At 72.5% G+C, this 57,671-nt stretch carries 48 protein-coding genes and 2 pseudogenes (1 of these 50 running past the window's edge); 26 read left to right on the top strand and 24 right to left on the bottom strand.

From position 1 onward, the window contains the following. The first annotated feature begins 99 nt into the window (after positions 1–99). From ABZ854_RS07520 to ABZ854_RS07535, 4 genes are read left to right on the top strand one after another with little or no spacing between them, the layout of a single operon-like run. On the top strand, positions 100–2,361 hold the full coding sequence (locus tag ABZ854_RS07520) for a tetratricopeptide repeat protein (protein ID WP_361205758.1): 2,262 nt from the start codon (positions 100–102) through the stop codon (positions 2,359–2,361). 60 nt (positions 2,362–2,421) lie between these two features. Further along, positions 2,422–3,951, top strand: a complete 1,530-nt coding sequence (locus tag ABZ854_RS07525) for a VWA domain-containing protein (protein ID WP_361205761.1) — start codon at positions 2,422–2,424, stop codon at positions 3,949–3,951. Continuing rightward, positions 3,948–4,952 carry a hypothetical protein gene (locus ABZ854_RS07530; protein ID WP_361205764.1) on the top strand — a complete coding sequence of 335 codons (1,005 nt, stop codon included), beginning with the start codon at positions 3,948–3,950 and terminating at the stop codon, positions 4,950–4,952. Before ABZ854_RS07525 ends, ABZ854_RS07530 begins: the two co-directional genes overlap by 4 nt. After that, positions 4,949–6,268 (top strand): ABC transporter substrate-binding protein, encoded by a 1,320-nt coding sequence (locus tag ABZ854_RS07535; RefSeq protein ID WP_361205767.1) that lies wholly within the window; start codon positions 4,949–4,951, stop codon positions 6,266–6,268. The genes ABZ854_RS07530 and ABZ854_RS07535 overlap by 4 nt, the downstream gene beginning before the upstream one ends. Positions 6,269–6,384: 116 nt before the next feature. Here ABZ854_RS07535 and ABZ854_RS07540 read toward each other — a convergent pair whose 3' ends face one another. Further along, positions 6,385–7,908, bottom strand: coding sequence for a glycosyl hydrolase family 18 protein (locus tag ABZ854_RS07540; RefSeq protein ID WP_361205770.1), 1,524 nt, complete (start codon positions 7,906–7,908; stop codon positions 6,385–6,387). A gap of 199 nt (positions 7,909–8,107) precedes the next feature. After that, complete coding sequence (locus tag ABZ854_RS07545; RefSeq protein WP_361205773.1) at positions 8,108–9,109, bottom strand: magnesium and cobalt transport protein CorA; 1,002 nt, start codon at positions 9,107–9,109, stop codon at positions 8,108–8,110. Between the two features lie 166 nt (positions 9,110–9,275). Between ABZ854_RS07545 and ABZ854_RS07550 the strand changes: the two genes are divergently transcribed. The 3 genes from ABZ854_RS07550 (at position 9,276) to dmpI (ending at position 11,609) form a co-directional block, all read left to right on the top strand. Further along, positions 9,276–10,379, top strand: coding sequence for a winged helix DNA-binding domain-containing protein (locus tag ABZ854_RS07550; RefSeq protein ID WP_361205776.1), 1,104 nt, complete (start codon positions 9,276–9,278; stop codon positions 10,377–10,379). A 77-nt stretch (positions 10,380–10,456) separates the two neighbouring features. Beyond that, a complete protein-coding gene (locus ABZ854_RS07555; RefSeq protein ID WP_361205779.1) occupies positions 10,457–11,323 on the top strand; it encodes a LysR family transcriptional regulator in 867 nt (288 codons plus the stop codon). Between the two features lie 103 nt (positions 11,324–11,426). Beyond that, complete coding sequence (dmpI, locus tag ABZ854_RS07560; RefSeq protein WP_361205782.1) at positions 11,427–11,609, top strand: 4-oxalocrotonate tautomerase DmpI; 183 nt, start codon at positions 11,427–11,429, stop codon at positions 11,607–11,609. Positions 11,610–11,753: 144 nt separating this feature from the next. On the opposite strand, the gene ABZ854_RS07565 is transcribed toward dmpI, so the two are convergent. The 3 genes from ABZ854_RS07565 to ABZ854_RS07575 all read right to left on the bottom strand — a co-directional run bounded on the left by ABZ854_RS07565 (position 11,754) and on the right by ABZ854_RS07575 (position 16,588). Then, on the bottom strand, positions 11,754–12,545 hold the full coding sequence (locus ABZ854_RS07565) for a serine protease (RefSeq protein WP_361205785.1): 792 nt from the start codon (positions 12,543–12,545) through the stop codon (positions 11,754–11,756). A 199-nt stretch (positions 12,546–12,744) separates the two neighbouring features. After that, on the bottom strand, positions 12,745–15,579 hold the full coding sequence (locus ABZ854_RS07570; protein ID WP_361205787.1) for an AAA family ATPase: 2,835 nt from the start codon (positions 15,577–15,579) through the stop codon (positions 12,745–12,747). Positions 15,580–15,733: 154 nt separating this feature from the next. Beyond that, positions 15,734–16,588, bottom strand: coding sequence for a helix-turn-helix transcriptional regulator (locus ABZ854_RS07575; RefSeq protein WP_361205790.1), 855 nt, complete (start codon positions 16,586–16,588; stop codon positions 15,734–15,736). A 185-nt stretch (positions 16,589–16,773) separates the two neighbouring features. On the opposite strand from ABZ854_RS07575, the gene ABZ854_RS07580 reads away from it, so the two are divergent. Both ABZ854_RS07580 and ABZ854_RS07585 read left to right on the top strand, forming a co-directional pair. Then, positions 16,774–18,447, top strand: coding sequence for an AMP-binding protein (locus ABZ854_RS07580; protein WP_361205793.1), 1,674 nt, complete (start codon positions 16,774–16,776; stop codon positions 18,445–18,447). Then, on the top strand, positions 18,444–20,069 hold the full coding sequence (locus ABZ854_RS07585; RefSeq protein WP_361205796.1) for an AMP-binding protein: 1,626 nt from the start codon (positions 18,444–18,446) through the stop codon (positions 20,067–20,069). The genes ABZ854_RS07580 and ABZ854_RS07585 overlap by 4 nt, the downstream gene beginning before the upstream one ends. 17 nt (positions 20,070–20,086) lie before the next feature. Here ABZ854_RS07585 and ABZ854_RS07590 read toward each other — a convergent pair whose 3' ends face one another. The 4 genes and pseudogenes from ABZ854_RS07590 to ABZ854_RS07605 all read right to left on the bottom strand — a co-directional run. Next, the gene (locus ABZ854_RS07590) at positions 20,087–21,073 is read right to left on the bottom strand and encodes a hypothetical protein (RefSeq protein ID WP_361205799.1); all 987 of its coding nucleotides are present in this window, start codon (positions 21,071–21,073) and stop codon (positions 20,087–20,089) included. Further along, positions 21,070–22,365, bottom strand: a complete 1,296-nt coding sequence (locus ABZ854_RS07595; RefSeq protein WP_361205801.1) for an MFS transporter — start codon at positions 22,363–22,365, stop codon at positions 21,070–21,072. The genes ABZ854_RS07590 and ABZ854_RS07595 overlap by 4 nt, the downstream gene beginning before the upstream one ends. A gap of 3 nt (positions 22,366–22,368) precedes the next feature. Next, positions 22,369–23,073 (bottom strand): annotated as a pseudogene (locus tag ABZ854_RS07600) (chitosanase); the annotation flags it as partial. Between the two features lie 72 nt (positions 23,074–23,145). Beyond that, positions 23,146–24,456 (bottom strand): annotated as a pseudogene (locus tag ABZ854_RS07605) (alkaline phosphatase family protein); the annotation flags it as partial. A 774-nt stretch (positions 24,457–25,230) separates the two neighbouring features. On the opposite strand from ABZ854_RS07605, the gene gcl reads away from it, so the two are divergent. After that, positions 25,231–27,018: a glyoxylate carboligase gene (gene gcl / locus ABZ854_RS07610; RefSeq protein ID WP_361205804.1), complete on the top strand. Its 1,788-nt coding sequence runs from the start codon at positions 25,231–25,233 to the stop codon at positions 27,016–27,018. 116 nt (positions 27,019–27,134) lie between these two features. Here gcl and ABZ854_RS07615 read toward each other — a convergent pair whose 3' ends face one another. The 4 genes from ABZ854_RS07615 to ABZ854_RS07630 all read right to left on the bottom strand — a co-directional run bounded on the left by ABZ854_RS07615 (position 27,135) and on the right by ABZ854_RS07630 (position 31,327). Continuing rightward, complete coding sequence (locus ABZ854_RS07615; RefSeq protein ID WP_361205806.1) at positions 27,135–27,419, bottom strand: hypothetical protein; 285 nt, start codon at positions 27,417–27,419, stop codon at positions 27,135–27,137. A 444-nt stretch (positions 27,420–27,863) separates the two neighbouring features. After that, entirely contained in the window at positions 27,864–29,327 is a 1,464-nt protein-coding gene (locus ABZ854_RS07620) for a catalase (RefSeq protein ID WP_361205809.1), read from the bottom strand. Positions 29,328–29,532: 205 nt separating this feature from the next. Then, positions 29,533–30,447 (bottom strand): 2-hydroxy-3-oxopropionate reductase, encoded by a 915-nt coding sequence (locus ABZ854_RS07625; protein WP_361205812.1) that lies wholly within the window; start codon positions 30,445–30,447, stop codon positions 29,533–29,535. Between the two features lie 40 nt (positions 30,448–30,487). Then, positions 30,488–31,327 carry a TIM barrel protein gene (locus ABZ854_RS07630; RefSeq protein ID WP_361205815.1) on the bottom strand — a complete coding sequence of 280 codons (840 nt, stop codon included), beginning with the start codon at positions 31,325–31,327 and terminating at the stop codon, positions 30,488–30,490. A 171-nt stretch (positions 31,328–31,498) separates the two neighbouring features. Here ABZ854_RS07630 and ABZ854_RS07635 point away from each other — a divergent pair, with 171 nt between their 5' ends. The 7 genes from ABZ854_RS07635 to ABZ854_RS07665 all read left to right on the top strand — a co-directional run bounded on the left by ABZ854_RS07635 (position 31,499) and on the right by ABZ854_RS07665 (position 37,714). Further along, positions 31,499–31,750, top strand: a complete 252-nt coding sequence (locus tag ABZ854_RS07635; protein WP_361205818.1) for a hypothetical protein — start codon at positions 31,499–31,501, stop codon at positions 31,748–31,750. 47 nt (positions 31,751–31,797) lie between these two features. Further along, a complete protein-coding gene (locus tag ABZ854_RS07640; protein WP_361206295.1) occupies positions 31,798–32,109 on the top strand; it encodes a helix-turn-helix domain-containing protein in 312 nt (103 codons plus the stop codon). A gap of 599 nt (positions 32,110–32,708) precedes the next feature. Then, entirely contained in the window at positions 32,709–33,221 is a 513-nt protein-coding gene (gene uraD, locus ABZ854_RS07645; RefSeq protein WP_361205821.1) for a 2-oxo-4-hydroxy-4-carboxy-5-ureidoimidazoline decarboxylase, read from the top strand. Positions 33,222–33,225: 4 nt separating this feature from the next. Then, positions 33,226–33,627 (top strand): hydroxyisourate hydrolase, encoded by a 402-nt coding sequence (uraH, locus tag ABZ854_RS07650; RefSeq protein ID WP_361205824.1) that lies wholly within the window; start codon positions 33,226–33,228, stop codon positions 33,625–33,627. Positions 33,628–33,635: 8 nt separating this feature from the next. Further along, positions 33,636–34,571, top strand: coding sequence for a factor-independent urate hydroxylase (pucL, locus tag ABZ854_RS07655; protein WP_361205827.1), 936 nt, complete (start codon positions 33,636–33,638; stop codon positions 34,569–34,571). A 117-nt stretch (positions 34,572–34,688) separates the two neighbouring features. Further along, a complete protein-coding gene (locus ABZ854_RS07660; protein WP_361205830.1) occupies positions 34,689–36,068 on the top strand; it encodes an 8-oxoguanine deaminase in 1,380 nt (459 codons plus the stop codon). A 239-nt stretch (positions 36,069–36,307) separates the two neighbouring features. Next, on the top strand, positions 36,308–37,714 hold the full coding sequence (locus tag ABZ854_RS07665) for a nucleobase:cation symporter-2 family protein (RefSeq protein ID WP_361205833.1): 1,407 nt from the start codon (positions 36,308–36,310) through the stop codon (positions 37,712–37,714). Between the two features lie 74 nt (positions 37,715–37,788). Here ABZ854_RS07665 and ABZ854_RS07670 read toward each other — a convergent pair whose 3' ends face one another. The 4 genes from ABZ854_RS07670 to ABZ854_RS07685 all read right to left on the bottom strand — a co-directional run bounded on the left by ABZ854_RS07670 (position 37,789) and on the right by ABZ854_RS07685 (position 40,980). Beyond that, positions 37,789–38,211, bottom strand: a complete 423-nt coding sequence (locus ABZ854_RS07670) for an acyl-CoA thioesterase (RefSeq protein WP_361205835.1) — start codon at positions 38,209–38,211, stop codon at positions 37,789–37,791. A 112-nt stretch (positions 38,212–38,323) separates the two neighbouring features. Continuing rightward, entirely contained in the window at positions 38,324–38,956 is a 633-nt protein-coding gene (locus tag ABZ854_RS07675; protein WP_361205838.1) for a hypothetical protein, read from the bottom strand. Between the two features lie 140 nt (positions 38,957–39,096). Further along, positions 39,097–39,696 carry a histidine phosphatase family protein gene (locus ABZ854_RS07680; RefSeq protein WP_361205840.1) on the bottom strand — a complete coding sequence of 200 codons (600 nt, stop codon included), beginning with the start codon at positions 39,694–39,696 and terminating at the stop codon, positions 39,097–39,099. Between the two features lie 75 nt (positions 39,697–39,771). Then, entirely contained in the window at positions 39,772–40,980 is a 1,209-nt protein-coding gene (locus tag ABZ854_RS07685; protein ID WP_361205843.1) for a pyridoxal phosphate-dependent aminotransferase, read from the bottom strand. Between the two features lie 81 nt (positions 40,981–41,061). On the opposite strand from ABZ854_RS07685, the gene ABZ854_RS07690 reads away from it, so the two are divergent. Then, complete coding sequence (locus ABZ854_RS07690) at positions 41,062–41,688, top strand: winged helix-turn-helix transcriptional regulator (RefSeq protein WP_361205846.1); 627 nt, start codon at positions 41,062–41,064, stop codon at positions 41,686–41,688. Between the two features lie 199 nt (positions 41,689–41,887). On the opposite strand, the gene ABZ854_RS07695 is transcribed toward ABZ854_RS07690, so the two are convergent. The 3 genes from ABZ854_RS07695 to ABZ854_RS07705 are packed head-to-tail and all read right to left on the bottom strand — an operon-like array spanning position 41,888 to position 45,462. Next, positions 41,888–42,676: a hypothetical protein gene (locus ABZ854_RS07695; RefSeq protein ID WP_361205849.1), complete on the bottom strand. Its 789-nt coding sequence runs from the start codon at positions 42,674–42,676 to the stop codon at positions 41,888–41,890. Continuing rightward, a complete protein-coding gene (locus tag ABZ854_RS07700) occupies positions 42,676–43,938 on the bottom strand; it encodes a VWA domain-containing protein (RefSeq protein WP_361205852.1) in 1,263 nt (420 codons plus the stop codon). Before ABZ854_RS07700 ends, ABZ854_RS07695 begins: the two co-directional genes overlap by 1 nt. Positions 43,939–43,947: 9 nt before the next feature. Then, complete coding sequence (locus ABZ854_RS07705) at positions 43,948–45,462, bottom strand: IucA/IucC family protein (RefSeq protein WP_361205854.1); 1,515 nt, start codon at positions 45,460–45,462, stop codon at positions 43,948–43,950. 253 nt (positions 45,463–45,715) lie between these two features. Between ABZ854_RS07705 and ABZ854_RS07710 the strand changes: the two genes are divergently transcribed. Further along, complete coding sequence (locus ABZ854_RS07710; protein WP_361205857.1) at positions 45,716–47,215, top strand: IucA/IucC family protein; 1,500 nt, start codon at positions 45,716–45,718, stop codon at positions 47,213–47,215. Between the two features lie 139 nt (positions 47,216–47,354). Further along, positions 47,355–48,269 carry a HipA family kinase gene (locus ABZ854_RS07715; protein WP_361205860.1) on the top strand — a complete coding sequence of 305 codons (915 nt, stop codon included), beginning with the start codon at positions 47,355–47,357 and terminating at the stop codon, positions 48,267–48,269. A gap of 68 nt (positions 48,270–48,337) precedes the next feature. On the opposite strand, the gene aceB is transcribed toward ABZ854_RS07715, so the two are convergent. Together aceB and ABZ854_RS07725 are read right to left on the bottom strand one after the other, a co-directional pair. Next, on the bottom strand, positions 48,338–49,963 hold the full coding sequence (gene aceB / locus ABZ854_RS07720) for a malate synthase A (protein WP_361205863.1): 1,626 nt from the start codon (positions 49,961–49,963) through the stop codon (positions 48,338–48,340). 184 nt (positions 49,964–50,147) lie between these two features. Further along, positions 50,148–50,756, bottom strand: coding sequence for a nucleotidyltransferase family protein (locus tag ABZ854_RS07725; protein WP_361205866.1), 609 nt, complete (start codon positions 50,754–50,756; stop codon positions 50,148–50,150). 130 nt (positions 50,757–50,886) lie between these two features. On the opposite strand from ABZ854_RS07725, the gene ABZ854_RS07730 reads away from it, so the two are divergent. After that, positions 50,887–51,201 (top strand): DUF5955 family protein, encoded by a 315-nt coding sequence (locus ABZ854_RS07730; protein WP_361205869.1) that lies wholly within the window; start codon positions 50,887–50,889, stop codon positions 51,199–51,201. Positions 51,202–51,340: 139 nt separating this feature from the next. Here ABZ854_RS07730 and ABZ854_RS07735 read toward each other — a convergent pair whose 3' ends face one another. Next, positions 51,341–52,135 (bottom strand): IclR family transcriptional regulator, encoded by a 795-nt coding sequence (locus ABZ854_RS07735; protein WP_361205872.1) that lies wholly within the window; start codon positions 52,133–52,135, stop codon positions 51,341–51,343. Between the two features lie 284 nt (positions 52,136–52,419). On the opposite strand from ABZ854_RS07735, the gene allB reads away from it, so the two are divergent. Beyond that, positions 52,420–53,760: an allantoinase AllB gene (allB, locus tag ABZ854_RS07740; RefSeq protein ID WP_361205875.1), complete on the top strand. Its 1,341-nt coding sequence runs from the start codon at positions 52,420–52,422 to the stop codon at positions 53,758–53,760. A 52-nt stretch (positions 53,761–53,812) separates the two neighbouring features. Beyond that, complete coding sequence (alc, locus tag ABZ854_RS07745; protein WP_361205878.1) at positions 53,813–54,928, top strand: allantoicase; 1,116 nt, start codon at positions 53,813–53,815, stop codon at positions 54,926–54,928. Positions 54,929–55,061: 133 nt separating this feature from the next. On the opposite strand, the gene ABZ854_RS07750 is transcribed toward alc, so the two are convergent. After that, positions 55,062–55,814 carry an SDR family oxidoreductase gene (locus tag ABZ854_RS07750; RefSeq protein ID WP_361205881.1) on the bottom strand — a complete coding sequence of 251 codons (753 nt, stop codon included), beginning with the start codon at positions 55,812–55,814 and terminating at the stop codon, positions 55,062–55,064. A gap of 102 nt (positions 55,815–55,916) precedes the next feature. Here ABZ854_RS07750 and ABZ854_RS07755 point away from each other — a divergent pair, with 102 nt between their 5' ends. The 3 genes from ABZ854_RS07755 to ABZ854_RS07765 form a co-directional block, all read left to right on the top strand. Beyond that, on the top strand, positions 55,917–56,735 hold the full coding sequence (locus tag ABZ854_RS07755) for an AIM24 family protein (protein ID WP_361205884.1): 819 nt from the start codon (positions 55,917–55,919) through the stop codon (positions 56,733–56,735). Positions 56,736–56,809: 74 nt separating this feature from the next. Continuing rightward, positions 56,810–57,436 (top strand): dihydrofolate reductase family protein, encoded by a 627-nt coding sequence (locus tag ABZ854_RS07760; protein ID WP_361205887.1) that lies wholly within the window; start codon positions 56,810–56,812, stop codon positions 57,434–57,436. A gap of 90 nt (positions 57,437–57,526) precedes the next feature. Next, on the top strand, positions 57,527–57,671 hold the 5' portion of the coding sequence (locus tag ABZ854_RS07765; protein WP_361205890.1) for a DMT family transporter. 761 nt of this gene lie beyond the right edge of the window; only the first 145 of its 906 coding nucleotides appear in the window; the start codon lies at positions 57,527–57,529; its stop codon lies beyond the right edge, outside the window.

The raw sequence follows: 57,671 nt of genomic DNA on the forward strand, positions 1-57,671 counted from the left end.
TGCGCGACAAGCCACCGACCACCCGCACCCGGCACACGCACCCGCGCCACCCCCCCCACCCACCCCCCCACCCACCCCCCCGCGAAAGGCGCACCCCGGATGACCACATGTCACCGCCCCGGCTGCGCCGGTCACATCATGGCCACCGGCTACTGCGACACCTGCGGCCACGCCCACTCGGACGAGCGGACCGAACCGCAGGGCTCCGGTGCCCAGAGCCACCCCCTCCGGGAGGAGAACACCCCCGGACCGCCGCCCACCCACGCCGTGGCCGGCACCGGCGAGCTCGACCAGCACGGCCTGGTAGACCTGCCCGACGTCCCCGACACCGGCTTCGGCGCCCTGGTCGAAGACCCCCGCCCACCCGCCGGAGGCGCCCGCTGCGGAGCGGCCGGCTGCACCATGACCATCGGCGTCGGCTACGGCGGCCGCCCCGCCCCCGCCACCGGCCACTGCCCTCGCTGCGGCACCCCTTTCTCCTTCCTGCCCCAGCTCCACAAGGGCGACCTCGTCGCCGGCCACTACAAGATCCTCGGCTGCCTCGCCCGCGGCGGCCTCGGCTGGATCCACCTCGCCGAGGACACCCGCGCCGACGGCTACCGCGTCGTCCTCAAGGGCCTGATCAACGTCCACGACACGCTGGCCCGCCGCAACGCCGTCGAGGAACGCCGCTCGCTGACCGACCTGCACCACCCCGACATCGTCCGCATCATCACCTACGCCGAACACCGGCTCCCCGGCCAGCCGCCCACCGGCTACCTGGTGATGGACCACATCGGCGGCCGCTCCCTGCAGCAGCTCGTCGACGCCGACGACACCGACCGCGGCTTCGCGGGCCGCCTGCGCCACGACCACATCCTCACCTACGGCTGCAAGATCCTCGGCGCCCTCCAGTACATGCACGAACGCGGGCTGCTCTACTGCGACATGAAACCCGCCAACGTCATCCACTTCGGCCGGGCCGTCAAGATCATCGACCTCGGCGCGGTCCGCGCCATCGGCGACCGCACCTCCGCCTACGTGTACACCGCCGGGTTCGCCCCGCCCAAGGAGGAGATCGACCGCCGCGGCTGGCACGTCGACAGCGACCTGTACACCGTCGGCATGACCCTCGCCGCCCTGGCCCGGCGCGCGGAACCGGCCCGCGGCCTCGCCACCGAGTCCTTCCGCCGGCTCGTCGACCGCGCCACCCATGCCACCCCCGCCGCCCGGTTCCGCTCGGCCGCCGAGATGTCCCGCCAACTCTGGGAGGTGCTCCGCGAGTTCCGCTCCCTTCAGTTCGGCGAGCAGCTACCCGAGAGCTCGACCCGGTTCCGTGCCACCGACGCCGGCCTCGACGCGGGGCTCGGCGCCATCCCCGCCCTCGGCCACTGGACCGACCGCCACGGCACCGGTCCCGCCGGGCTGGGCATCTCCCCGCCCCGGCCCGCCGAGGTCGCCGCCGTCCTCCCGCAGCCGGTCCCCGACCCCGACGACGGCGCCGCCCTGCTGCTCGACACCTTCACACCCGACGCGCCCGACCGGATCGCCGAACGGTGGCCCCGAGAATCCCGGCTCGGTACACCCGAGACCGCGCTCTGGCTGTGCCGCGCCTATCTGCGCAAGGGCGAGCGGGCCGCGGCCGAGAGCTGGCTCACCGAGGCCGGGACCCAGCTCGGCGAGGAGGCCGCCGCCCACGACTGGCGCATCGCCTGGCACCGCGCCGTACTCCACCTCGCCAAGGGGGAGGTGGCGCTCGCGGGCGGCGGCTTCGAGGCCGTGTACCGGGCGCTGCCCGGCGAGTACGTGCCCAAGCTCGCCCTCGGCCACTGCGCCGAACACGGCTTCGGCGGCCGCCCGGCCGACGCGATGACGTACTACGAGGCCGTCTGGAAACGGGACTTCGCACACACCGCAGCCGCCTTCGGCCTGGTCCGCGGCCACCTGGCCCGGGGCGACCGGGACGCGGCCGTACGCGTCCTGGACGACGTCCCGTCCACCTCCCGGCACTACGACGCCGCGCGCGTCGCCGCCGTCCGGGTGCGCGCCGGCATCCTCGACGGCGTCCCGCCCACCGCGGCCGGCCTGCGGGACGCGGCCCGGCGGCTGCCCGCACTGCGCCTGGACGGCGGCGCGGCCGACGGGGAGTCACGGGCCCGGCTCGTCGCCGAGGTCCGGGAGAACGCCCTGCACAGCCTGCCGGACCAGGAGGGGGAGCACGGCTTCCCGGCCGGCGACCTGCTCGGCGACGGCCGCACGGACACCCTGCGCACGCTGGTGGAGCAGTCCTTCCGGCAACTCGCCGCGCAGGCCCGCACCGCCGACGAGCACGGCCGGCTGCTCGACCTCGCCCACGCCGTCCGCCCGATGACCACCTTCTGACCACCCACCGACGACCGACACCACCAGGACAGCCACGCCATACCGTGGGAAGGGGACGCCATGACGAGCGGCAGCGCCGGGGACGTGGCCGTGACGCTCGCGGTCGGCCAGAACGAGAAGCTGCCCGCCGCGCCGGCCGGGGGAGGGCACGGGCACCCGGGCGACCGGGAGATGCACGCCATCCTGGAGATCGGCGTCACGAGCGGGAGTGTTGAGGCCGATCCCGCGGACCCCGCCCCGCGGCCGGCCCCGGGCCCCGCCCTCGCCGAGGTGCTGATCGTCGACACCTCCCGCTCCATGCTGCACCCGGCCGCCAAACTGCACGCCGCCAAGGACGCCACCGTCGCCGCGCTCCGGCTGCTGCCCGAGGGAACCGCCTTCGCCGTCCTCTCCGGCCGGTTCGACGCCACCGTGGTCCACCCCGGCTCCGCCCCCGAGCCGATGGCCGTCGCCGGTCCGGCGGAGCGCGACGCCGCCGAGTACGCCGTACGCATCCTGGACGCGGACGGCGGCACCGCGATGGGCACCTGGCTCGACCAGGCCCGGCGGCTGCTGAAGGACCAGCCCGCCCCCGTCAAACACGTCCTGCTGCTCACCGACGGCCGCAACGAGCACGACCACCGGGCCGCCGTCCGGCTCGACACCGCCCTCGACGCCTGCGAGGGCCGGTTCGTCTGCGACGCCTGGGGCATCGGCGACGACTGGGACGCCGACCTGCTGCTGCGTATCACCCGGCGGCTGCACGGCCACGCCGGAGCCGTCCGTGACGAGTCGGAACTCACCGCCGCCTATGAGGAACTGGTCACCGGGCTGATCGGTACAGCCGTACCCGAGCTGCGCATCCGGCTCACCCCGATGCCCGGCACGGTGATCCGCCAGGTCAAGCAGGTGGTGCCCGGCGAGCAGGAACTCCTGCCCACCGCGGACGAGTCCGCCGGCCCCGGCGTCGAGTACGTCACCCGCGCCTGGAGCGAGGAGGTCCGGCACTTCCAGGTCGTGCTGTCCGCCGACCCGGCCGGCCGCGACATCGGCACCGACCTGCAACTGGCCGCCGTGGACGTGACCGTACCCGACTTCGGGCGCCCGGTACGGCTCCCCGCGCCGCGGCCCATCCTGGTCCACTGGACCGACGACCCGCGCGACGCCTCCCGCCGGCACCCCGGGGTCCACCGCCACGAGCTGTACCAGCGGTCCAGCGCGGCCGTCGCCCAGGCATACCGGGCGTGGCTGCGCGGCACCGACGGCCGGGCCGAGGCGGACCGCGCGCTGACCCGGGCCCTGACGCTCGCCACCGACCTCCGCGACGCCCAGCTCCTCGACGCCCTCCGGCGTATCGAGGCCGCACCGGGCACCGGCCGGATCCGGGACGGCCTCAAGGACGTCGACTGGCAGCACCTGATCCTCTCCAGCGCCCTGACCACCCCACCGCGGCCACCCGCCGAGGGCCCGCCCGACCCCCCCGACGCCGACGACCTGGTGCCCGCCGACCCCGACGAGCTGATCGAGTGCCCGCACTGCCACTGGCTCGGCCCGGCGGACTCCGTGTACTGCGGCGGCGACTGCGGCCTGCGGCTGAAGGAGAGCGCATGAGCACCGCGGGTACGGCCAAGGACGCCGGCCCGGCCGGCCTGCCCCGGCTGCTGGGCCGGATCCTCGGCGCCGGACCGCGCCCCGCCGACGGCGCCAGCACGACCGCCCACGACCTCGCCGTCCGCCACCGCCTGCTGCTCGCCCTGTCGGCCCTGCTCACCCTCTCCCTCTTCGCCTCCTACGAGGGCGTCCACGGCGACGCCGCGCCGCTGCGCGGCTCCAGCGCGCCGGCCGTGTTCTCCATCGACACCGCCCTCTTCGCACTCGGCGAGGCACGCCAGGCCGCCACCGCGGAGACATCGTCCACCAGCGAGTTCCAGCGGCAGATAGCCGTCGCGGCGCAGAGCCTGGCCGCCGCGGCGGCGGACGACGTCGGCGACGCGGCGGGCCGGCAGGCGGTATGGACGGTGACCGGACTGATCACCGTGTACACCGGCTACGTCCTCAAGGCCCAGCAGGAGCCGAGCGGCAGCGTGCTGCGCGCGGCCTACCTGAGCTACGCCAACAGCGTCCTGCGGGCCGACGGAACCGGCATAGTGGCCCGCCTCGACGCGCTGCGCGCGGACCAGCGGGCCGTGGTGCACCGCCAGACCTCGTTCGGCTGGGCGTTGTGGCTCGGCTGGAGCGTGACCGCGCTGCTCGTCCTCGCCCTCGGCGCGGCCCTGCTGGAGACCCAGCTCTTCCTGCGCCACCGCTTCCGGCGCCGCTACAACCGCCAACTGATGGCCGCCGGGACCCTGTTGGCGGGCGGGTCCGTCACCCTGGTGCTGTTCACCGTGCGGACCCACCAGGGCATGGCGGACACCCGCGCCCTGCTCGACCGGTCGCCGGCCGGCCCGGCCATCACCGACGCGGCCCGCAGCACCGCCGCGTACCTGTCCGGCACCGGCTTCCGCGCCGCGGCCGCCGTATGGATCGTGATAGGAGGTGCCCTGCTCATGGCGCTCGCCGAGACGGGACTGCGCCGGCACATCGACGACTACCGGTTCAGGTCCCGGTGAGCGCCCCGGACAGCGGCCCCGGCACGGCCGCCGCCCCCGGTGCCCGCCGCCGCCCGCCGCGCCGGCTCACCCGCACCGCCGTCGTGCTGGCGAGCTGCCTGGCCGTGCTGGTCGCGGCCGTCGTCGTCGCCGTACGGGCCCTCCGTCAGGAACCGACCGTCACCCTGCTGGCCAACTGGACCGGCGGCGACGAACAGATCTTCCGGCGGACGGTGATCGACCCCTTCGAGCGGAAGTACCACATCCACGTCGACTACCAGGGCAGCTCCGCCGAGAGCCAGGTGCTCAGCGCCGACGTGGAGTCGGGCACGCCGCCCGACGTGGCCGTGCTCACCGGACCCGGCGAACTCGCCGCCTACGCGGGGCAGAAGCAGCTGCAGCCCGTCGAGGACCTGATCTCCGAGGACGCGTTCAGCGCGTCCTGGGCCACGCCGCTGAACGGGCACGTGTACTGGTTCCCGCTCAAGGCCGACCTCAAGAGCATCGTCTGGTACCCCGCGGGCACCAGTGGGCAGCGGCTCAAGCAGGCAGCGGGCCGGCCGGACCAGTGGTGCCTCGGCATGGGATCCGGCGCCACCAGCGGCTGGCCCGGCACCGACTGGATCGAGGACATCCTGCTCCAGCAGTCCGGCCCGCGGACGTACGAGCGGTGGGCGCGGGGAAAGCTGTCCTGGCGGGACGCGCGGGTCGAGCGGGCGTGGACCACGTGGGGGCACATGGTGGGCGCGGGCGGCCCACGCGCCCTGGTGCTGCGGGCGCTGCGCACCGAGTACCAGAACGCGTCCGGGCTCCTCACCCGCAAGCAGTGCACGCTGGAACACCAGGCCTCGTTCATCCGCAACCGGACGGCGTGGCAGGACGCCGACGGCCGGTACGTGCCCTCGGGCCGGCTGATCCCCGGTGCCACCGCCCACGACACCTGGGAGGTGTCCGGCGACCTGGCCGCGCTGCTGCACAGCACGCCCGCGGCGCGGAAGCTGATCCGCTACCTCGCTTCCGCCGAGGCCCAGCGGAACTGGAGCGCCGGGGAATCCGGGTTCTCGGTCGACAGCCGGGCCCGGACCACCGCCGGTGGCGCCAGTGCCTCCGCCGCCGCCTGGTACCGCTCGCTCGCGGCCACCCTCCTCGACGACCGCGCCGTGCACTGCTTCGACGCCTCCGACGCCATGCCGCCCTCGGTCCGCGACGCCTTCGCCGAGGCCGCCATCGAGTTCCTCGCCCACCCCGGCCGGCTGGACGACCTGCTGGCCGGCCTGGACACCCTGCGCGGCGCCCACGGCCTCACCTGGGTCCCGTCGGTCTGCGACCGGTCCTGAACCGGGGCCGGCGCCTGCGGCACGGCGGACACGACAGCCCGAGGGCCCGGACGCCATGGTCAGGTGGCGGCGTCCGGGCCCTCGGCCCTCTGTGGAGTTGCCGGTGGGCGGCGGGTCTAGCAGGGGCCGAGGTCCTGCCAGACACCCCACTCACCGGTGGTGCCGGGCTCCTCGCCCGTCGTCCACCACTTGGCCTTCCAGGTGTGGCCGTTGTGCGAGACCTGCTGGCCACCGGTATAGATCTTGCTCTTGTCCCACGGGGCGGCCGTGCACTGGTTGCCGGTGCCGCCGGTGACGGTCAGCGAGTAGGTCGCGGAGTGGCTGCCGGAGTCGCCCGCGCCGGTGACGGTCACCGTGTAGGTGCCCGAGGGCGTCGCCGAGGTGGTGCCGAGGGTGAGCGTGGACGAGCCGCCCGCCGTCACCGAGCTGGGGCTGAGGGAGGCGGTGACACCCTGCGGGGCCCCGCTGGCGCCGAGCTTCACGGTCTGGGCCTTGCCCGACGTGACGGCCGTCTTCACCGTGGCGGTGGCGGACTTCCCGGCGGTCACCGTGCCCGACGACGGGCTGAGCGCCACGGAGAAGTCGTTGGCGGGAGTGGTGGTGCCCCCGGTGAACGGCTCGAAGGTGTGGCTGAAGTCCCAGGTGTTCTGCTCGATGCCGGAGCAGTTGTCGGCGGCGGCACCGCCCGCGCACCCGCCGTTGTCCCGCTGCAGGGCCCAGAACGACAGGGTGTTGATGCCCTTGGCGACGGCCCAGTCGTAGACCGTCCTGGCGTTGGCCAGGCTGAAGGTCTCGGCCTTGCCGAAGTCGTCGACGCCGGGCATCTCGGTGACACCGACCATGCCCCACAGCTGTGCGGTGCTCTTGTTCGGGTACAGGCCGGCGAGGGTGTCGACCAGGCCCTGGGCGGCGGTCTCGGTGTCCTGCGCCATGTCGTGCGGCTGGTTGTCGTAGTAGTCGAACGTCATGAGGTTCACGACGTCGACCCGGGTGCCGTTGCTGACCGCGTTGCGCAGAAGCGCCTCGCCGGTGTCGCCGAGGCCGTGGGTGGTGGTCGGCAGGGTGTACGAGAACTGCACCGTGCGCCCGTTGGCGGCCGCCCAGTCCTCGACCATCTTGATGGCCTTGTTGCGGCGGTCGATGCCGGCGGTGTTGTTCAGCGCGTCGACCTCGACGTCCATGTCGAGCCGCGAGATGTCGTAGGTCGTGATGACCTTCTCGTAGGCGGCGGCGATCTGCGAGACGTCGGTGCAGCTGTCGGCCAGTTCGGTGCCGGTGGTGTCGGCCGTGTAACCGCCGAACGAGGGGATGACGTCGCCGCCGTTGCCCTGGATGGTCCTGATGTCGGAGCCGAACGTCGAGGAGGCGACCGGCATGCCGGTGTCGCCGTTCCAGTACGGCGTGCAGGAGCCCTTGGACGCGGTCTGCAGGAACGCCATCGTCAGGTGCTTGGCGCCGGACTGCGCGGCCAGGGCGGCGGGGCTCTCGCCCGTCCAGGCCTCGAAGTAGGGGGCGAAGACGTGGTTCGGCAGCGGTGTCGCCGCCTGCGCGGTGCCGGTTCCCGTGACGGCGAGGCCCACCGCGGCCGCCGCGGTGGCGGCTGCGGTGAGGGTCGCACGGAAGGAACGCATGAGTCTCATGTCAGTCCAGGTGTGAGGTGGGGGTGGCCAAGTGCCGGGCGTCGGAGGGACGTTGATGCTTCTGGAATAGCGGGCATCCATGAGCCGGGTCAATGGTCTGGACCAAGATGGGACTAGACCAGTTCCGGAACCGGTCGGGCTCTGTGCCTGGACAGGGCTGTTGCGAGTGGACTAGACCACTCGGAGGGCAGGTGGGCGGTCAGAGCCAGTCCCGCCGCTTGAAGATCAGGTACAGCGTCCCGCACACGACGCCCATCAGCCCGATCGCGAAGGGGTATCCGAAACTCCAGCTCAACTCCGGCATGTCCCGGAAGTTCATGCCGTAGATCGTGCCGACGAGCGTGGGCGCGAAGAGGATCGCCGCCCAGCTGGAGATCTTCTTGACCTCCTCGTTCTGCTCGAACCCGGCCTCCGCGAGCGCCCGCATCTCCGCGTTCTGCTGCTGGGTGACCAGGGTCGCGTTGACGGTGAGGATCTCGGTGAGGGCCTGCCGGAAGCCGTCGACGCGCTCGCTGATGTGCGTGACGTGGTCGGCGACGTCCCGCAGGTAGCGCTGGAGTTCCTCGTGGGTCTCGTACTTGGCGAAGCCGGCCATCAGGGCGTGCAGCATGCCGACCAGCGGGCGGGTGGCCCGCTGGAACTCGACCGTCTCCCGCGACAGTTCGTAGATCCGTCGGGAGACCTCGGGGTCGCCGCGGAAGACCTCCGTCTCGATCTCGTCGATGTCGTTCTGCACGCCCGCGACGACCGGCGCGTACCCGTCGACGACCGCGTCGAGGATCGCGTACAGGACCGCCTCCGGGCCGAGCGCCAGCAGTTCGGGCGAGTCCTCCATGCGGCGGCGGACCGCGGACAGGTCAGGGGCGGAGCCGTGCCGGACCGTGATCAGGAAGTCGGGGCCGACGAAGACGTGCAGCTCGGCGAAGGCGACCTCCTCGGGGGCGTCGAGATAGCGGGCGGCGCGCAGCACGACGAAGAGGGTGTCGCCGTAGCGCTCCAGCTTGGGGCGCTGGTGTGCCTCCATGGCGTCCTCGACGGCGAGGGGATGCAGGCCGAACTCCTCGGCGAGAGTGTGTAGTTCGGAGGCCGTTGGGCGGCTGAGTTCGATCCACTCGGTGGGGTGCCTTGGGCGGGGGAGGGTGGGGTCGGCGCCGTTGGTTCTGGCGTTGCCCGGGGCGTTTTCCGATGGACGCTCGGGCATCGGGGGCCTCTCGATTGAGCCTTCGACCAGGGGGCCGGGATCAGCATGATAGCGCCGCCGGTTCGTCTTCTGGCCGCGGGCCGGTAGGGGTTCGTCGCGCAGTTCCCCGCGCCTTTCAGGGGCGCTGTTGTGCCCCTGCGTTGACAAGAGCGCCTAGTTTGCGGGTATGGACAAGAGCAGCGGAGCGGTGATTCTGGGAGGCCGGGCACTGAACCGGGCCACCCTTGAGCGGCAACTTCTTCTGCGGCCTTCCCGGTTGGGCGTTCTGGAGGCCGTTCGGCATCTGGTGGGGCTTCAGGCGCAGAACGTCAAGCCGCCGTACTACGCCCTGGCCGCCCGGCTCGACGGGTTCGTGCCGGAGGGGCTGTCGGCGCTCATGGCGGAGCGTGAGGTCGCCCGGATCGTGACCCTGCGGTCCACGCTCCACACCCACACCGCCGAGGACTGCCTGGGTCTGCGTCCCCTCGTGCAGGCGGCCCGGGAGCGGGAACTGGCGGCCTTCCGGAAAGGGCTCACCGGCGTCGACCTCGGCCGGCTGGCCGCGCTCGCCCGTGAGCTGGTCGAGGAGGAACCGCGCACCATGGCCCAGTTGCGCACCGCCCTCGGGGCCGCGTGGCCGGACGCCGAGCCGCGGGCCCTCGCCGTCGCCGCGCGATGCACTCTTCCGCTCGTCCAGGTCACCCCGCGCGGACTGTGGGACCGGGGCGGACAGGTCGCCCTGACCACCGTCGAGCACTGGCTGGGCCGCCCGGCCGGGCCGGTTCCGGCGGTGGACGACGTGGTGCCGCGCTATCTCGCCGCGTTCGGGCCGGCCTCGGTGAAGGACATGCAGACGTGGGCCGGACTCACCCGGCTGCGGGAGGTCTTCGAGCGGCTGCGGCCCGGGCTGCAGACGTTCCGGGACGAGAACGGGGTCGAACTCTTCGACCTGCCCGAAGCGCCGCGCCCCGACCCGGACACCCCGGCCCCGCCCCGCTTCCTGCCCGAGTTCGACAACCTGCTGCTCGCCCACGCCGACCGCACCCGCGTCGTACCGCCCCCGCTGCGGGGCCGCAGCTGGCAGGGCAACCAGGCCTTCCGCACGCTCCTGGTCGACGGCTTCCTGGCCGGGCTGTGGACGCTGGACGCCGACGCCCTCGTCATCGAACCTCTCACCCCGCTGACCCCGGTCCAGCGGCGGGACGTGACCGAGGAGGGGGAGCGGATGCTGCGGGTGATGCACCCCGGGACGCCGTACGACATCCGGTTCGGGACCGTCGTACGGCCCTGATACCCGGTGCCCGCCGAACCGTGCCGCCGGCCCCGTCTCCAGTCACCCCACTACGGTCGCCCCGTTACAGTCACCCCATGGAACTGCGGCAGCTCAGCTACTTCGTCGCCGTCGCCGAGGAGTTGCACTTCGGGCGGGCGGCCGAGCGGCTGCACATCGTGCAGTCGGCGGTCAGTCAGCAGATACAGCGACTGGAGCGGGAGCTGGGCGCCGAGCTGTTCGACCGTTCGCCGCGCCGGGTGCGGCTCACCGGGGCGGGGGAGCGGCTGCTGCCCGAGGCGCGGGCGGTGCTGGCGGCGGCCGACCGGGCCAGGGCGGCCGTGGCGGCGCCGGCCGGACTGCGCCTCGGCACCTGCACCGGACTCGGCGCCCACCTGGACCGGGTGCTCGCCGCCCTCGCCGAACGGGCGCCGGACGTCTCCGTCGACCTGGTCTCCCTGCCGGTGTCCGAGCGGCTGGCCCGGGTCGCCGTCGGCGGACTGGACGCCGCGTTCGTACGGGCGGCCGAGCCGCCGCCCGGGGTCCGGGTGCTGCCGCTGTGGCCCGATACGCTGGTCGCCGCCGTCCCGGCCACGCACCCGCTCGCCACACGGCCCGAGATCGACCTGGCGGACCTGGCCGGGCTGCCCCTCGCCCTGACCGCCCGTCGCGACAACCCCGCCCTGGTCGACCTGGTCGTCGGCGCCTGTCACGACGCCGGGTTCGAACCGGTGCCCGCGGCGGTCAACGGGTCCCTGCAGAACACCCTGGCCACCATCGGCGCCCGCCCCCTGTGGACGGTCGTCTACGCCTCCCACGCGCGCGTACTGCACACCCCGCGCGTCGCCTACGTCCCCTTCCGCGCGCCCGGCCTGGCCCTCGCCACCGGCCTCGCCGTGTCCGCCGCCGGCCCCACCCCCCATCTGGAGGAACTGCTGACGGCCTGCGGCGATCACGAAAGCTGATCGCTGCGGTCGCCGACTGGCCCTTGGTCGGGGACGCGTCCCGCGATGGACTGGACCCACCGAGAAGACGTGCCGGTCAACGGCCGATCAAGGGAGTGCAGTCATGCCGATCGTCACCATCCAGCAGGGCCCCCGCGACACCGAGCTGAAGCGGGACCTGGTCAAGCGGGTCACCGACGCGTTCGTCGACGCGCTCGCGGTCCCCGCGGAGTCCGTGCAGGTGTGGATCCACGAGGTCCCCGCGGACAGCTGGGGCGTGGCCGGAAAGCTCACCGCCGACCGGTAGACACACGGGTGCGGGCCCCGGACGGGGGACGGGGCCCGGACAGCGGCCTGGACATGGATAGGGAGGCGTTGCGGGCCGCTCGTGGTGGCTCGCAACGCCCCCCTGGCTGCTACCTGAGGGGTGCTCAGGTGTCCTTCTTCCGGGTTACGAGCCGACCTGCTCGGTCACCAGGTCCGAGAAGGTGGCCAGCCGGGTGTACACACCCGGGTAGCCCGCCTCCGCGCACCCCTCGCCCCAGGAAGTGATCCCTGCCAGGACGCCCCCGACAAGCAGGGGACCGCCGCTGTCGCCCTGGCAGGTGTCTACGCCGCCGGACGTGTATCCGGCGCAAACCATGTCGGACTGGACGAAGTCCGAACCGTAGGCGCTCCCGCAGCTGGAGTCGGCCACGACCGGGACGGTCGCGGTCCGCAGCTGGTTGGAGGAGCTGCCGTTCTCCGAGGTGGTGCCCCACCCGAGGATCCGGGCAGTGGTGCCGGCCGCGTACACCCCGGTGTCCGAGGAGGACACGTACTTCGCGGCGGTGTACGGCATCGACGACGCCAGCGTGATGACGGCCACGTCGTCGCCGTTGGTGGCGTCCGTGTAGTCCGGGTTCACCCAGATCCTGCTCACCTTGGCGACGGTGCCGTCGGTGCCGTTGAGGTAGGTGCGGCCGCCGACCACGCGGACCCCGTTCGGGCTCTCGCCGACCATGCAGTGCGCGGCCGTGACGACCTTCGTGGGGGCGACCAGGGTGCCGCCGCAGAACTGGTTACCGGCGGCGTCGGTGATCTGCATCATGAACGGGTACGCGGCGGTCGTGGTGGTCGTACCGCCCACGATGGGCTGGGGTGCGGCGGTCGCCGTGGGGGAGGCGATCAGCGCGGTGGCCGCGGCGGCGGCCGTCGCCACCAGTGTCGCGGCGAGTGGTCTGGCACGTCTGGTCCCGAACATGCGTCTCCTCGTGGGGGTTGCCGGTGGGGGTCTCGACGGGGGTGAGCACGGGGGTCGCGGGACCGACCCCCGTGTGCCCGGGCGAGCGGCACGCTCATTAAGCTAGGACCCGAACTCCCGCCTCCCAATGAGGGAACCCCCTAGGGGGGCCGGGGGAGGGAAAACCCTCGGTCTGCGGCCCAGTCAACAAGGACCGGCCTCAGTCCGCGCGGCGACCTGCCGCCAATCGGACGATGTCGACCCGCGACCGGATCCCCAGCTTGCGGTAGACGCGGGTCAGCGTGGCCTCCACCGTCTTCACGCTGACGAACAGCCGCGCCGCGATCTCCCGGTTGGTGGCGCCCTCCATGACCAGCGAGGCGACCTGACGCTCCATCGACGCCAGGCCCTCCAGGGCGTCCGGGGCCTCGCGCGCCGGCAGCGCCGGATCCGGCTCCCGGGGGGTGAGGGCCTCGTCCACCTGGCGCAACCACGGCAGCGCCCGGCAGCGGCGGAACAGCCGGGTCGCCTCGTCGTACGCCGCCGCGCGCCGCGCGTTCGGCTCGGCGGGGCCGGTGCGCAGCCGGGCCAGCACGAACGCGGCCCGCGCCTCCTCCAGGCCGTAGCCGAGCTTGCCGAGCCGGTCCTGAGCGGAGGTCAGCCGCTCCACGGCGGCCTCCTTCTCGTCCCGGGCGGCCAGCACCAGGCCCTCGGCCCGGTCCAGGACGCCGAGGACGCTGTCCCGGCCCAGCCGCAGCGCGTGCTCGCGGCTCGTGTCGATGACGTCCTGCGCCTCGTCGGGTTCACCCACCCGGACCAGTGCCTCGGCCAGGTCGGCGTGCCAGCGGCCGCGTGCCGGGTCGGTGATGCCGAGGTCCAGCTCCAGCCGGCGCACCCGGCGCAGCGAGCGGACGGTGCCCGCCGGGTCGCCGGCCACCAACTGCGCGTGGCCGAGGGCGGCCAGGGCCCGGGAGAGGTACATCTGGTCACCGTCCTGCCCGGCGTGCTCGACGGCCTCCCGGGCGAGGGCGAGGGCCCGGTCCACGTCCCCGCCGGCGGCCTCGGCCAGCGAGGTGAGCATCGCGGAGGCGGTCTCGCCGATCCCGGAGTCCCGGGCCAGGCGCAGGCCCTCGTGGGCGAGTTCCAGGGCGCGGCCGCAGTGCCCGGCGTGCAGTTCGGTCTCCGCGAGGCAGCGAACGAAGTGCACCTCGCTCTCCACCGAGCCGCGCCGGCGCACCTCGCGCAGCAGCCCGGTGACCGTCGCCCGGGCCTCGGACAGCTGGTCGCCCATGATCTGCCACCGGAACCGGGCGCTGACCGCGCCGTTGTGGTGGCAGGCCACCCCCGGGTCCTGGGGCTCCTTCAGGGCGCGCTGGATCGTCTGCGGGGCCTCCGGGTGACCCATCAGGGTCTCGGTCTGGGCCTGGAAGGCGAGCGCGAGGAGTTCGGTGCGCCGGTCGGCGCCGCGCGCGGCCAGTTCGGCGGCGTGCGCGGCGGCCTCGCGGGCCTCGGTGAAGTCGCCCTGCACGATCAGGGCCCGCCAGGCCAGCTGGTAGTGGACCAGGGCGAGCAGCCGCGGGTCGTCGCCGGCGTCGGCGAGGGCCTGCGGGAAGGCGGCGTCGACCTCGGCCATGGTGTGCCCGGCGGTGTCGATGACGATGATCCAGGCCCGTACCCGTTCGGCGGGCACGGTCGTCCGGGTCAGCACCTCGCGGGCGATGTCCCGGGCCAGGTCGACTTCGCCGGCGGTGATCGCGTCCTCGGCGGCCTGCAGCCGCCGCTCCTCCGGACCGGGCGCGGTGCCGGCCGGGCTGTGCCGGGCGGCGAGCAGCCCCAGCTGGGCGGCGACCGAGGGTGCGCCCCGGTCCCGGGCGAGGGCGGCGGCCTCGGCGAGCCGGGCGGCCACCTCGGGGTCGGTGCCGGTGGTGGCGAGGGCCAGGTGCCGGGCGCGTTCGATGGGGTCGGAGGCCGCCGTGGACAGGGCGGCGTGCGCGGCCCGGCGTTCCTGGGCGGGCGTCTCGGCGTAGAGCGCGGCGGAGATCAGCGGGTGCGCGAACCGGACGGCCTGGCCCTCCGCCTCGGGAGTCAGCAGCCCGAGTTCGGCGGCCTGGGCGCACTCGGCCTCGGCGTTGCCCCGGCCGGCCGCGTGCAGCAGGGCGGCGGTGGGGCGGGCGCCGGCGCTGGCCACCAGCAGGGTGCGGCGGGCCTCCACCGACAGCATGTCCAGCCGGCTGAGCACCAGGGCGCGCAGCGAGGTCGGCACCGGCAGCGGCTCGCCCGGCCGGGGCGGGGTGGGGCTGTCGGCGAGGGCGCGGCCCAGCTCCAGGGCGAACAGCGGGTTGCCGCCGCTGGTGCGGTGGATGTCGCGGACCGTGGAGCGGGGCAGTCCGCCGTGGCCGCGGTGGTCGAGGAGCTGGGCGACCTGGGCGCGGGAGAGCGGGCCGAGGCGGACGGAGAGGGTGTCCGGCGGGCAGGCGCGCAGATGGCGGTCGTACTCCTGGCTCTCCTTGCTGACCGTCCGGGTCGCGCACAGCAGCTGCACCGGGGTGCCGCCGAGCCGGCGGGCGGCGAAGCCGAGCAGTTCGGCGCTGGCCGGATCCAGCCACTGCAGATCGTCGGCGACGACCAGGACGGGGCCCTCGGCGGCGAGTGCGCGGAGCGCGGAGAGCACGGCGAGGCGCAGGGCGAGGCCGTCGCGCTGGAGGCTGGACTCGCCGCGGCCGGTGAGCGCCGACTCCAGGGCGGTGCGCTGGGCGGCGGGCAGCCCGGGGCTCACCTCGTCGAGGACCAGGCCGAGGAGGTCGGCGAGGGCGAGGAAGGGGAGGTGCGATTCGGACTCGGTGGCCGAGCAGCGCAACACCGTCCGGGCGGTGGCGCCGTATTCCTCGGCCAATGCCCGCAGGACCGTCGATTTCCCAATTCCGGCGGGGCCGTGGAGCAGCACGCTGCCGCCGGCGGCGAGCTGGTCACGGGCGCCGGTGAACAGTTCGTCGCGGCCGATGAGCAGGTCGGGGCGGCATCGGGCAGGCTCCTGGAAGTCCCGTCGCACGGTCACCGCTCCCCTCGTGTCGTGTCCGGGCCAAATTCTAGGCAACGATCCTGGAAATTCGGACGGAAGCCGTGGTGAGGGAAATAACAAACGGTCAAAGAAAGTCGAATTCAGCGCGCTACCCGCATCAACCGGAAGGGTTCCTTACCGCCGCGGGGCACTACGGCAGCAGCCCCGCCCGGCGGGCCGCCGTCACCGCCTCCCCTCGCGTGTGGGCGCCCAGCTTCCGCATCGCCGAGCGCAGATAGCCCTTCACCGTCTCCGGGCGCAGTCCCAGCCGTTCGGCCACCCCCGCGTTGGTGGCGCCCGCCGCCACCCAGGAGAGCACGTCCAGCTCGCGCGGCGCCAGACTCGCGCCGCCGGACGGGCGCTCCTCGGCCAGCAGCCCGCACGCGGCGAGGAGTTCGGCCCGCACCTCGGGATCGGCGATCCGCGGGGCCAGGGCGCGCAGCGCCGCATGGGCCTCCCGCACCTGCTCCCGGGCCGCCCCCGCCCCCGGCTCCGGCCCTGCCGGCGCCACCGCCCCGGCGGCCCCGGCACCCGCCGCCGACACCAGCGCCCGCGCCTCGTCCCGCACCACCAGCGCCTGCTCCACGTCCCGCGCCGCCGCCACCGCCGCGCCCAGCGTGCGGTCGCCCAGCGGCTGCGCCGCACGCAGCGCGCCGTACAGCACCCCGCGCACCCGGCGCCGCACCACCACCGGCACCGCGAGCACCGAGCGGATGCCCTCCGCGGCCACCGGCGCGTCGTACTCGTGGCTGATCTGGCGGGAACCGGCGTAGTCCGTGACCGCGCACGGCCGGGCCAGCGCCACGGCCCGGCCGCCCAGCCCGTTGCCGGAGGTCACCGCGAGCGCGCTGAGCGAGGCGGTGTGCGTGCCGCTCAGCTCGCTGATGCGGATCTGCGGCCTGCCCGCCTCGACCAGCCCGCCGAAGGCGACCGGGAGACCCGTCCCGCGCCGCAGCCGGGCCAGCGCGCTCCGTATCTCCACCGCCGCCACGCCGTCTGCTGTCACCTGTTCACCCCTTCGACGCGGCCCGTGCGCGGTCCACACCCCCGTTCGGGGGTAGTGAGACATGCATCACGGATTAGACGATGCCAGAGAGCGGCCCGGCAATGGTCCGGAACAGGGGAGCCGGCCGAGGTGTGCGACGGGCGGAGCGTGCGCGCAGGCGCACGGCCCAGGAACGAGGAGGACGGATGACGACGGCGACCGAGCAGTTCCGCACGGCGCGGGACTTCCTGCTGGAGCACCGCGAGGACTACGCCACCGCCCGCGCGGGCTTCAGCTGGCCCCGGCCCGAACACTTCAACTGGGCGCTGGACTGGTTCGACGCGATCGCCGACGGCAACGACCGGACCGCCCTGCACATCGTCGAGGAGGACGGCACCGAGGTCCGGCTGTCCTTCGCCGAGATGGCCGAGCGCTCCGACCGGGTCGCGAACTGGCTGCGCGCCCGGGGCGTCGGCGCCGAGGACCGCGTCCTCGTCATGCTCGGCAACCAGGCCGAGCTGTGGGAGACCGCGCTGGCCGCGATGAAGCTGCGCGCCGTCGTCATCCCGGCGACCCCCCTGCTGGGCCCGGCCGACCTGCGCGACCGGGTGGACCGCGGCCGGGTCAGGCACGTGATCGTCCGCGCGGAGGACACCGCCAAGTTCGACGACGTCCCCGGCGCCTACACGCGGATCAGCGTCGGCGGACTGCCGACGGAGGGCTGGGAGCCGTACGAGGACGCGTACACGGCCCCCGCCGAGTTCGTGCCCGATGGGCCGACCCTCGCCGACGACCCGCTGATGCTGTACTTCACCTCCGGCACCACCGCCCGCCCCAAGCTGGTCGAGCACACCCACAGCTCCTACCCCATCGGCCACCTGGCCACCATGTACTGGATCGGCCTCAAGCCCGGCGACGTCCACCTGAACATCTCCTCGCCCGGCTGGGCCAAGCACGCCTGGTCCAACCTGTTCGCCCCGTGGAACGCGGAGGCGACCGTCTTCATCCACAACTACACGCGCTTCGACGCGGCCCGCCTGATGGCCGAGATGGACCGCTGCGGCGTCACCACCTTCTGTGCCCCGCCCACCGTGTGGCGGATGCTCATCCAGGCCGACCTGACCCAGCTCGCCACCCCGCCCCGCGAGGTCGTCGCCGCCGGCGAACCCCTCAACCCCGAGGTCATCGAGCGGGTCCGGCGCAGCTGGGGCATCACGATCCGGGACGGCTTCGGACAGACCGAGACCGCCGTGCAGGTCGCCAACAGCCCCGGCCAGCCGCTGAAGACGGGCTCCATGGGCCGCCCCAGCCCCGGCTACACCGTGGAACTCCTCGACCCGGTCTCCGGCGCGCCCGGCGCCACCGAGGGCGAGATCGCCCTGGACCTCTCCGACCGGCCCGTGGGCCTCATGACCGGCTACCACGGCGACCCGGACCGCACCGCCGAGGCCATGGCGGGCGGCTACTACCGCACCGGCGACGTCGCCTCCCGCGACGACGAGGGGTACCTCACCTACATCGGGCGCAGCGACGACGTCTTCAAGGCCTCCGACTACAAGATCAGCCCGTTCGAGCTGGAGAGCGCCCTGCTGGAGCACGAGGCGGTCGCCGAGGCCGCCGTCGTCCCGGCCCCGGACGAGTTGCGGCTCGCCGTGCCGAAGGCGTACGTCGTCCTCGCCGAGGGCTGGGAGCCCGGCCCCGGCACCGCCAAGGCGATCTTCGAGCACTCCCGTGAGGTGCTCGCCCCCTACAAGCGCGTCCGTCGGCTGGAGTTCGGCGCGCTGCCCAAGACCGTCTCCGGCAAGATCCGCCGGATCGAGTTGCGCGAGGCCACGGCCGCCGGCTCGGACGACGAATACCGCGAGGAGGACTTCCGGTGACCTCGAAGCCGACGACCGCACCGCTGTCGTACACGCACGGAACGGGCAGCACCGCACTGCTCGGCGACACCATCGGCGCCAACCTCGACCGGGCCGTCGCCGCCTGGCCCGGCCGCGAGGCCCTGGTCGACGTGCCCACCGGACGGCGCTGGACCTACACCGCCTTCTCCGCCGAGGTCGACCGGCTCGCCTGCGCGCTGCTGGCGAGCGGCGTCGCCAAGGGCGACCGGGTCGGCATCTGGGCGGTCAACTGCGCCGAGTGGGTGCTCGTCCAGTACGCCACCGCCCGCATCGGCGCCGTCATGGTCAACATCAACCCGGCCTACCGCACCCACGAGGTCGAGTACGTCCTCAACCAGGCGGGGATCTCCCTGCTGTTCGCCTCCCTCAGCCACAAGAGCAGCGACTACCGCGCCATGGTGGAGGAAGTGCGCGGCCGGTGCCCCGGGTTGCGGGAGAGCGTCTACATCGGCGACCCGTCGTGGGACGAGTTCACCGCGCGCGGCACGGACGACCGGCGCGAGGAACTGCGGTCGCGCGAGGCCGAGTTGTCCTGCGACGACCCGATCAACATCCAGTACACCTCGGGCACCACCGGCTTCCCCAAGGGCGCCACGCTCTCCCACCACAACATCCTCAACAACGGCTTCTTCGTAGGTGAGTTGGTCGCCTACAGCGAGCAGGACCGGATCTGCATCCCGGTGCCCTTCTACCACTGCTTCGGCATGGTGATGGGCAACCTCGCGGCCACCTCGCACGGCGCCTGCATGGTGATCCCCGCCCCGTCCTTCGAACCGAAGGCCACCCTTGACGCCGTCCAGCAGGAGCGCTGCACCTCCCTGTACGGCGTGCCGACCATGTTCATCGCCGAGCTGAACCTCCCCGACTTCGCCTCCTACGACCTCACCTCGCTGCGCACCGGCATCATGGCGGGCTCCCCCTGCCCGGTGGAGGTGATGAAGCGGGTGGTCGCCGAGATGCACATGGAGGAGGTCTCCATCTGCTACGGCATGACCGAGACCTCACCCGTCTCCCTCCAGACCCGCATCGAGGACGACCTGGAGCACCGCACCGGCACCGTAGGCCGCGTCCTGCCCCACCTGGAGGTCAAGGTCGTCGACCCGGCCACCGGCGTCACGCAGCCGCGCGGCACGGCCGGGGAGTTGTGCACCCGCGGCTCCAGCGTGATGCTCGGCTACTGGAACGAGCCCGACAAGACCGCCGAGGCCATCGACCCGGGCCGCTGGATGCACACCGGCGACCTCGCGGTGATGCGGGACGACGGCTACGTCGAGATCGTCGGCCGCATCAAGGACATGATCATCCGTGGCGGCGAGAACATCTACCCGCGCGAGATCGAGGAGTTCCTCTACGGCCACCCCAAGATCCGCGACGTCCAGGTGGTCGGCGTGCCGCACGAGACGTACGGCGAGGAGGTCCTCGCCTGCGTCATCCCGCTCGACCCCGCCGACCCGCTCACCCTGGAGGAGCTGCGCGCCTACTGCGCGGGCAGACTCGCCCACTACAAGGTGCCGAGCCGGCTCCAGGTCCTCGACTCCTTCCCGATGACGGTGTCCGGGAAGGTCCGCAAGGTCGAACTGCGCCAGACCTACGGCGGCTGACGGGGCGCCGGCGCCGGTCAGCGGGTGAGCAGCGCGGGGGAACTCGCGTCGTGGACGAGCAGGCGCGGCTTCCCGGAGCCGTCGGCGGGGACGGACCACACGTCCCAGCCGCCGCCGTGCCGGGGCAGGCCGTACATCACCGTACGGCCGTCCAGCCAGGCCGCCTGGTCGTCCACGCCGCGCGGCTCCGCCAGCGGTGTCTCCCGCATCGTGGCCAGGTCCAGCGCGTACAGCCGCCACGGACGCCGCGCGCCGGCGCTCACCCGCTTCTTGAACACCAGCCGCCTGCCGTCCGGCGACAGCGACGGGCACTCCACGTTCCGCCGCAGGGTGCGCGCGGTCCACTGCTTGTAATCGCCCTTGACCAGGTACGTACGGCCCCCGGTGCGGACGGTGGCGTAGAAGGTGCTGTCGTCGGCGGCGAAGGTGACGCCCCAGTAGTTGACGTCGGCCGCTCGGTAGGGCCGGCCCTCCAGGGTCAGCGGGATGCCCTCGATGTTCGGCACCGTCCGGCCCGTGCGGGTGTCCAGGACGCCGGTGCGGGTGGAGAAGTCGTCGCGGAGGTAGGAGTCGCCGCGCACGAACATCGTCCAGGAGAGCATCCTCCCGTCGGCGGAGACCCGGGCCCGGTTGGGGAAGCCCTCGGTGCGCAGCCGGCGCAGCGTGCGCAGGTCCGGGTCGAGCGCGGTGACCTCGGTGCCGGGGACCGGCCCGGTGCGCTGCAGGCAGACACCGGTGCCGTGGGCGGCGTACACCCGGTCGCAGCGCAGCCGGCCCAGGGTGCGGGCGGCGCCGGGGTGGGCGGCCGGCACGGTGGCGATCCGGCCGAACCCGGCGCCGGGCGCGGTGTTGCGGAACAGCAGTCGGCCGGCCGTGTCGAGCCGGATCCGGCCGCCGGGCGCCGCGTCGTCGCTCTCGCGGGCGTGCCACACGTACCCGGTGGCGAGGGTGGCCGCCACCAGGACGGCGGCCAGCAGGGACACCAGGCGGGTCCGGGAGGTCATACGGCGTGCTCCTCGTCGCTGCGGTGGGGGACAGGGGTGGGCGGGCCCGGCGCGAGCTCCTGCTTCCACGGCAGGATCCACACCGCCAGGGCCAGGGCTGCGGCCAGTGCCGTCACGGCCAGTGCCAGCGCGGTGGTCAGGCCCCACAGGGTCCAGCAGGCGCCGAACAGCACCGAGGACGCCAGCGCCGACGCCGACTGCGCGGTCTGGATCAGGGACAGCCCGCCGGCCCGCAGCCGGGGCGGCACGAGCGGACCCACGGCCGCCATCAGCACCCCGTCCGTCGCCGCGTAGAACACCCCGTGCAGGGCTAGGACGACGGCCACGAGCGGCAGCCGGGCCGCCGGCGCGAGCAGCAGCAGACAGGCTGCGAGCAGGGCCAGGTGCCCGGCGGCGTAGACCCGCAACCGCCCGAACCGGTCGGCGATCCGGCCGAGCGGCACCGCGAGCAGCAGATAGGCGCCGGCCGTGCCGAGCGGCAGCAGCGGGAACAACTCCTCGGGTACGCCGAGCCGTTGCTGGAGCAGCAGATAGACGAACGAGTCGCCGAGCACCACCGCGCCGAGTACGACCGCCGCGAGCCCCACCCGCAGATAGGCGGGCCGGCGCAGCAGCCCGAGCACGTCCCGCAGACCCGCCGATCCCGGATCGCGCCGTTCCTCCTCCGCCGGCCGCTCCCGCACCAGCAGGCCGAGCATCACGACGCCGACGGCGGCGACGAGGAAACTCGTCACGAACACCGCGTCGTACCGGCCGGGGGTGAGCAGCAGCAGGCCGAACGCCACCAGCGGGCCGAGGAACGCGCCCGTGGTGTCCATCGCCCGGTGCACCCCGAAGGAGCGGCCCAGCGTGGCGGGCGTGCTGCTCAGCGAGATCAGTGCGTCCCGGGGCCCGGTGCGCAGCCCCTTGCCGGTACGGTCGGCGGCGATCACCGCGCCGAGCACCGGCACGGACGAACCGGCCGCGAGCAGGCCCAGTTTGCACACCGCGGACAGGGCGTAGCCGCCGCCCGCGACCAGTTTGCGGCGCCGGGTGCGGTCGGCCAACTGGCCCCCGGCCACCCGGACCAGGGCGGTCACACCGACGTACATGCCGTTCAGCGCGCCGAACTGCAGCGGGCTCAGGCCGAGCGTGAACATCACGTACATCGGCAGCACCGCGGTCACCATCTCCGAGGAGATGTCGGTGACCAGGCTGACCGAGCCGAGCGCGAGCACGGTGGGGGCGACGCCCCTCTTCCCGGCGCCGGGCGGCGACACGGGGGTCGCCGCCCGGCTGGACGATATGTACATCCGTCAGCCGTCGATCTCGTACGGGTCGCCGTAGACCTTCCAGCGCAGCGGCGGGTTCAGCTGGAGGTTTCCGTCGTCCAGGAACACGCGCTGCTCGGTGTCGACCCTGCTGGTGTCGCTGTGCGCCTCCTCCTGCTCCATGGCCCACTTGCGGGCGTCCAGGAAGGCGTTGAGGTACGTCACCTCGTCGCCGCCCTGGGCGGGGGTCTTCGCGTTCTTCATGGCCCGCGCGCGGATCCCGCCGAAGCTGGTGGAGTCGTCGCCGGGGCCGTGCATCACGATCGCGTCGTAGTAGATGAACTGCCCCAGTGTCCGCACCCCGTCGGCCTTGGCCTGCTTGACCGCCGGGTCGAAGTACACCCGGTCGCGCTCGTCGTCCTGGGCCTTGCGGAAGACGCTGTCGCCGGCGGCCTTGTGCCAGTCGCTGACGAAGGCAGAGCCGAGCCCCGCGTGGGAGTCGCTGCCGTTGACGTCCCTGAGCGCGGGCAGGTACTTGGCCAGGACGTTGCCGGGCTCCAGGTCGGTGTAGTGCTCGACGAGGTCGAGCATGTCACCGGTGCCGGAGCAGAACCCGATGATGCCCGCCGTGTAGCCGCGGCCGTCGCCGATGTCCTCGATGTAGGTGTACTGCGCCTTCCAGTCCAGCGAGGAGTTCTCCGCGCTGGAGACCAGCTCCATCGCGATCTCCTTCTCGGCGGGGTCGTTCAGGTCACCACTTGAGGTGGGCGGCGGTGGTGTGGTGGTGCCGCCGGTGCCGTACACCTGGAACTCGTAGAGCGAGTAGCCGTACGACGTGCCGCGCTGTGTGCCGTACATGCGCACGTAGCGGCCGTGCCCGTTCACCGTCAGGTCGTCGGTGCCGCCGTTGCCACCGGTCGTGGAGTACACGGTCGACCAGGTGGAGCCGTCCTGCGAGGTCTGGATCTTGTAGGCCTTGCCGTAGGCGGCCTCCCAGCTGAGTTTGACCCGGCTGATGTCGGTGTCGGCGCCCAGGTCGACCGAGATCCACTCCGGGTCGGAGCCCTCCTTGCTGGCCCAGCGGGTGCCGGAATCGCCGTCGACCGCCTTGGCGCCGGTGAGGCTGCTGCTCTCGGTGGAGGAGGTCTTCGTCGGCCGGTTCGCCGCCAGGTCGGTGCCGTCCGTGGGCGGAGTGGTGCCGCCGGTGTCCCAGATGTCGGTGAGCGGGTCGCGTTCGGCCGCCGAGCCCAGCGCCGGCAGCCCGTGCATGTCCTCCAGCGTCCGCAGCAGCGAGTACAGGTCGCCGCGCCTGGTCGAGGTGTAGCCCTGCTTGACGTGGGCGCCGACGATCACCGTGGGGATGTGGTTGACGTCGTCGTCGCTGTCGTCCTCGTCCCAGGTGACGACGAGCGCGCTGTTGTGCGTCTTCGCCCACTGGACGTAGCCGTCGAGGTTGTCGCGCAGCCAGTTGTCGCCCTCGCGCACGGTGCCGTCGTGCATGTCGTTGTCGAGGTTCGGGGTCACGAACGCGACGTCGGGCAGCTTGGCGTAGTCCGACGGGAAGCGGTCCATGCGCAGGTTGGAGGAGGCCGGGACGTTCTTGAAGTCCACCCAGCCGTTGTGCTTGCGCGCGTAGCCGCTGTCGCCGTCGTCGCCGCAGTCCTTCGAGCCGTCGGCCGGCAGGTCCTCCGAGTAGCCGGTGAACGAACCGCCGTGGGTGAGGAGCTGGTTGCCGAGGTTGTCGGAGGAGAAGTCGTGCGGGCAGTCGTCGTCGGCGACGCCGTGGGTGGAACCCGAGAACAGCGCCACGTAGTTGCCCTGGCTCGGGTGGGTGACGCCGTGGAAGTCCTTGAACGAAGCCCCCTGCTTTGCAAGGGAGTTGATGTAGGGAGCGGACGAGGAGTCCATGACGTCCTCGTAGTACTTGTTCTCCTCCATCACGACCACCACGTGGTCGAGGCGGGGGATGCCGCCGGCCGTCACGGAGGCGGCGCCGGGCGCCGGGTCGGCGGCGGCCGGGGACACGCCGGCCGCCGCGGTCAGGCCGAGCACGGTCAGCGCCATGCTGGTGCCGGCCGCCAGGGCGGCACGCCGCCCTGGCCGGGAGCGGAGCCGGGAACGGGAAGGCGTCATGCTGATCTCCTTGGAGAGGGGCGTGGAAAGGCCCTCGGGCAACAGAGGTGAGCAACGCCTGGGCGACTTGCGGCACGCAGTGGTCAGGTGCGCGCAACAGGCTGGAGGTGCGGCGCGTACGGCTGCACGGTGGACCGTGATCGGCGCCGTGCGGCGGCACGTGCTCGGTGACGCGGCATACGACCGCACGCGGCCGGGGCACCGGGCATCCGTGGAGCCGTGGATGCGGTGAGCGCGTCGGGTTCGGAACGTCCGCGCCAGGCCGCCGCTGGCATTGGTACGCCCCGGCGCGAGGCTCTGTCAACGGTGTGGACGGATCCCGTCCGCGGCCTTGACGGCCCGCCGTGACCTCCTTACTTTGCTCTGTTAGGAAAGTTTCCTAATCGCAGTTCACATCGCAGTCCCTGCCATGACGGAGTGGCGCGGGGGAGGGTGGGCCGGGCCGCGTGGCGACCGCGGCACGGCCCCCTCGTCCACCGCGCGGCTCCGTCGACTCCCCTGTGCGCCCCGCGCCGGGCTCTCCGCGGCTGCGGCCGGCCCCGGCTGTCCCCGGCCGCCTCCGGCTGTCCCCTGCCTCCCCTTCTTCCGCGCGCGCCCGCGCGTCCCGGTTTCGGCCGCTCTTGACGACTCTTCTCCTGCCCGAATACATTGCTTCCAGATAGCAGAAGTTAAATTCCGTATCGCGGAATTTAGAATCATCCGCAGCAACGGAGACTGTGCTCACCGCGGGGCGCGACGGGAGTACGCATCCGACAGCCGAAGCAGGAGTACTCGATGGCCCGTATGACCGCTGCCCGCGCGGCAGTTGAGATCCTCAAGCGCGAGGGCGTCACCGACGCCTTCGGTGTGCCCGGCGCGGCGATCAACCCGTTCTACAAGGCGCTGAAAGAGGGCGGCGGCATCAGCCACACCCTCGCCCGCCACGTCGAGGGCGCCTCCCACATGGCCGAGGGCTACACCCGCACCCGGCCGGGCAACATCGGCCTGTGCATCGGCACCTCGGGCCCCGCCGGCACCGACATGATCACCGGCCTGTACTCGGCCATCGGCGACTCCATCCCGATCCTGTGCATCACCGGCCAGGCGCCGACCTCCGTGATCCACAAGGAGGACTTCCAGGCCGTCGACATCGCCTCCATCGCCGCGCCGGTGACCAAGATGGCCGTCACCGTCCTGGAGGCCGCGCAGGTCCCCGGCGTTTTCCAGCAGGCCTTCCACCTGATGCGGTCCGGCCGCCCCGGCCCGGTCCTCATCGACCTGCCGATCGACGTCCAGACCACGGAGATCGAGTTCGACCCCGAGACGTACGCGCCGCTCCCGGTCTACAAGCCGGCCGCGACCCGCGCCCAGATCGAGAAGGCCATCTCCTTCCTGCTCGCCTCCGAGCGCCCGGTCCTCGTCGCCGGCGGCGGTGTCTTCAGCGCCGACGCCGCCGACCTGCTGGTCGAGTTCGCCGAGCTGACGCAGACCCCCGTCATCCCGACCCTGATGGGCTGGGGCGTGCTGCCCGACGACCACGAGCTGAACGCCGGCATGGTCGGCGTGCAGACCTCGCACCGCTACGGCAACGCCACCTTCCTGGAGTCGGACTTCGTCCTCGGCATCGGCAACCGCTGGGCCAACCGCCACACCGGCTACAAGCTCGACGTCTACCGCGGCGACCGCAAGTTCGTCCACGTCGACATCGAGCCCACCCAGATCGGCAAGATCTTCCCGCCGGACTACGGCGTCGTCTCCGACGCGAAGGCCGCGCTGGAGCTGTTCGTCGAGGTCGCCAAGGAGCTGAAGGCGGCCGGCAAGCTGCCCGACCGCGGCGCGTGGGTCGCCTCCACCCAGGAGCGCAAGGCCACGCTGCAGCGCCGTACGCATTTCGACAACGTGCCGATGAAGCCGCAGCGCGTGTACGAGGAGATGAACCGGGCCTTCGGTCCCGACACCCGGTACGTCACCACCATCGGCCTCTCCCAGATCGCCGGCGCGCAGATGCTGCACGTCTACAAGCCGCGTCACTGGATCAACTGCGGCCAGGCCGGCCCGCTCGGCTGGACGATCCCGGCCGCGATCGGCGTCGCCAAGGCCGACCCCGAGGCCCCGGTCGTCGCGCTCTCCGGCGACTACGACTTCCAGTTCATGATCGAGGAGCTGGCGGTCGCCGCGCACCACCGGATCCCTTACGTCCACGTCCTGGTGAACAACTCCTACCTGGGCCTGATCCGTCAGGCGCAGGCCGGCATGGGCATCAACTTCGAGGTCAACCTGGAGTTCGAGAACATCAACTCGCCGGAGATCGGCGTCTACGGTGTGGACCACGTCAAGGTCGCCGAGGGACTGGGCTGCAAGGCCATCCGGGTCACCGAGCCGGACCAGCTGGGTGCGGCCTTCGAGGAGGCCAAGAAGCTGGCCGAGGAGTACCGGGTGCCGGTCGTCGTCGAGGCGATCCTGGAGCGGATCACCAACATCGCGATGAGCAAGACGATGGACATCAGCGACATCTCCGAGTTCGAGGAGCTGGCCACCGAGCCCGGCCACGCGCCGACGGCCATCAAGCCGCTGAGGGTCTGACGAAGGTCTCACCGGCCTGACGCCGGCACGCCTGAGGGGCGGCCCGTCCACACGGACGGGCCGCCCCCGTTCGTGCTGTCCGCCTGTTCGCCCGTCCGCCTGTTCGCGGCGACCGCTCAGGGCCCCTGCGGCCGGTGGTCCGGCGGGTCTCTCGGTTCTGTCAGGTCCGGCCAGTCGTCCGCGCCGCCGCCCCGCCAGTCGATGAGGTCGCTCTCCTCGACCTCCACGCGGTCCAGGCCGGCCGCGCGGAGGAGGTCCACGACGTCGTCCAGGTGCCAGGTGAGCCCCAGGGTCACCCCGCCCTCGGTGACCCGGCGCGAGCCGTCCCGGGCCGGCGGGTGGACCACGATGTGCGGGTACGGCGTCAGGTGGGGGTGCGGGTGCGGGGTCGTGTCGCCCATGCCCCCAGCGTCCTGCGGAAGCGGCGGACGCGCACGCCGGGCCGGACCGCACCTCTGGAACCTTCCCGGGCCTTCCGGGGGCGGACACGACGAAGCGCCCCCTGGGCGGGGGCGCTTCGGTGTGAGGGCGGGGGAGGGAGGATGGTGGCCGTCCGACGGCGCGAGGCTGGGCGCGACAGGTCGTTCGCGCCGCCGGACGGCGTTCTCGGGGCCTCTCAGGAGGCAGGGGCTGGGACCGCGGTGGTCCGCGACGGAGCCGGGGGTCCTTCCCTCACGTCGGGAAGGGGCCCCGGTCCTTGACCACCGCACTGGCTCGCGGGCCGCCGCGGTCCTCGCCCTGCCCGCCGTACCGCCGATCACCCCTCATCCGGATCGGTCGGCGGCGGGTCGTACGCGTCCGGTCCCCGGCCTCCCCGCCGGGTCCCGGACGCAGCCCGGGGGTGCTCAGTCCTCGCGCAGCGCGCGGACCGCTTCCTCCACGCGCTTGCCGTACTCGGGGTCGGCGGCGTGGAAGTGGGCCAGGTTCTTCTCGACGACGTCGTTGCGGGAGACCTGCGAGAGGCCGCCGGCGATGGTCGCGACCAGACGCGACCGCTCCTCCGCGGACATCACCCGGTACAGCTCACCGGCCTGGAAGAAGTGGTCGTCCTTGGTGTGCAGCGGGGCCTCGTGGGTGCCGGAGTGACCGTGCACCGCGATCGGCGCCGACAGCGGGCGGCCGGTCTCGACGGGGCCGTCGTAGGAGTTCGGCTCGTAGTTCTTGGCGTGCCGGCCCTGGGAGTTGGACGCCAGGTAGCCGTCACGGCCGTAGTTGCTGGCGCCTCCCGGAACGGCCTTCGGGGCGTTCACCGCGAGCTGGGTGTGGTTGACGCCCAGGCGGTAGCGGTGGGCGTCGGCGTAGGCGAACATGCGGCCCTGGAGCATCTTGTCCGGCGACGGGCCGATGCCCGGCACGAAGTTGTTCGGGGAGAACGCGGCCTGCTCGACCTCGGCGAACACGTTGTCCGGGTTGCGGTCCAGCACCAGGCGACCCACCCGCTGGAGCGGGTAGTCCTTGTGCGGCCACACCTTCGTCACGTCGAACGGGTTGAAGCGGTAGTCCGCCGCCTGCTCCGCCGGCATCAGCTGGACGTACAGCGTCCACGACGGGAACACACCGCGCTCGATGGCCTGGAGCAGGTCCGTCTGGTGCGAGTTGGGGTCCTTGCCGGCCAGCTCGGCGGCCTCGTCACCGTTCAGGCAGCGGATGCCCTGGTTCGTCTTGAAGTGGTACTTGACGAAGAAGGCCTCGCCCTTGGCGTTCGTCCACTGGTAGGTGTGGGAGCCGAAACCGTCCATGTGGCGGTACGACGCCGGGATGCCGCGGTCACCCATCACCCAGGTCACCTGGTGCGTGGCCTCGGGGGAGTGGGCCCAGAAGTCCCAGACGTTGTCCTGCTCGGTCTTGCCGGTGAACGGGTCGCGCTTCTGCGAGTGGATGAAGTCGGGGAACTTCAGCGGGTCCTTGATGAAGAAGACCGGCGTGTTGTTGCCGACGAGGTCGTAGTTGCCCTCCTCGGTGTAGAACTTCACCGCGAAGCCGCGCGGGTCGCGGACCGCGTCCGCGCCGCCGAGGTTGTCCGCGACGGTGGAGAAGCGCGCGAACACCTCGGTGCGCTTGCCCACGGTGCTCAGGAAGTCGGCGTGCGTGAAGCCGCTGACGTCGTCCGTCACCTCGAAGTGGCCGTACGCGCCGGAGCCACGGGCGTGCACCACGCGCTCCGGGATGCGCTCGCGGTTGAAGCGCGCCAGCTTCTCCAGGAGGTGCTGGTCCTGGAGGAGGAGCGGACCGCCGGCGCCGGCGGAGGCGGAGTTCTGGTTGTCGGCGACCGGGGCGCCGGACTCTGTCGTGAGCACGCGCTTCGACATCGTGGACCTTCCGTGCGGGGGCACTTGCGTGCGAGATTCAGCGGAAAACTGTTTCCGCTTGGTGGAGCTCAGAAGTGGAGCCTAGAAGTGGGGCGATCGAGACGTCAACAATTTGTTGAAGTTGATTCCGGGCGGCGCCGGCGCCTGGGCGCGACAGGACAGGTGTCAGCGCCGGCACCGCCCGGAAGTTCAGGAGGCCGGTGCCTCAGAGCTGGGCGCCGGAGAGGCGCTCCACGGCACGAAGCAGCGCCGAGTGGTCCAGGCCGCCGTCACCTTGCGCGCGCAGCGAGGCGACCAGCTGGGCGACCACGGCGCCGACCGGCAGGGCGGCGCCCACGTTGCGGGCGGCGTCGGTCACGATGCCCATGTCCTTGTGGTGCAGGTCGATGCGGAAGCCCGGCTTGAAGTCGCGGTTGAGGAAGTTGTCCTTCTTGCGCGTCAGCACGGTCGAGCCCGCGAGGCCGCCGTTGAGGACGTCCAGCGCGGCCTGCAGGTCCACGCCCGACTTCTCCAGGAAGACCACGGCCTCGGCGCACGCCTGGATGTTCACGGCGACGATCAGCTGGTTGGCGGCCTTCACGGTCTGGCCGGAGCCGTGCGGGCCGCACAGCACGATGGTCTTGCCCAGCGCGTCGAAGATCGGCTTGGCCAGGTCGAAGTCGGCCCGGTCGCCACCGACCATGATCGACAGTACGGCCTCGATCGCGCCGGCCTCGCCGCCGGACACCGGGGCGTCCAGCACGCGGATGCCCTTGTCCTTCGCGGCCTTCGCGAGGTCGATGGAGGTCTGCGGGGTGATCGAGGACATGTCGATCAGCAGCGCGCCACGCTTGGCGTTCTCCAGGATGCCCTCGGGGCCGTAGGAGATGGCCTCGACGTGCGGGGAGGCGGGCACCATGGTGACGACCACGTCGGCGTCGCGCACGGCCTCGGCGATGGAGGCGGCGGCCGTACCGCCGGCGGCGGCCAGGCGGTCCAGCTTGTCCTGCTCCAGGGTGAAGCCGGTGACCTGGTAGCCGGCCTTGATCAGGTTCTCGGACATGGGGGAGCCCATGATGCCGAGGCCGATCCATGCAATCGCCGGGCGGGTCGGGTGGGAGGAATTCGTAAGGTTGCTCATGATGGGGGTACCTCTCTACTGCCTTGCAAAGTCAGGGTGTTCAGCGCGCGGCGCGGGCCTCGCGCGGGAGCCAGCCGAAGGCCTCGGCGCTCGGGCGGTCGCCGGCCTTGTACTCCAGGCCGACCCAGCCGTCGTATCCGGCCTTCTTCAGCTGGTCGAGCAGCTCCTCCAGCGGGAGCGAGCCCGTGCCGGGGGCGCCGCGGCCCGGGTTGTCGGCGATCTGTACGTGCCCGGTCTTCGCCGCGTACTGTTCGATGACCGACGCGACGTCCTCGCCGTTCATCGACAGGTGGTACAGGTCCATCAGGAACTTCGCGTTCCCGAGGCCCGTCGCCGCGTTGACCTTGTCCACGATCTCGACGGCCTTGGGCGCGCTCACGATCGGGCACTTGGGCGACTCGGGCTGGTTCAGCGCCTCGATCAGCAGGATCGCGCCGATCCGGTCGGCGGCCCGGGCCGCGAGAGCCATGTTCTCCAGGGCGAGCGCGTCCTGCTCGGCCGGGTCCACGCCGTCGACGCGGTTGCCGTAGAGCGCGTTGAGCGCCGTGCAGCCGAGGGACTGCGCGAAGTCCGCGGCCACGTCGATGTTGGCGCGGAACCTCTCCGACTCCTCACCGGGGATCGACAGGGCACCGCGGTCGGGGCCCGGCAGCTGCCCGGCGTAGAAGTTCAGCCCGGTGAGCTGGACGCCCGCGTCCTCGATCGCCTTCTTCAGGGCGTCGAGCTCGGACTGCTCGGGGGTGGGGGAGTCGACCCAGGGCCACCACAGCTCGACCGCCGTGAAGCCCGCCGCGGCGGCGGCCGCGGGGCGCTCCAGGAGCGGGAGTTCCGTGAAGAGGATCGACAGGTTGACGTTGAAGCGCTGGTCTGCAAATCCCATTCGGGTCGCGCTCCCTTCCGTAGGTTCGTTTTCCGTAATCCGGAAGTTCGTTTCTGCGTAATGGAAGATTGCCGTCGGGTGCCGCCGCTTGTCAAGAGGGGTCCGTCCCGGGCCGGGGGGTGTGCCCCGGGGGGCTGCCCGAAAATCGGTGCCGCGCGTTAGGTTGTGCGCGTGCGATTGAGAGTGGAGTTCACGACCGAACCCTTCGACCTGGACGAGGCGCCGGCCCATGCCCTGGCGGCCCGCCGGGTGATCGAGGCGGCCGAGCTTGACGCGGTGGACGTCGGCCCGTTCGGGAACACGGCCGAGGGCGGCGCGGACCGCGTGCTCGCCGCCGTGGACGCGCTGCTGCGCGAGTCCCTGGAGGCCGGCGCCACCCGGATCTCGCTCCAGGTCAACGTGCTCGGGGAGGGTGACCGGTGAACGGGGAGGAGCCGTTCATCACGGCCGTGAAGCCGCTGGTCGACGCCATGGGCGGGGAGTTCCTGCCGCCCGACGAGGCCGGTCCCGAGGACGTCGTCCTCGCCTGGGCGGGCAGCGACGTGGTCGCCGTGCGCCTGCCCCAGCTCGCGGACTCCCTCGACCACATCCTGGCCGCCATGGAGCGCCGCCAGGGCCGGCCGCTGGCCGACCTGGACCGCAAGGCCAAGCAGGAGGTCGTACGGATACTGGAGGCGCGCGGCGCCTTCTCCGTACGGCACGGCGTCGAAACCGTAGCCGGCGCCCTGGGCGTCAGCCGCTTCACGGTCTACAACTACTTGAACCGAGACAAAGAGTCCTGAGGCGCCTGCGTCTGCCGCCCCGGCCGGGGCCCCGTAGACCGCACGCCGAGCGGGCGCCTGATCCGCTCCGGGTCGCGAGAGTGCCCGGCGTGCGGGCGGCTCGTGAGGGGTCCGCCGCGTGCGGGCGGCTCGTGGGTGGTCCGCGCCGCCGGTGTGGCGTCCCGCGGTGTCGCCCGGCCGAGGGTTCCCCGGGTGGCGGTCGCGTCCGGGTGGTGGGGTCGGCGTCGCGGGTGCGTCCCCGGGGTCCGGTGCGCCGCGGCCCGCCCGCGCCGACGGGTGTGCGGGCGTTGCCGGTCCCCGCCCAGGCCCTCGGTGCGGACGACGGCGAGGTCCCGCGCCGCCGGCGTGCCGGAGGGGCGGCTCTCGGTGCCGGAGGCCGTTCGCTGTGGGCCGGGGTCCGGTGAGGCCGGTGGCCTGTCGCGGTGGGCCGAGGGTCCGGGCCGCGGAGGTTCCTCGGCCGGGCGGCGGTTGTCCGGCTGCTGAGACCGGGCGACGGCAGCGCGGGAATTTTCAACAAAGTGTTGACGTGGTGTTTCCGAGGGCGTTAGCTATCCGCAGCCCGTTCAGCACGAAGGCCCATCGCGGCCACGGAGGCTCCCGTGACGTCGATTTCCACGCCCCCGGGCCTGGCCCGGTTCAACACCCTGGAGGACCACGCGGCACGCGCCGCCCTCCACGAGGCGTGCGCCTCCACCGAGTGGGCCCGGCGGCTGCTCGCCGAGCGGCCGTACGCCACCGCCGAGGACCTGTACGCCGCGAGCGACGCCGCCATGGCCGAGCTGACCACCGCGGACCTCGAGGAAGCGATGGCCGGCCACCCGCCGATCGGCCGCCCCAAGCCCGGCGACCCGACCTCCTCCCGCGAGCAGGCGGGGATGGCCGGCGCCTCCGCGGACCTCAAGGCGGAGATGCTCGAACTCAACCTGGCCTACCAGGAGAAGTTCGGCCATGTCTTCCTCATCTGCGCCACCGGCCGGACCGGCGAGCAGATGCGCGACGCGGTGAAGGAGCGGATCGGCAACTCGCCCGAGCAGGAGCGGGAGACGGTCCGCACCGAGCTGGGCAGGATCAACCGTATCCGCCTGGCCCGACTCGTCGAAGAGGACGCCTGACACCATGAGCACCAGCACCACCGCCTCCGTGTCCACCCACATCCTGGACACCTCCGTCGGCCGCCCCGCCGAGGGCGTCGCCATCCAGCTCTTCGCCCGCAGTGGGCAGAGCGCCGGCTGGCAGGCGCTCGGCGGCTCCGCGACCGACGCCGACGGCCGGTGCAAGGACCTGCCGGCACTGCCGGAGGGCACCACACACGTACGGCTCGAGTTCGACACCGAGACGTACTTCGCAAAGAAGCAAGCCGCGGCCCAGCAGGACGCCCCCGCGCTCCGGGACAGCGAGAACGGCCGGCCGGTGTTCTTCCCCGAGGTGACCATCGCCTTCGCGGTGGTACCCGGCGAGCACTACCACGTTCCGCTGCTGCTCAACCCGTTCGGCTACTCCGTTTACCGAGGGAGCTGACCGACACCATGACCCGTTTCGTCCTGGGACAGAACCAGTACGGCAAGGCCGAGAACCGCGTCGTCAAGATCGTGCGTGACGGCGACACGCACCACATCAAGGACCTGAACGTCTCCGTCGCGCTGTCCGGCGACATGGAGGAGGTCCACCGCAGCGGTTCCAACGCCAACGTCCTGCCGACCGACACCACGAAGAACACCGTGTTCGCCTTCGCCAAGGAGCACGGCATCGAGAGCTCCGAGGCCTTCGGCGTCGCGCTCGCCCGCCACTTCGTGGACGACACCGAGCCCATCCAGCGGGCCCGCATCCGCGTCGAGGAGTACACCTGGGAGCGGATCGAGACCTCCCAGTCCGGCGCCCGCTTCGTCGGCTCCGACGAGATCGCCCACTCCTTCGTCCGCAAGGGCCAGGAGACCCGCGTCGCCCAGGTCACCTACGACGGCCACGGCATCCAGGTCCTCTCCGGCTTCAAGGACCTGACCGTCCTGAACTCGACCAACTCCGAGTTCTTCGGCTTCCTGAAGGACAAGTACACCACCCTGAAGGAGGACTACGACCGTATCCTCGCCACCACCGTCTCCACCTGGTGGCGGCACAACTGGGACGGCGTCGACTCCCACGCCCCGGACTGGGACCGCTCCTACAACGGTGTGCGCAAGCACGCGCTGCAGGCGTTCGCCGAGACCTACTCGTACTCCCTCCAGCAGACCCTCTTCGAGATGGGTGTGCGGGTGCTGAACTCCCGTGACGAGGTCGACGAGATCCGCTTCTCGATGCCCAACAAGCACCACTTCCGCTCGGACCTGTCGCCCTTCGGGATCGACAACGAGGCCAAGGACGGCGCCGTGTACTACGCCGCCGACCGCCCCTACGGCCTGATCGAGGCCACCATCCTGCGGGACGGCGCCGAGCAGCTCATCCCGGTCGACATGACCAACCTCTGAGTCTCACCGCTCTCGGCACCCGCGGCCGGTGAGCCCCGCTCCCCGGCCGCGGTACTCAAGACTCGTGAGGTCCTGTGTGCCCTCCCCCTTGAGTCCACCGAGCGAAAAGGACGAACCATGGCAGCAGCCCAGCGCATCGTCATCGAGAACTGCTCGATCGCGACGGTCGACGCCGACGACACCGGACACGCCTCCGGTCACGTCGTCATCGCCGGCAACCGCATCGAGGCGGTCGGCGCGGGCAGGGCCCCCGAGGGCCTGGCCGACGTCGTACGCCGCATCGACGCCACCGGTCACCTCGTGACCCCCGGCCTGGTCAACACCCACCACCACTTCTCCCAGTGGATCACCCGGGGGCTGGCCACCGACCACAACCTCTTCGACTGGCTCGTCGCGCTCTACCCGACCTGGGCCCGCATCGACGAGCAGATGGTGTACGCGGCGGCCCAGGGCTCGCTCGCCATGATGGCCCGCGGCGGTGTCACCACCGCCATGGACCACCACTACGTCTTCCCCCGGGGCTGCGGAGACCTCTCCGGCGCGATCATCCGCGCCGCCAGTGAGATGGGCGTCCGCTTCACCCTCGCCCGCGGCTCCATGGACCGCGGTGCGTCGGACGGCGGACTCCCCCCGGACTTCGCCGTGGAGAGCCTCGACGACGCCCTGGCCGCCACAGAGGCCACCGTGAAGCGGCACCACGACGCCTCGGCCGACGCGATGACCCAGGTCGCCGTCGCACCCTGCTCCCCGTTCTCGGTCAGCACCGAACTACTCCGGCAGGGCGCCGAACTCGCCCGCCGCCTGGGCGTACGGCTGCACACCCACGGTTCGGAGACGGTGGAGGAGGAGAAGTTCTGCCACGAGCAGTTCGGCATGGGCCCGACCGACTACTTCGAGTCCACCGGCTGGCTCGGCGAGGACGTGTGGATGGCGCACTGCGTCCACATGAACGACTCCGACATCGCGGCCTTCGCCCGCACCGGCACCGGCGTCGCGCACTGCCCCTCGTCCAACGCCCGCCTCGCCGCCGGCATCGCCCGCGTCCCCGACCTGCTGAAGGCCGGCGTACCGGTCGGCCTCGGCGTCGACGGCACCGCCTCCAACGAGTCCGGTGAACTCCACACCGAACTGCGCAACGCCCTGCTGATCAACCGCCTCGGCGCCCACCGCGAGGCCGCGCTGAACGCCCGGCAGGCACTGCGGCTCGGCACCTACGGCGGCGCCCGGGTGCTCGGCCGGGCGGCCGACACGGGCTCGCTGGAGCCGGGCAAGCTCGCCGACCTGGTGCTGTGGAAGCTGGACACGCTCGCCCACGCGTCCATCGCCGACCCGGTGACCGCGCTGGTGTTCGGCGCGGCCGCCCCCGTCACCGCCTCCTTCGTGGGCGGCCGGCAGATCGTCGAGAACGGACGACTGCTGACCGTCGACGAGGATGCCGTCGCCCGCTCCACGCGGGCCGAGGCCCAGCGCCTGGCGCACATCGCGCACCAGGCCTGAGCCACCGCTGACTCCGGCCGGGAGGGACGGCTCCCGGTCGGCAGCCGTGGACCCGAGCGGGGTCCACGGCGGCCGTCTCCGGGACGCGCGTGCGAGCGCGCGTCCCGGAACGGTCTCCGTTCCCCGGCCCGCCGGCTTCCCCGAGCCGCCGCGTGCCACCCGGTCCCGCACGACCGCACGCACCACCTCCAAGAAACCCGCGTCAGAGCCGACGTGTTTAACCGACCGGAGGAACCGCCGTGTCCGCCAGCCCCGTCGACGAGACACCCGTCCACCCCCAAGGGATCCATCCCGTGGACGAGAAACTCCCCGCCCTGAAGATGGCGACCAGCGGCCTGCAGCACGTGGCCGCCATGTACGCGGGAGTCGTCGCCCCACCCCTGATCGTCGGCGCGGCCGTGGGCCTGTCCGCCACCGACCTCACCTTCCTCACCGGCGCCTGCCTGTTCACCGCCGGCCTCGCCACCTTCCTGCAGACCCTCGGCATCTGGAAGATCGGCGCCCGCCTGCCCTTCGTCAACGGCGTCACCTTCGCCGGCGTCGCCCCCATGACGGCCATCGTCGCCTCCGCCAAGGACAAGTCCGACGCCCTGCCGATGATCTTCGGCGCGGTCATCGTGGCCGGTCTCCTCGGCTTCCTCGCCGCCCCCGTGTTCTGCAAGGCGATCCGCTTCTTCCCGCCTGTCGTCACCGGTACGGTCATCACCCTGATCGGCGTCTCCCTCCTCCCGGTCGCCTTCGCCTGGGCCCAGGGACCCGACCCCGCGGCCCACGACTACGGCTCCGGGACCTACCTCGGCCTCGCCGCCGCCACCCTGGTGATCGTGCTGCTGCTGCGCCGTTTCACCCGGGGCTTCGTCAAGCAGATCGCCGTCCTGCTCGGCATGATCGCCGGCACGGTGCTCGCGATACCGTTCGGCGCCGTCGACTTCGACGCCGTCACCCACGCCGACGTGGTCGGCTTCCCCACCCCGTTCCACTTCGGCGCCCCGCAGTTCCACATCGCCGCGATCCTGTCGATGTGCGTGGTGATGGTCGTCTCGATGACCGAGTCCACCGCCGACATGCTGGCCCTCGGCGAGGTCGTCGAACGCCCCTCGGACGAGCGGACCATCGCGGCCGGCCTGCGCGCCGACACCCTTGGCTCCGCCCTCAGCCCGCTGTTCAACGGGTTCATGTGCAGCGCCTTCGCGCAGAACATCGGCCTGGTCGCCATGACCCGGATCCGCAGCCGCTTCGTCGTCGCCTTCGGCGGCGGCTTCCTGGTCCTCATGGGCCTGTGCCCGATGGCCGCGTCACTGATCGCCGTCGTGCCCCGGCCGGTTCTCGGCGGCGCCGGCGTCGTCCTGTTCGGCTCGGTCGCCGCGAGCGGCATCCAGACCCTGGTCCGGGCCGGTCTGCACAAGGACGACAACATCATGATCGTCGCCGTCTCCCTCGCCGTGGGCATCATCCCCATCACGGCCCCGGAGTTCTACCAGGCCTTCCCCGACACCGCGAAGATCGTCCTCGACTCCGGGATCTCCACCGGCTGCGTCACCGCGGTCGTGCTGAACGTGCTCTTCAACCACCTGGGGCGCGGCAGGCAGACCGAGGAGGTCGCCCACCCGATGGAGTCGGGTGAGGAACTGGCTCCCGCGCACTGACCCCTCCGCCCTCGTGGGGCGGCCGGCGGCCCGGGGGTACGGCGCGTACGCCGCCGTACCCCCGGGCCCTGTCGTCACAGGCCGAACAGGGCCGGATCGGTGGCCAGTTCCTTGAACACGGCCGATGGATCGTCGACCAGTTTGCGGGCCGTGAGGTCCAGGATCCCGCCCACCGCGGTGATCTCCGCCGCGACCGTCCCGTCGGCCTTGCGGACGCTCTGCACCATGCGGAACGTCTTGCCGCCGCCCCACTCGAACGCGCAGGTCACGTCGACCTCGTCGCCCGCGAGCAGTTCACGCCGGTAGCGGATCGTCGTCTCCAGCGCCACCGGGCCCACGCCCTGCCCGATCAGCCGCGCCTGGCTCACCCCGGCAGCATGCAGCAGCGACCAGCGGGCGTGCTCCGCGTAGTTCAGGTACACCGCCTGGTTGAGGTGGCCCTGCACATCGGTCTCGTACCCGCGGACGGTCACGCGGACGGAAAACGGCTCGCTCACGACTTCCCCTTCGGTTCGTGGACGCACTGGTCACGATGTTCTGATCATGAAGTTCTGATCAACCGATCCTGACACGCCGGCCGCACCCGCCGTACTTCGCAGCCGGCGCGCCTCACACCCGGCGCGGTGAGGCCAGCAGGTAGCGGACCGCCGTGCGCGGTTCCGTGCAGACGCCGGCCTGCCAGCCGGCCCCCTCCAGCGTGGCCGCGCACGCCCGCAGCGTCTCCTCGTCCGGCCCGTACACGGCGACCGCCTCCGGCTGCGGGGTCGCCCGCACCCGGTAGCCGTCGGAGCCGCCGGCACCCGCCGGCCGGTGCCCGGCCGCCTCCAGGGCGAGCGCGGCCGACCGCACCAGGTGCGCCCGCTCCCAGCCGCACGGCCGGTCCACGGAGCCGTCGGGGTTCGTCATCCGGCGCATCTCCAGCAGCCCCTGCCAGGCGCTGTGCACCTCGCGCTGCCGGGCCGGCCCCGGCTCCGGGGCGTCCTCCTCGCCGCCGGCCCGGGCCGTGAAGACCCCGGCGTCCGGTGCGGCGGCCTCCTGTGGAGCGTCCGACTCCGGCTCCGCCGCCCGTATGCGATGACCCGCCGGGGTGAGGAAGTGGTCGTGCGGCGGTCTCGGATGCCGGAAGGCGAGGCCCCGCTTCACCAGTGCCGCCAGCTGGGCCGGAGTGGCCCGCAGCCGGCCGGTCACCGGATCCGCGGCGTCGATCACCCGCCGCTGCACGGCACTCGCGGGTCGGCTCATGGCGTGCCCCCTCCGGCACCTCGACATCCCGGCCGCCCGGAGAGCGGCCCACCCGAAGACTACGACCGGGCTCTGACAGCGGCGTCCGCCGACGGCGTCCACCGTCCCGTGGGGTCAGCGTTCACCCGCGGGGCCGGCGCTCAGTCGTTCGGGCGGATGTTCCAGCCCGCCACCACCGGGCGTCCGTGTTCCGTGCCGAGCCGGCAGAGGGTGCCCGTCTCCAGCTGGAAGAGGGCGCCGTCGTGTGCGGGCAGGCCGAGGCGGCGGGCGGTGAGCACGCGGAGGAAGTGCCCGTGGGCGACGAGCAGGACGCCCTTCTCGGCGCCCGCCAGGGCCGTCTCGACCCCGGCCAGGACCCGGTCGGCGCGCTCCCCGACCTGCTCGGGCGTCTCCCCGGGGTGGTCCGGCGGGCCCGGCGCGACCCCGTCCGTGAACAGGAACCAGGCGGGCCGCTCCCGCTGGATCTCGACGGTGGTGACGCCCTCGTAGCCGCCGTAGTCCCATTCGCGCAGGTCGGCGTCGACCTTCGCGTCCGGGACGCCGATCAGTTCCGCGGTCTCCCGCGCGCGCCGCAGCGGGCTGACGTACGCGGCGCCGAGCGGGAGGGACCGGATCAGCGGCGCCAGGCCCCGGGCCTGCTCCCGCCCGTGGTCGGTGAGGGGCACGTCGGTGCTCCCGGTGTGCCGTCCGGAGCGGGACCACTCGGTCTCGCCGTGCCGGACGAGAAACAGGTCACCCACGTCAGCGCCCTTCCCGCTCGCTTGTCAGCACCAGCGATCTTCGCACAGGGCGGCCGGTCGCGCGCTCGGCGGCTCTCACTGCCGGTACCCGCCGAGGAACCGGCCGATGCGGCCGATCGCCGCCTCCAGGTCGTCGGCGTGGGGCAGGGTGAGGACGCGGAAGTGGTCGGGGGAGGGCCAGTTGAAGCCGGTTCCCTGCACCACCTGGATCTTCTCGCGGAGCAGGAGGTCCAGGACGAACTTCTCGTCGTCGTGGATCGGGTGCACCTTCGGGTCGATGCGCGGGAAGGCGTACAGCGCGCCCTTCGGCTTCACGCAGGACACGCCCGGGATCTCGTTCAGCTTCTCCCAGGCCACGTTCCGCTGCTCGTACAGCCTGCCGCCCGGCGCGGTCAGTTCGCGCACGGACTGGCGGCCGCCGAGCGCGGCCTGGATGGCGTACTGCGCGGGCGCGTTGGCGCACAGCCGCATGGAGGCCAGCATGGTGAGGCCCTCCAGGTAGTCCCGGGCGTGCTGCTTCGGGCCGGTCACCACCAGCCAGCCGGACCGGAAGCCGGCCACCCGGTAGGTCTTGGAGAGGCCGCAGAAGGTGAGGACCACCAGGTCGGGGGCGAGCGCGGCCGTCGAATGGTGCACGGCGTCGTCGTAGAGGATCTGGTCGTAGATCTCGTCGGCGAAGACCATGAGGCCGTGGCGCCGGGCGAGGTCGAGGATGCCCTCCAGGACCTCCTTGGGGTAGACGGCACCGGTCGGGTTGTTCGGGTTGATGATCACGACGGCCTTCGTGCGGTCCGTGATCTTCGCGGCCATGTCGTCCAGGTCCGGGTACCACTCGGCCTGTTCGTCGCAGAGGTAGTGCACGGCCTTGCCGCCGGCGAGGGTCGTCACGGCCGTCCACAGGGGGAAGTCCGGGGCGGGGACGAGGATTTCGTCTCCGTCCTCGACCAGCGCCTGTACGGCCATGGAGACCAGCTCGGAGACGCCGTTGCCGAGGAAGACGTCGTCGACGTCGACCTCCAGGCCGAGCGTCTGGTAGCGCTGGGCGACGGCGCGGCGGGCGGAGAGGACGCCGCGCGAGTCCGTGTAGCCGTGCGCCTGCGGGAGCATCCGGATCATGTCCTGGAGGATCTCCTCCGGCGCCTCGAAGCCGAAGGCCGCGGGGTTGCCGGTGTTCAGGCGCAGCACGCTGTGCCCGGCCTCCTCCAGCGCGTTGGCGTGCTCGATCACCGGGCCGCGGATCTCGTAACAGACCTCGCTGAGCTTGTTCGACTGCCGGAACTCCATGCGCCCCTCCGGAAACTCGTGTTGCTTGGTTTTACCAAGTTGGAGCTTGGAAAGTCCAACAACTTGTCTAGACTGCGTCGCATGTCACCACGTCGCAGCTACGACCAGTACTGTTCCGCCGCCCGCGCGCTCGACCTCGTCGGCGACCGCTGGACGCTGCTGATCGTCCGTGAACTGCTGGCCGGGCCGCGCCGGTACACGGACCTGCACGCGGACCTCCCGGGTGTCAGCACCGACGTGCTCGCCTCGCGGCTGAAGGACATGGAACGGGACGGTCTGGCCACCCGCCGCCGGCTATCGCCGCCCGGCGCGGCCTACGTCTACGAACTCACCGATCTTGGGCGCGAGTTGCTGCCTGTGCTGCAGACGCTGGGAAAGTGGGGCGAGGCCGAACTGGGCGCCCGGCGCCCCACCGACGCGGTCCGCGCCCACTGGTTCGCGCTGCCGCTGCTGCGGGCCCTGGAGGGGGAGGGGGTGGTCGAAGTCGAGCTGGAGGAGGGGGTGTTCCACGTGCGCGCCGGCGCGGACACCGGGCCGGTCTACGGCGAGGGCCCGGCTCCCGCCGAGCCGGACGCGCGTCTCCGCCTGGACGCGCCCACCTGCGAGGCCCTCGCCCAGGGTCGGTTGTCCCTGCGGGCCGCGGTGCACGCCGGGCGGGCGACCGTGACCGGAGACAGCCCCCTCGCGAAGTCCCTGCGCCAGGACTGAAGCGCCGCCGCCCGGTGCGCACTCCGACTGCGGGCCGTACCTGGCTGGTCGCGCAGTTCCCCGCGTCCCTTCGGGGCGCTTCCAGCCGGCCGAGCCCGTCCCCCGCCCGGGTCTGTTTCCTCGGCCGGCTTTCCAGTTCGCCGAGTCGGGTGGGTGGGTGGGAGACGCAGGAAGGCCCGCCGGGCGACGGGCCTTCGCGCTACGAGGACGCCGGCCGCCGCCCCGTCCCACGGGTCAGTGCATACCCGCCGACTCCGGCGAGAGCCGCCAGCGCCCCGCCGACGGCGGTCCACACCCACCGGTCGGACCACCACCCCGAGGTCCACCCGTCCTTCGGCTCCGTACTCGACAGCACCGCGGACCCGGAGTCGTCCGACGCCACCGCGATCCCCGGCACCAGCGGCTTCGCCAGCGAGCCGTCGACCGCCGCCGCCCCGCCGATGTCCTTGGAGTCGACCCGGACCTGCGCGCTGACCGGCTTGCCGAGGTCCGCCGAACCCAGCTCGACCGAGGTCAGCCGGATGTAGTACGTACCCGGCAACGGATCGTCGGCCCACGGCTCCGACCACGCCCGAACCGTCCGCAGCACACACGCCAACTCGACGCCGACCGTGCCCTGTTCCGCGGTCCGTGTGGCCGACCCGTACTGACAGGACTGCCGGCGCCGCAGACCGTCGTACACGTCGATCTGCCAGCTCTGCGCGCCGTGCGTGTCCGGCAGCTTGACCGTTGCCCTGACGGTGGGCCGCTGTCCCGCGTCCGCCGGGAACGCCCAGTACAGGTAGTCACCCGTCGACCCGGAGGCCGTCGCGTCCTGCCCCTGCTCGATCTCCGTCGCCGTACGGAAGGACGTGCCCGCCTGGGTGGGAGCCTTGCCGTCGTCCGACGCGCTCGGGGAGGGCGAGGGGCCGGCGGCGGCCGGTCCGGCCGCGAGCCCGAGCGCCAGCAGCACACCGGCCACGGCGCCCAGCTTACGTGTCGTTCGCATCAGTTGGTCCTCCAGACCGCGACCCGCCAGCGTGACAGCCAGCCCCACAGCAGACCGGCGACGAAGCCCGTGAGCACCAGCGCCCCCAGCAGCCACCAGCCCCGCCCGAGCCCGAACGCGGCCACGTCGCTCGCCCGGTGCGGCCCGCCGACGACGTCGACGGTCAGCTCCAGCGGCATCCCGGGCGTGGTCTTCACGCCCGGCGCGGCCGAGAAGGACTGGGTGATCTGGAGGCACACGGTCTCCGCGGGGGCGTTGTCGTCGTCGCTCGCCGGCCTCGGGTAGCGAAGACCCGTGGAGATCATGTCCGTACGGCCGTTGCCGGCGGCCTCACCGCGCACGATCTCCCGGCCTTGCACGGTCACCGCCCGCAGCAGCAGCCCGTAGTCGGGGTTCACGGCCCGGTCGGCCGCCACGCTGACCCCGGCGCGCAGCTCCTGGCCGGCGTCGACGTCCACCTTGTACCAACGCTGCTGCCCGAACCCCACGTGGTCCGTGTAGAGCCCGGACTTCAGGGCCGGCGCCTTCGCGCACTGCGCCGCGCCCTCGGTGGCCACCGGCGTCACGACGGGATCGGCCGCCCGGTCCACCAACTGGCCGACACGGTCGCTGAGTTCTTCCTTGTGCCGTACGTCCGTGTACGTGCCGCCGGTCGCGTCCGCGATGCAGCTCAGCTGGTCGCGGGTCTTCGCGTCCGGCACCAGGCCGAGGGTGTCGATGGTCAGCCCGATGCCCTTGGCGGCTATCTCGCGGGCCACCTCACAGGGGTCCAGCGGCTGACAGGTGTCCTCGCCGTCGCTGATCAGGACGATCCGGCGGGTGCCGTCGCCACCGTTCAGGTCGTCCGCGGCCTTCAGCAGTGCCGGACCGATCGGCGTCCAGCCGGTCGGGGTCAGCGTGGCCACGGCCGTCTTCGCCTCGGTCCGGTCCAGCGGGCCGACCGGGTACAGCCGCGCGGTGTCCTTGCAGCCCTCCTTGCGGTCGTTGCCCCGGTAGTCGGCGCCGAGCGTGCGGATGCCGAGCTGGACCTCCTCGGGCGTCGCGTCGAGCACCTCGTCGAACGCCTGCTTGGCCGCCGCCATCCGGCTCTCGCCGTCGATGTCCCGGGCGCGCATCGAACCGCTGACGTCCAGCACGAGTTCGACCTTGGGCGCGGGTTCGTCCGTCTCGTCGGCGACCGCCTGGCCGGGGAAGGAGATCCCGGCCGCCAGGGCGGCGAGCAGGGCACAGACGCCCGCCGCCAGCCGTTGTCTTCTGATCATCGGCGGATCCTATTGATCCAGGGCGCCGGGCTCCAAAACGAGCGGGTTCGGCAGCGCCGCCCACTGGTCCCCGGGAGTCTCCGGGGAGAGGCGCATCAGCGTCAACGCCTTGGCCGGGATGGGGGATCGGCGCAGCTCGCTCAGGTCCGGAGTGCACGGAACGTCCGGTACGGCGGCCGCCAGCGCGGCCCCCAGCGCCGGGCCCGAACCTGCCGTCGCCGCGAGCGATCCCGCCACCAGTGAGCCGAACAGCTTGCGGCGCAGGGCCTGTTCGTCGTCCGTGACCAGCCGGCCGGTCAGCGCGGGCGGGGTGATGCCGTGCCGGACCAGCCGGGCCGGGCTGATCCGGATGTCGGCGAGGTCCCGGTACACCAGCCGCAGCGGAGTGCCGTCCGCCGCCAGGACCACCAGCAGGTTCTGGCCGTGCGCCTCCAGGGCCACCCCGAGGTCCAGCAGCCGCAGGCCCACCGTGAGCGCCAGCCGGGTGAACGCGGCCGGCCAGCCGGGGGAGCCGGGCAGACCGGTGCCGGGAAGCGCGGCCACCGGCACCACCCGCTCCCCCGAGCCCGCGTAGACCTCAGGTGACTCCCGCAGCAGCGCCGCGAGGTCGGGGGAGCCGTCGGTGACGGCGCCGAGCGTCCGCGTCACGTGCAGCAGCCCGTCCGTGCGCGCCGCCAGTTCCGTCGCGAACGACGACAGGACCGCCGCCGCCTCGATCGAGTACGCGGAGATGTCCCGCACCGAGGAGGTCAGCCGGGCACTCAGCGCCGTCTTCACGTGCGGACCGCCGGGCAGGGCGAGCGTGCGCAGCGACATCAGCGGGTGCGCGGCGCGCCACGGGTCGTACGACCGCTTGAGCACGTGCGCCGCCTGCCACGGATGCACCGGGATCAACAGCCGCTCCCCGTCCCGGAGTTCCTCCGGCCACGTCCCCGACACCAGACACCGTGCGGCCGGCACCGCGACCGTGCCCAGCTCCACCAGCGGGCCGTGCTCCGGGCCGTACGCCAGCTGCTCGGCCACCGAGAAGCCGGGCCGGGAACGGCAGTTGGGGTGGAACGGGTGGCCGTCGGTCACCCGCTGCTCCCACTCCCAGTCCCGCGCGGGCCACTCCTTCGAGTGATCCGCCCCGGCCCGCGAGAGCGCCAGCGAGGCGACACTGTGGGCGAGTTCGGCCGCGAAACCCGTCGCGTGCGGCACGCCGAGGTCCGTCATGAGGTGCACCGGATCGTCGTAGCGCTCCCGGCCGAGCCGGACGGCGGGGGTGTACGCCGTGGTCGCGTACGGGTCCGCCGGCGGCCCGTGCAGCACCCGGCCGTCGGCGAGCCGCAGGGCGAGGCTGTGCGCGCCCCGCGTCCTGCGGTCGATCCAGGGCAGCGGCTCATGCGCGAGCGCCCGCCACAGCCGGCTCAGCACGGCCGCGCGGGCACCGGGCAGCACCTGGCGGTACCGGGGCAGCAGGGCGGGCCGGACGGCGGCCAGCTCCTCGGCGAGGGACGCCTCGGCGGTGGCGGAACGGGACACGGTCGGCTCCTCGGGGACGGGCGGCTCGGGGCACCATGGCGGCGACGACCGCCATACTGATCGTGACCGGAGACGACCCGCGTACGAAAGGATCCTCGTACGAACGGCTCGCCGCGATGGGGCCCGGTAGGACGACTGGCCGAGAGTGGCCGTGCCGGAACGACCGGGCCGGAACGACCGGGCCGGAACGATCGGACGAGAGCGGCCGGACGAGGACCCGACATCGGACGAGAACCCGACCGGACGAGAACGAATGGATCGCGTGGACCTGACACCCCCCACCGACGCCGTCGGCCGGCGTGCCGACGCGTACGCGACCGCGCCGCTGCTCAACTGCCTCCTGCGGGAAGTGGCAGAGCCCCTCCCGGGCACCGGGACCCGGCGTGTCCACCGGCTGCCCACCGGCCGCCTGCTTCGGCTGCGCGACGGCCGGCGACCCGCCGGACCCGAGCTGTACACGTCCGGAACCTGGCACCGGATCGGCCACACCGAACTGGTCAAACTCGTCGCCGAGGAACTGCGCCGGCACACCGGCCTGGCCGGAGGCGACCTGCCCGCCGAGATGATCGACAGCCGGGACGCCGTCGCCGCCCTGCTCACCGCGCGCGACCGGGCGACGCCACCCACGGACCCGTACCTGCTCTCCGAGCAGGCCCTGATCACCGGGCACCCCTGCCATCCGGCCCCCAAGGCGCGCGGCGGCGGTCCGGCGGCGGCCTGGCTGCCGTACGCGCCCGAGGCGCACGCCCGCTTCCCGCTGGTGCTGCTCGGCGTGCGCGAGGACCAGGTCGCCGAGGACGGCGACACCGCTGCCCTGGACGCCCTCGGCGCCGCCCCGCCCGGCTACCGGCTGCTCCCGGCCCATCCCTGGCAGCTCGACCTTGTCGCCCGCGACCTCGCCCCCGCCTTCGCCGACGGACGCCTGCTCCGCCTCGGCCGGACCCCGGACGACTTCTGGCCCACGGCGGCGGTCCGGACCCTGTACGAGCCCGCACGGGACCTGTTCCTCAAGTTCAGCCTCGACGTGCGGATCACCAACGACATCCGCCGGCTGTGGCGGCACGACCTGCTCCGGCTGCGCCGTACCGACGGGGCGGTGACCGGGGCCTTCAGGGCGCTCCCCGGCCCGGCGGCCTGGCTGAGCGACTGCGGCTACCGCACCGCCGCCTTCGCCTTCGAGGAACTCGCCGTCCTGGTCCGCGACGGCCTGCGCGGCCACCTCCTGCCCAGCGCCACCCCGCTGCTCGCGGCGGGCCTCGCCGAGGGTTTCGACGGCAGCCCCCTCGCCACCGCGGCCGACCCGGCGGCCTGGTGGCGCGCCTACCTGAGCCAGGTCGTCCCACCGGCGCTGACGGCCTTCGCCGAGTACGGGGTCGTCCTCGAGGCGCACCTGCAGAACACGCTCGTCGCCGTCGACGCGAGCGGCACCCCGGTCCAGGCCCTCTTCCGGGACGCCGAAGGCGCCAAGCTCCTCTCCGACGTCTCCCGCGAGGCGGGCTGGGAGCGGCTGGTGTACTGCCTGGTCGTCAACCATGTCTGCGAGATCGCCGCCGCCCTCTCCGAACACCACCCCGGGTTCGACCCCTGGCCCGCCGCCCGCGCGGAACTCTCCCGCCACCCCCTCCCCGAGATCCCCGCCCTCCTCACCACCCCCACCCTCCCCACCAAGACCAACCTCCTCCTCCGCTGGACCGGCGCCGACGGCGCGGCCGCGCAGTACCGGCCCCTGCCCAGCCCCTTGCGCGCGGTCTGACAAACCCGGGCCCACCGAAGCGCCCGAAGGGGCGGGGGCTGTTTCGATATGCGGCTCCGCCGCGCGGGCGCGACAAGCCACAACGCACCCGCGCTCTCTAGGCGGCCGCCACATTCCCTGCACCGCATACCCTGAACCCGTGCTACGCGACGTAACTGCTGTCCGATACGTAACCCCGCTGCGATCCGGCGGCTCCGTCCCCGCTGTCGTCGAGGCCGACGATCTCGGCACCTACGTCGTCAAGTTCACCGGCTCGGCGCAGGGCCACAAGGCGCTGGTCGCCGAGATCATCGTCGGCGAGCTGGCCCGCGCCCTCGGCCTCCGCTTCCCCGAACTGGTGCTCGTGCACTTCGACCCGGCCATCGCCGCCGGGGAGCCGCACCAGGAGGTGCGCGACCTGCACGGCGCCAGTGCGGGCCTCAACCTCGGCATGGACTTCCTGCCGGGCGCCCGCGACTTCACCCCCGAGGTCGCCCGGCACGTCACCGTCGACCCGCTGGAGGCCGGCCGGATCGTCTGGCTGGACGCGCTGACCGTCAACGTGGACCGTACGGTCCACAGCTCCAACCTCATGGTCTGGCCGACGTCCGGCATCGCGCGGCCCCGTCTGTGGCTCATCGACCACGGCGCCGCCCTGGTCTTCCACCACCGCTGGGACACCACCGCCCCGGGCCGCCGCTACGACTTCCGGCACCACGCGCTCGGCCCCTGCGGCCCCGACGTCCGGGCCGCCGACGCCGAACTCGCGCCCCGTGTCACCGAGGAGCTGCTGCGCGGGATCCTCGCCGAGGTGCCCGACGCCTGGCTGGCCGAGGACGCGGGCTTCGCCACGCCCGACGACGTACGGGACGCCTACGTCACCCATCTCCTCGCCCGCCTGGAGCGCTCACCTGAGTGGCTGCCCACCGATTTCCCCGGGCGGGACGCACTCGCCGCCGAGGACGCCGAACGCACCGCCAGGACCCGGCAGGGCCGTCCGGACTGGCTCAGACACGTCCCCGACCTGCACGGCAGGCCGGCCGCCGAGCGGGACTGGTCGACCCACCTGGGCTGAGGGCGGGGACGGCCGAGCGGCCCCGGGGACACGTCCCCGGGGCCGCTCGCCGTACTCCTCGCCGGGCGTCAGCCAGTGAGCTGCTCGTACGCCGGCAGGGTGAGGAAGTCGGCGTAGTCCTCGTCCAGGGACACCGTCAGCAGCAGGTCGTGCGCCTCCTGCCAGTGCCCGGCCGCGAAGGCCTGCTCGCCGATCTCCTCGCGGATGTTGGACAGTTCCTCGGCGGCGACCTTGCGGGCCAGCTCCGGCGTGGCCTCCTCGCCGTTCTCGAACTCCACGCCCGCGTTGATCCACTGCCAGATCTGGGAGCGGGAGATCTCCGCGGTGGCCGCGTCCTCCATCAGGTTGAAGATGGCGACCGCGCCGAGCCCCCGCAGCCACGCCTCGATGTACCGGATGCCGACCTGCACGGCGTTGACCAGGCCCGCGTACGTCGGCTTCGCCTCCAGCGAGTCGATCGCGATCAGGTCACCGGCCTCGACGTGCACGTCCTCGCGCAGCCGGTCCTTCTGGTTCGGCCTGTCGCCGAGGACCTTGTCGAAGGACTCCATGGCGATCGGGACCAGGTCCGGGTGGGCGACCCAGGAGCCGTCGAAGCCGTCACCGGCCTCGCGGTCCTTGTCGGCGCGGACCTTCTCGAAGGCCACCTTGTTGACCTCCGCGTCCCGGCGCGACGGGATGAACGCCGCCATACCGCCGATCGCGTGCGCACCGCGCTTGTGGCAGGTGCGGACGAGGAGTTCGGTGTACGCGCGCATGAACGGGGCCGTCATGGTGACCGCGTTGCGGTCCGGGAGGACGAACTTCGGGCCGCCGTCGCGGAAGTTCTTCACGATGGAGAACAGGTAGTCCCAGCGGCCTGCGTTCAACCCGGAGGCATGGTCGCGGAGTTCGTAGAGGATCTCCTCCATCTCGTACGCCGCGGTGATCGTCTCGATGAGGACGGTGGCCCGGACGGTGCCCTGCGGGATGCCGACGTAGTCCTGCGCGAAGACGAACACCTCGTTCCACAGGCGCGCTTCGAGGTGCGATTCGGTCTTCGGCAAGTAGAAGTACGGTCCCTTGCCGAGGTCCAGCAGGCGCTGGGCGTTGTGGAAGAAGTACAGGCCGAAGTCGACGAGGGCGCCGGGGACCGGCGTGCCGTCGGCGTCGACGAGGTGGCGCTCGGTGAGGTGCCAGCCGCGCGGGCGCATGACGACCGTCGCCAGCTCCTCGGCCGGCCGCAGGGCGTACGACTTGCCAGTGCGCTCGTCGGTGAAGTCGAGGGTGCGGGTGTAGGCGCCGATCAGGTTGAGCTGGCCGAGGACGACGTTCTCCCAGGTGGGCGCGGAGGCGTCCTCGAAGTCGGCGAGCCAGACCTTCGCCCCGGAGTTCAGGGCGTTGATGGTCATCTTGCGGTCGGTGGGGCCGGTGATCTCGACGCGCCGGTCGTTCAGCGCGGCCGGGGCCGGGGCGACCCGCCAGGAGTCGTCCGCGCGCACGGCGGCCGTCTCGGGCAGGAAGTCGAGCGTGGAGGTGCGGGCGATCTCGGCGCGTCGCTCGGCCCGGCGGGCGAGGAGTTCGTCACGGCGCGGGGTGAACCGCTGGTGCAGCTCCGCCACGAAGGCGAGCGCCGCGTCGGTGAGGACCTCGTCCTGGCGGGGCAGGGGCTCGGCGTCGACGATGGCCAGCGGGGACGGCGCTGGTGCGGACATGAGCTGTCACTTCCTTCAGCGGTGGCACCGGGTGCCAGGTGGCACGAATAGGGCGAACAGCGCCGGCTGTGCGGGCGGGCGCTTCTGAACAGTGGATAGTAGTTTCCTCATCGTGGAACTTCAATGGTTTGTTGATATCGAGATTCTCTGAGTCGAGGAAAGGTGGCGCTGGGTGCCACCCCGTTCACTCAAGGTGGCCCAGATCTGCCTCGGTGTCGATGTCGTAGGGCTCGGCCGCGTCGGCGCACTCCACCAGCCTGACCGCCGCCGCGTGCTCCCGCAGGTAGGCGCGCGCCCCGCGGTCGCCGGTCGCCGTCGCCGCGATGCCCGCCCAGTGGGCCGCGCCGAGGAGCACGGGATGCCCGCGTACGCCGTCGTAGGCGGCCGAGACGAGCGAGGAGTCGTTCTCGAAGGCGCCGAGTACCCGGGAGACCGCCGCCGGCCCGATGCCCGGCTGGTCGACCAGGCTCACGAGGGCCGCGCGTACGCCCGTACCGGCGAGGGAGCCGAGACCCGCGCGCAGGGAAGACCCCATGCCGCTCGCCCACGCGGGGTTGTCGACGAGCACGCAGCCGTCCAGTTCGGCCCGCTCCCGGACCTCCGCCGCCTGCGCGCCCAGCACGACGTGCACCGTCCCGCACCCTGCTGCCCGCAGCACCTCGACGGCGTGCTCCACCAGGAGCCGCCCCCGGTGCTCCAGCAGCGCTTTCGGCCGCCCGCCGAGCCGTCGTCCCCCGCCGGCGGCGAGCAGCAGCCCGGCGATCTCCCCGTGTCCGTCCCGGTGATCCGTCATGCGTCCTGCATACCGGACCCGCGCTCACGGCAGACGGCTTCGATGGGCTGAATTTCGGTCCGCGCTGTGGCGCTCCCGGACGCCGTGGCGTTTACTGACCCGCGCACGACGGAGTGTCAGGGGGAGGGCTGTGTTGCGGAGCTTGGGGCAGAGGCCAGTGACCGGCAGCGACGAGGACCCGCGCGTGGCGGAACTGCGGACCGCCGTGTCCCGGCTGCGCCGGGAACTCGCCGCGATACCCTCCGAGTTCCCCGACCGGGCCATAGCCGAGGACGAACTGGCGGCCCTCGCCGCGATGGCCGCGGGCGGCGCCCCCGAGATCCCCCGCCTGCGCGGTTCCCTGTTACTGGTGGCCGGCGCCATCGGCTCGGTGAGCGCCCTGTCCCGAGGCCTCTCGGACGTCAAACAGGCAGTGGACCTCTTCGGCGAACCCCCGGGACCTTGAAAGCGCCGGGTGCCTGGTCCAACCAAAAGGGGTGCGGGGCTGTATCGATCTGCGGCTCCGCCGCAGGGCGCGACAAGCCACGAAGCACCCGCACCCGCCCACGCTCAGGGCCCCCACCCCCTCAGGCGCCCCGAACCGATCAGGCCCCGGAACTGGCCAACGCCTGAGACAGCTCCAGCGCGACCTCATGCAACAGCGGAACGATCTTCTCCGTAGCCGCCTCGGTGACCCGTCCCGCCGGCCCGGAGATCGAGATCGCCGCCGCCGTCGGAGACTCCGGCACGGACACCGCGAGGCACCGCACCCCGATCTCCTGCTCGTTGTCGTCGACGGCGTACCCGGCCTGCCGTACCTCCTCCAGAGCCGCCAGGAACCCCTCCGCTGTGGTGATCGTCTTGTCCGTCGCCGCCGGCATCCCCGTGCGCGCGAGCAGCGCCCGCACCTCGTGGTCCGGCGTGCTCGCCAGCAGCGCCTTGCCGACGCCCGTGGAGTGCGGCAGCACCCGCCGGCCCACCTCGGTGAACATCCGCATCGAGTGCTTCGACGGCACCTGCGCCACGTAGACGATCTCGTCGCCGTCCAGCAGGGCCATGTTGGCGGTCTCGCCGGTCTCCTCGACGAGCCGGGCCAGGTAGGGCCGGGCCCAGGTGCCGAGCAGCCGGGAGGCCGACTCGCCGAGCCGGATCAGCCGGGGCCCGAGCGCGTACCGGCGGTTGGGCTGCTGGCGCACGTAGCCGCAGGCGACCAGGGTGCGCATCAGCCGGTGGATGGTCGGCAGGGGCAGCCCGCTGGACGCGGACAGCTCGCTCAGGCCCACCTCGCCCCCCGCGTCCGCCATCCGCTCAAGCAGGTCGAAGGCGCGCTCCAGGGACTGGACCCCGCCGCCGGCGGAGGTCTTGGCGGAGTCGGTGGTGCTGGCGCTGGACGTCGGCACGGCACGTTCCTTTCGGGACTGGCGGGGAGGGCAGAAGCCTACCCGGCAGTCGGTTGACTCCCTGATTGTACGTAGCTACGTTCTGCGTACCGGAATTCTAATTCCGCCTTGTGGAAACGTCCAGAGTTAGCGGCCGCCGCCTCCCGCTCGGAAGTGTGCCCCTTGACGGCGGACGGGCGGGAGTGAAGACTCCTTCAACAGAACGTTGAAGTCCGTTACGTGGATCTACATCCGCATATCAAGGCGTTTTCCGGGCGGCAACGGCGGTGGAGAAAGGGGTTCGGGTGTCCGACGCTGAACTGGTGCTGCGCTCGACGCGGGTCATCACTCCGGAAGGGATGCGGGCCGCCACGGTCACCGTCACCTCCGGGAGGATCACGGCCGTACTGCCGTACGACGCCGAGGTGCCGGCCACGGCCCTGCTGGAGGACGTCGGCGACCACGTGCTGCTGCCCGGCCTCGTCGACACCCACGTCCACGTCAACGACCCCGGCCGCACCGAGTGGGAGGGCTTCTGGACCGCCACGCGCGCCGCGGCGGCCGGCGGCATCACCACCCTGGTCGACATGCCGCTGAACTCCCTCCCGCCGACCACGACGGTCGACCACCTGGACGTCAAGCGCGCGGTCGCCGCCGACAAGGCGCACATCGACGTCGGCTTCTGGGGCGGCGCCCTGCCCGACAACGTCAAGGACCTGCGCCCGCTGCACGACGCCGGGGTCTTCGGCTTCAAGTGCTTCCTGTCCCCGTCCGGCGTGGACGAGTTCCCGCACCTGGACCAGGAGCAGCTCGCCCGCTCGCTGGCCGAGATCGCCGGCTTCGGCGGCCTGCTCATCGTGCACGCCGAGGACCCGCACCACCTCGCCGCCGCGCCGCAGCACGGCGGCCCCAAGTACGCCGACTTCCTCGCCTCCCGTCCGCGCGACGCCGAGGACACCGCGATCGCCGCGCTCATCGCGCAGGCCCGGCGGTTCGACGCCCGTGTGCACATCCTGCACCTGTCCTCCAGCGACGCGCTGCCGATGATCGCCGCCGCCCGCGCCGAGGGCGTCCGGGTCACCGCGGAGACCTGCCCGCACTACCTCACCCTGACCGCCGAGGAAGTCCCCGACGGCGCGAGCGAGTTCAAGTGCTGCCCGCCGATCCGCGAGGCCGCCAACCAGGACCTGCTCTGGGAGGCGCTCGCCGACGGCACCATCGACTGCGTGGTCACCGACCACTCGCCGTCCACCACCGACCTGAAGACCGACGACTTCGCCACCGCCTGGGGCGGCATCTCCGGCCTCCAGCTCAGCCTCTCCGCCGTATGGACCGAGGCCCGCAGGCGCGGTCACACCCTGGAGGACGTCGTCCGCTGGATGTCCGCGCGGACCGCGGACCTGGCCGGCCTCGGTGCCGTCAAGGGCGCCATCGCGCCCGGCCACGACGCCGACTTCGCCGTGCTCGCCCCCGACGAGACGTTCACCGTCGACCCGGCCGGCCTCCAGCACCGCAACCGCGTCACCGCCTACGCCGGCAAGACCCTGCACGGCGTCGTCAAGTCCACCTGGCTGCGCGGCGAGCGCATCGTCGCCGAGGGCGAGTTCACCGAGCCGAAGGGCACGCTGCTCACCCGCCCCCAGTAAGCCACCGAGGCCACCCGGCCGACCGACGTGCAGAAAGGAATCCCTGATCACCGTGACGGCGATACCGACTTTCACCGGCGACGCGAACCCCTACGGAGGCGGTGACCCGTACGCGGACTACCGCACCGCCGACTTCCCCTTCACCCAGTACGCCAACCTCGCCGACCGGCAGCTCGGCGCCGGTGTCATCGCCGCCAACGACGAGTTCTTCGCCCAGCGGGAGAACCTGCTGGTGCCCGAGCGCGCCGAGTTCGACCCCGAGCACTTCGGGCACAAGGGCAAGATCATGGACGGCTGGGAGACCCGCCGCCGGCGCGGTGTGTCCGCCGAGCACCCGTGGCCGACCGCCGAGGACCACGACTGGGCGCTGGTCCGGCTCGGGGCGCCCGGGGTGATCCGCGGGATCGTCGTCGACACGGCCCACTTCCGCGGCAACTACCCGCAGGCCGTGTCCGTCGACGCCGCGTCCGTACCCGGCTCGCCGTCCCCGGAGGAACTGCTCGGCGACGACGTGAAGTGGACGACCCTCGTGCCGCGCACCGCCGTCGGCGGCCACGCCGCCAACGGCTTCGCCGTCTCGGTCGAGCAGCGCTTCACCCACCTGCGCGTCAACCAGCACCCCGACGGCGGCATCGCCCGCCTGCGCGTGTACGGCGAGGTCGTCCCGGACCCGCAGTGGCTGGGCGTCCTCGGCGCCTTCGACGTGGTCGCCCTGGAGAACGGCGGCCAGGTGGAGGACGCCTCCAACCTCTTCTACTCGCCGGCCACCAACACCATCCAGCCGGGCCGCTCCCGCAAGATGGACGACGGCTGGGAGACGCGCCGCCGCCGCGACCAGGGCAACGACTGGATCCGCTACCGGCTGGCCGCCCAGTCCGAGATCCGCGCGGTCGAGATCGACACCGCCTACCTGAAGGGCAACAGTGCGGGCTGGGCGTCGGTGTCGGTGAAGGACGGCGAGAGCGGCGAGTGGCGCGAGGTCCTCCCGCGCACCCGCCTCCAGCCCGACACCAACCACCGCTTCGTCCTCCCGGCCCCGGCCGTCGGCACCCACGCGCGCGTGGACATCTACCCCGACGGCGGCATCTCCCGCCTCCGCCTGTTCGGCTCCCTGACGGAACAGGGCACCACCGCCCTCACGGCCCGCCACCAGGAACTCGGCGGCTGACGGGCCCTCACACGTGGGGCGCACCGGCCTGGACAGCACTGGCGCGCCCCACCCCGGCCACCCGCCCCCGCACACCGGCCACACGGCCCCTCACCGGAACCGCGGTGAGGAGCGAGGCGCGCGGGTGCCGGCCTCAGGCCGCGTGCCCGCCGTCGACGGCGAACTCCGCGCCCGTGACGTACGCCGCGTCCGGGCCGGCCAGGTGGGTGACCGTGGCGGCCACCTCGTCGGCCGTCCCGAACCGGCCCAGCGCGGTCATCCCGGCCTGCCCGGCCGCGTAGGGGCCGTCCGCCGGGTTCATGTCCGTGTCCGTCGGGCCCGGGTGGACGATGTTCGCCGTGATGCCGCGCCCGCCCAGCTCCCGGGCCAGCGCCTTGGTCAGGCCGACCAGCGCCGCCTTGCTCATGGCGTACAGGGTCCCGCCGGGCCCGGGCACCCGCTGCGTCATGCACGTGCCAACCGTGACGATGCGGCCACCGGACGGCATGCGCGCGGCCGCCGCCTGCGAGGCCAGGAACACCCCGCGCACGTTCACGGCGAGCACCCGGTCGACGTCCGCCACGGTGAGCGTGTCCAGCGGTCCCAGCACACCGATGCCCGCGTTGTTCACGAGCACGTCGAGGCCGCCGAGCGCCTCCGCCGTACGCGCAACCGCGTCCGCCGTCTCCACCGGGTCGGCCGCGTCCGCGCGCAGGGCCACCGCGCGGCGCCCCAGCGCCTCCACGGCCCGAACGACGTCCTCGGCCGCCTCCTTGCCGTTCACGTAGGTCACCGCCACGTCGGCGCCCGCGCGCGCGAGCCGCAGTGCCGTGGCCGCCCCGATGCCCCGGCTGCCGCCGGTGACCAGGGCCGTCCTGCCGTACAGAGATCCTCGAGTCGTTGTCATGCCGTCCATCCCAGCGGGCCGGGGCACGGAGTGCTGGCGGCCGGCGGACATCGATCTCGGCGTGAGTGGAACTCTTGACTCCACCTTCGGCGTTCTTCCCCCGTGACCCTTCAGCAAGAGATCGTCGGCAGCGCCATGCAGATGGCGGTCGTCAACCTGTACCCCGGCCAGACCGTCTACTGCGAGGCCGGGAAGTTCCTGTTCAAGACCACGAACGTGACCATGGAGACCCGTCTGTCCGGGCCGTCGGGCGGCGGCCCGCAGCAGGGCGGCTCCGGCGCGGGCGGCGGCATGGGCGGCATGCTCCGCCAGGCGATGGGCACCGCCATGCAGGCCGGCCAGCGCATGCTCGCCGGCGAGTCGCTCGCCTTCCAGTACTTCAGCGCCCAGGGCGGCGAGGGCACCGTCGGCTTCGCCGGTGTGCTCCCCGGGGAGATGCGCGCCCTGGAACTTGACGGCACGCGCGCGTGGTTCGCCGAGAAGGACGCCTTCGTGGCAGCCGAGTCCACCGTCGACTTCGGCATCGCCTTCCAGGGCGGCCGCACCGGCATGAGTGGCGGCGAGGGCTTCGTCCTGGAGAGGTTCACCGGCCGCGGCACCGTGATCATCGCCGGCGCCGGCAACTTCATCGACCTGAACCCGGCCGACTTCGGCGGCCGCATCGAGGTCGACACCGGCTGTGTCGTCGCCTTCGAGGAGGGCATCCAGTACGGCGTCCAGCGCGTCGGCGGCCTCAACCGCCAGGGCCTCATGAACGCCGTGTTCGGCGGCGAGGGCCTGTCCCTGGCCACCCTGGAGGGCAACGGCCGGGTCATCCTGCAGTCCCTCACCATCGAGAGCCTCGCCAACGCGCTGCGGAAGGCCCAGGGCGGCGACAAACAGGGGCCGACCGGAGGACTGTTCTCCACCCACGCCGGCTGAACCGATGAGTTGCGGGGCCGGGCGGGGTCTGAGCTGATGACAACGGACCCCGCACCCGGAAGAAGGTACCCGCCATGGGCAAGCTCGTCTCCACCATCTTCGTCACCCTCGACGGCGTCTACCAGGCGCCCGGCGGCCCCCAGGAGGACACCAGCGGCGGCTTCGACCAGGGCGGCTGGAGCTTCACCTACGGCGACGAGGACTTCGGCGCCTTCGTCACCGAGGTCTTCGGCCAGGTGGGCGCCTTCCTCCTCGGCCGCCGCACGTACGACATCTTCGCCTCCTACTGGCCGAGGATGACCGACCCGGCCGACCCGATCGCCTCCAGACTGAACGCGCTGCCGAAGTACGTCGTCTCCTCCACCCTGACCGCCCCCGAGTGGTCCGGCACCACCGTGGTCGGCGGCGACCTCGCCAAGGAGGTCGCCGCCCTCAAGGAGCGCACCGAGGGCGAACTCCAGGTCCACGGCAGCGGCGCCCTGGTCCGCTCCCTGATCGACCTGCGGCTCCTCGACACCCTGCACCTGGCGACGTTCCCCGTCGTCCTCGGCGCCGGCCGCCGCCTGTTCACGGACGGCGCGCTCCCCACCCGCTTCCGCCACACCGGCGGCCGAATCACCCGCTCCGGCATCTCCATCCAGTCGTACGACCTGGCGGGCGCCCCCGAGTACGGCTCCTACGACCTCCCCGAAAACGCCTAGCCGGAGATCACCACCACGGGTACGGTGATCGTCCCCGCGCGAGCCGCCGACGTCTGCGCACCCCGCACGCAGACCGGGAGAGCCGCCCCCATGACGTCGATCGCCGTACCCGGCACGCTCAGGCCCGCGCGTGCCCGGCACACCGACCTGCCCCTCCTGCTCGTCGCCGTGTGCTGGGGTGCCAGCTATCTCGCCGCGAAGGACATCACCACCACCCGCACGGTGCTCGCCGTCC

This window comes from Streptomyces sp. NPDC047028 (assembly GCF_040644095.1).
Taxonomy (GTDB): Bacteria; Actinomycetota; Actinomycetes; order Streptomycetales; family Streptomycetaceae; genus Streptomyces.

Coding starts and splice junctions, on each gene's coding strand:
- ABZ854_RS07580 (WP_361205793.1), top strand. CDS start 16,774: ATGACGACGGCGACCGAGCAGTTCCGCACGGCGCGGGACTTCCTGCTG.
- ABZ854_RS07545 (WP_361205773.1), bottom strand. CDS start 9,109: ATGCCCGAGCGTCCATCGGAAAACGCCCCGGGCAACGCCAGAACCAAC.
- ABZ854_RS07750 (WP_361205881.1), bottom strand. CDS start 55,814: ATGACAACGACTCGAGGATCTCTGTACGGCAGGACGGCCCTGGTCACC.
- ABZ854_RS07685 (WP_361205843.1), bottom strand. CDS start 40,980: ATGGAGTTCCGGCAGTCGAACAAGCTCAGCGAGGTCTGTTACGAGATC.
- ABZ854_RS07590 (WP_361205799.1), bottom strand. CDS start 21,073: ATGACCTCCCGGACCCGCCTGGTGTCCCTGCTGGCCGCCGTCCTGGTG.
- gcl (WP_361205804.1), top strand. CDS start 25,231: ATGGCCCGTATGACCGCTGCCCGCGCGGCAGTTGAGATCCTCAAGCGC.
- ABZ854_RS07595 (WP_361205801.1), bottom strand. CDS start 22,365: ATGTACATATCGTCCAGCCGGGCGGCGACCCCCGTGTCGCCGCCCGGC.
- ABZ854_RS07630 (WP_361205815.1), bottom strand. CDS start 31,327: ATGGGATTTGCAGACCAGCGCTTCAACGTCAACCTGTCGATCCTCTTC.
- dmpI (WP_361205782.1), top strand. CDS start 11,427: ATGCCGATCGTCACCATCCAGCAGGGCCCCCGCGACACCGAGCTGAAG.
- ABZ854_RS07565 (WP_361205785.1), bottom strand. CDS start 12,545: ATGTTCGGGACCAGACGTGCCAGACCACTCGCCGCGACACTGGTGGCG.
- ABZ854_RS07675 (WP_361205838.1), bottom strand. CDS start 38,956: ATGAGCCGACCCGCGAGTGCCGTGCAGCGGCGGGTGATCGACGCCGCG.
- ABZ854_RS07695 (WP_361205849.1), bottom strand. CDS start 42,676: ATGCGAACGACACGTAAGCTGGGCGCCGTGGCCGGTGTGCTGCTGGCG.
- ABZ854_RS07520 (WP_361205758.1), top strand. CDS start 100: ATGACCACATGTCACCGCCCCGGCTGCGCCGGTCACATCATGGCCACC.
- aceB (WP_361205863.1), bottom strand. CDS start 49,963: ATGTCCGCACCAGCGCCGTCCCCGCTGGCCATCGTCGACGCCGAGCCC.
- ABZ854_RS07530 (WP_361205764.1), top strand. CDS start 3,948: ATGAGCACCGCGGGTACGGCCAAGGACGCCGGCCCGGCCGGCCTGCCC.
- ABZ854_RS07550 (WP_361205776.1), top strand. CDS start 9,276: ATGGACAAGAGCAGCGGAGCGGTGATTCTGGGAGGCCGGGCACTGAAC.
- ABZ854_RS07615 (WP_361205806.1), bottom strand. CDS start 27,419: ATGGGCGACACGACCCCGCACCCGCACCCCCACCTGACGCCGTACCCG.
- ABZ854_RS07540 (WP_361205770.1), bottom strand. CDS start 7,908: ATGAGACTCATGCGTTCCTTCCGTGCGACCCTCACCGCAGCCGCCACC.
- ABZ854_RS07525 (WP_361205761.1), top strand. CDS start 2,422: ATGACGAGCGGCAGCGCCGGGGACGTGGCCGTGACGCTCGCGGTCGGC.
- ABZ854_RS07555 (WP_361205779.1), top strand. CDS start 10,457: ATGGAACTGCGGCAGCTCAGCTACTTCGTCGCCGTCGCCGAGGAGTTG.
- ABZ854_RS07710 (WP_361205857.1), top strand. CDS start 45,716: ATGGATCGCGTGGACCTGACACCCCCCACCGACGCCGTCGGCCGGCGT.
- ABZ854_RS07760 (WP_361205887.1), top strand. CDS start 56,810: ATGGGCAAGCTCGTCTCCACCATCTTCGTCACCCTCGACGGCGTCTAC.
- ABZ854_RS07700 (WP_361205852.1), bottom strand. CDS start 43,938: ATGATCAGAAGACAACGGCTGGCGGCGGGCGTCTGTGCCCTGCTCGCC.
- ABZ854_RS07640 (WP_361206295.1), top strand. CDS start 31,798: ATGGGCGGGGAGTTCCTGCCGCCCGACGAGGCCGGTCCCGAGGACGTC.
- ABZ854_RS07660 (WP_361205830.1), top strand. CDS start 34,689: ATGGCAGCAGCCCAGCGCATCGTCATCGAGAACTGCTCGATCGCGACG.
- ABZ854_RS07690 (WP_361205846.1), top strand. CDS start 41,062: ATGTCACCACGTCGCAGCTACGACCAGTACTGTTCCGCCGCCCGCGCG.
- ABZ854_RS07625 (WP_361205812.1), bottom strand. CDS start 30,447: ATGAGCAACCTTACGAATTCCTCCCACCCGACCCGCCCGGCGATTGCA.
- ABZ854_RS07725 (WP_361205866.1), bottom strand. CDS start 50,756: ATGACGGATCACCGGGACGGACACGGGGAGATCGCCGGGCTGCTGCTC.
- uraH (WP_361205824.1), top strand. CDS start 33,226: ATGAGCACCAGCACCACCGCCTCCGTGTCCACCCACATCCTGGACACC.
- pucL (WP_361205827.1), top strand. CDS start 33,636: ATGACCCGTTTCGTCCTGGGACAGAACCAGTACGGCAAGGCCGAGAAC.
- ABZ854_RS07620 (WP_361205809.1), bottom strand. CDS start 29,327: ATGTCGAAGCGCGTGCTCACGACAGAGTCCGGCGCCCCGGTCGCCGAC.